Source organism: Sandarakinorhabdus sp. DWP1-3-1 (genome assembly GCF_049896705.1).
Classification (GTDB): domain Bacteria; phylum Pseudomonadota; class Alphaproteobacteria; order Sphingomonadales; family Sphingomonadaceae; genus Sandarakinorhabdus.
In genome coordinates, this window is sequence record NZ_JAFCUV010000003.1 from 640,908 (window position 1) to 698,578 (window position 57,671).

The window sequence follows — 57,671 nt, forward strand, 5'->3', positions numbered from 1 at the left end:
CATAGATCATCGATTCGCGGACGACGCCGGGGGCGACGCTGCCGCCGGCCGGGCCGACGACCGCCAGCAGCCGGCCATCGCCATCGCGGCGGACATCGACGACAGGATGCAGCAGCCGGTCGATCTCAAGCCCCGCGGCGGTGATCGCCGCCGAGGTCGAATCGACGAGAAAGGGCCGGTCGTCGCCGATGATGGCGAGCGCCATGCGCCGACGGCCTGGCGTCGCGCCGTCGCTGTCGGCGGGTTCGAGATGGACGATGGCACGATCGGGGGTGCGGACCGCCGCCGCCGCCGACAGGAAGCGCACGATCGCCGCCCGGCCGGCCGCATCGAGATTTTCGAGCTCGCCCGGCAGCGCGCGATCGAACAGCGCCGCCGCCAGCGCCGCCTCCACCGCGTCCGACGCCGCCGTCTTCACGGGTGCGTCATGGGCCGCACGGGCACCCTTGGCTGCATTCGACACTCTGAAACTCCGCTTGCCGGTGGCGGCGCGCTTATGCGTCCGGGGCAGGGCGAAGGGCAAGTTCACCGGCGCGTCAACCGGCGGTATTGCGAGAAAACGGGTCGATCCGCGCCGATTTCGCGGGCCTTTCGGCCAATATGAGGCCGATTTCATGCCGCAGCCGCGCCGTTGCCGCCCGTCCGAGGATTTCGCGCCAGTTCATCACCACCTGCACGGCATCGCCGCCAGCCGGCGGCCGCGCACCATCGACCAGCGGCAACATCACGCCGCGCACCAGGATCGTCGATCCGGCCAGCCCCGGCAGCCGCGCCTCGATCGGCACCGGTTGCCGGTCACCCCCGCCGGCAGCATCGCACAGCGCCGCCGCCAGCCCGGGACGCCCGGCCAGCGCCATGCCGGGCTCGAGCCCGAAGGCTTCGGCGACAGCGGCCCCACACTGCGTCACCACCGGCCCCGCCGGCTCGCCCGCCAGCACCAGGCTGTTCGCCTCGAAACCCGCGATCGCCGCACCGCCCGCCGCCCGCCACGCCGCCACGGCCTGCCCCGCCAGCCGCCGCTCCGCCACGCCAAAGCGGGGCGGCAGGTCGAACCCGCAATCCGCCATGTCCTGCCCCCAGGCGATGCGCATGCCGCCGCTTCCCTTGCCGAATTGCCCGATCCGGATAACGGCCGCGCCGGCAGGCCGTTGAATCCTGCACCACCACGCTTGCCCCCGGCGGCACCGCCTGTTAAGGCCCCCAACCGTTGCCGCTTTAGCTCAGCCGGTAGAGCACATCATTCGTAATGATGGGGTCAGGTGTTCGAGTCACCTAAGCGGCACCATTTCTCCTCTGTCAGCCAAGGCCCATGATGCGCAGCAGCGCGGGGATGCGTTCGCGGAAGGGGAAAAAGCCCTTGGTCGCGTGCGGCCAGAATTGGGTGTCCCAGCTGCGGCGGACCTGCGCCAGCGTCACGCCTTCGCGGGCGAGCGCCGGGGCCAGTTGCGCCAGGGCATCGGCGACGGGGCCGACCGGCGCATGGGGCGTCACCACCTGCGTTGCACCAGAGGCCCGCGCCGCGGCGAGCAGCGCCGGAGCGTCGAGCGTGGCCACCACATCGACCGGGCAGCCGAACTGCGCCCGCACGCGCGTCGCGGTCTCGACTGCCGCCGCGCCGGCAAAGCCCCGCGCCTTGTCGCCCCATATCCAGTCGTCGCCCGTCACCACGACCGCGCCGGCGATGGCGTTGCCGCCGCCAATCACCGCTTCGGGTTGCAGGTCTTCCGGTGTCACCAGCAGCAGCGCAGCCCGCCGCGGATCGGGCGCCACCGGCACCGGCAGCACCCCTGCGGCCGCGACCGGCGCCTCGGTCAGCGCCACCGCCTCGCGCGCCAGGCCCTGCGGCGCGTATCGCCCATCGGTGAACCGCGCGATATTGTCGGCGGTCGCCAGATAGGTCTTGCCCGGCGTCTGCAGGCCGGCGACCCAGCGCCACGACAGGGTATTGCTGGCGGCATCGGCATCAATGAGGTGGCGCAGGAAGAAGTCCGCCCCCAGCGCCCAGGGCAGCCGCAGCGTGAAGATCCAGATCGACGCGAACCACATGCGCGCATGGTTGTGGAGATACCCCGTCGCGACCAGTTCCCGCGCCCAGTCGTCGAAGCCGTCGATGCCGGTCGCCCCGGCCTCCGCCGCCGCCAGCGCGCGAGCGGCGGGAAAGCCGTCGCGCTGCCGGTCGCGCTCGTCGAGGAACCGCCTCCAGACGCCGGGCCGCAGCTCCAGCCAGCCCTTCCAATAGGTCCGCCACAGCACCTCCTGCAGGAATTTTTCCGCTGCGGCATAGCTGTGTTCGGCGAGCACCGCGGCGACGACCTCCTGCTCGGCGACCAGCCGGTAACGGACATAGGGCGACAGCCGCGACACGGCGCCGGGCGCATCGGGCCCCGGATCGCTGTTGCGGCCGACGGCATAGGGGTGCCCGGCGCGCGGCACGAAATCGGCCAGGCGATCGAGGCCGGCAGCGCGGCCGGGCGGAAACAGGGTGGTCAACCGCCCCGCCTAGCGCATCGCCCGCAACGAACCAGCCGCCATATGCGCGCAGGTCAGCGCGCCGGGGTGTGGACCGCCGTCAGCCCGAGTTGCCAGCGGTTCTGGAAGCCCTTCAGTTCGCCCTTGGCATCGGGGTCGAGCCAGGCCGCCTTGGCCGCCTCGCGCTTCAGCACCAGGTCGCAGAAGGCGGTGATCTGGCGATAGATGATCGCGTCGGCCATGTCCTTGCGCCACACCGGTTCGTCGATGGCATCGCGCAGCCGGCCGGTATCGGGGGCCGACGCCGGCGGCGGGTTGCCGCCGAGATTGTGGCGGGCATCGGCAAAGACCAGCAGATGCCGATCGCTGGCGGTCGCCTGGTCGTGCAGCCAGCGGATGCCTTCGGCGCCGGCGACGTCGTCCTTGTCGCCCATGATCCACAGGCTGGGCACGGTGATCGAGCCCAGCGCCGCCGGCGTGAAGGCGCGGACCTGCGGCTGGCCGCCCCAGGGCGCGATCAGCACCAGGCCGCGGACGCCGGGTGCCGGCTTCGCCCCCTCCAGCACCGGTGTCATCGCGCCGGGCGGCAGCTGCGCCATCAGCGGCGCTTTCGCATCATGCCCCGCCCCGCCGGTGGCGAGCGCGCCATAGCCGCCCATCGAATAGCCGATGACGGCGATGTTGCCGGCGTCGATGCGCGGCGCCAGCGGGTCCTTGCCGCGGGCCATCTCGCCGAGGAAGGCGATGGCAGCGCGCTGGTCCTGGCTGCGGCGGATGTACGCCGTGGCGAACACCATCAAGCGCTTGGCCGGGTCCATCGCGCCCGTGTCGTCATGATCGATGCTGGCGACGACATAGCCCTTCGACGCCAGATTTTCCGCCATCCCCGACATCGCCGTCGACCAGCGGCCAAGGCCATGGCTGAGCAGGATCAGCGGCAGCTTGCCGCCTGGCGCCGGCGCCGCGTCACGACTGGCGATGCCTTCGAAGACGAGCGTTGCGGGGATGCCCTCGGGCGGGTTGGCGATGCTATGCGGATAGGTCGTCGGCGGGCCGGCGGCCGCGGCCGGGTAGAACAGCGTGAGGCCCAGCGTGCGCCCCGGGCCGGCGGGAAAGGTCAGTTCCCGCGTGCCGACCGGCAGCGCGCCGGGGGCGGCGAGTTCGGGGGCATCACCGGGGACAAGGCTGGGCGGGCGGGCAAGGGCCGGCGCGGCGGCGAGTGCGAGGATGAGCAGCAGGTGGCGCATGGATGGGCGGGCCTTTATTTGCGGCTTGGGGTTCGATCGAGCCGCACCCTAGGGGTGAAGCCGCAACGATTGAACCCCACCCGTCATGCTGGCGAACGCCAGCATGACGACCCGACTTTGCCTACCTCACCCGCCGTACAAGTGCGGCGGCACCCCGATGACCCCACCCGGATCGAGCTCGAACAACGCCCCGGCATAGTGATCATCCGGCCGGCCATCGCCCGCCGACGTCGCGAACATCATGTCGAGCCTGGCGCCGGCAAAGCCGACATTGGTGATCTGCGGCGTCGGCAGCGCGATCGCCCGGTCGCTGGCGCCATCGGGGAAGAACCGCTCCACCCGCGAGCCACCGTAAAAGGCGATCCACAGCCCGCCCTCGGCATCGCAGGTCATGCCGTCGGGCGCGCCGCTGCTGCCGTCGAATTTCAAATGCTGCTGGCGCGGCCCCAGGCTGCCGTCGTCGTTAACCGCAAAGCGATACACCACCCGCCGCGCCGAATCGGTATGGTACAGCGTGCCGCCATCGGGGCTGAGCGCCGGGCCGTTGGCGATGACGATGCCGGTGTCGTGCCGGCTGATCGCGCCGTCGGGATCGAGCCGGTACAGGCTGCCGGTCGCCGGCCAGCTCTGCGCCGGGCCATCATGCACCGGCATCGTGCCCGCCCAGATCGCGCCGCGGGCATCGGCCTTGGCATCGTTCAGGCGGTTGTGCGGCAGATGCGGCTCCGGATCGGCGATCGGCACCAGCCCGAACGGATCGAGCGTCAGCCGGTGAAAGCCGGTCTGCAACCCGGCGACCAGCCCGCCATCGGCGGTTTCGATCACCCAGCCGATCATCGCCGGCATGTCCCAATGGCGCACCTCGCCGGTGGCGAACGCCAGCCGCCACAGCTTTCGCCCGATGATATCGGTCCAGAACAGCGCATCCTGGCGCGCCGACCAGAACAGCCCCTCGCCCAAGATGTCGCGCTCGGGCCGGGGGACAACGTGCCAGCTCAATGCCCGCTCCTCAATGCGAATCCCTCGGCAACCCGCGGGTCTGCGCGATGCGCTGGTACGGCACCGCCGCCTCGATGACCGCGCCGCCCGGATATTGGCCGGTGATCTGGCGGCTGAGTTCCTGCCACGGCGTCTGCGGCGGCGGGATCTCGTAGCCGCCGGCCGCCGCCAGCGCCGCGCGCCGCTGCTCAATTTCGTCCGGCGCCACCAGCACGTCGGCGGTGCGGGTGTTGAGGTCGATGCGCACCCGGTCGCCGGTCTGCAGCAGCGCCAGGTTACCGCCGGCCGCCGCCTCCGGCGAGGCATTTAGGATCGACGGCGACCCCGATGTCCCCGATTGGCGGCCATCGCCCAGGCACGGCAGCGCATCGACGCCGGCGCGGATCAGCGCCGCCGGCGCCCGCATGTTGACGACCTCCGCCCCGCCCGGATAGCCGATCGGCCCGACGCCGCGGATGACGAGGATGCAGTCGGCATCGATGCCCAGCGACGGGTCGTCGATGCGGTGATGGTAATCCTCCGGCCCATCGAAGACGATCGCCCGCGCCTCGAACGCCTCGGGGTCGTCGGGATTGGACAGGTAGCGTTTCCGGAAATCGTCCGAAATGACGCTGGTCTTCATCACCGCCACGTCGAACAGATTGCCGCGCAGCACGGTCAGCCCGGCGTGCGGCAGGATCGGATCGACAAGCGGCCGGATGACGCGATCGTCGGCGATCACCTTGTCCTGGTTGTTCTCGGCCAGCGTGCGGCCGTTCGCCGTCAGCACGCTGCCGTCGAGCAGGCCGCCACGCAGCAGTTCGCCGATCACCGCCGGTACGCCGCCGGCATGGTAGTAATCCTCGCCCAGATATTCCCCCGCCGGCTGCAGGTTGACGAGCAGCGGCACGTCGGCACCATGCTCCTGCCAGTCATCGAGGGTGAGCTCGACCCCCATGTGGCGGGCGATGGCGTTGAGATGGATGGGCGCATTGGTCGACCCGCCGATGGCGCTGTTGACGCGGATGGCGTTGAGGAAGGCCGCCCGGGTCATGATGTCCGACGGCTTGCGGTCCGCCGCCACCATCTCGACGATGGCGAGGCCCGTCTCATAGGCCGATTGCGCCCGGTCGCGGTACGGCGCCGGGATGGCGGCATTGCCGGTCAGCGACATGCCGAGCGCCTCCGTCAGCGAATTCATCGTCGTCGCGGTGCCCATTGTATTGCACCAGCCGGTCGACGGCGCCGACGACGCGATCAGCTCGATGAAGCCGCGATAATCGATCTCGCCGGCGGCCAGCATCTTCCTTGCCTGCCAGATGATCGTGCCCGATCCGGTGCGCTGCCCCTTGTGCCAGCCGTTGAGCATCGGGCCGACCGACAGCGCCAGCGCCGGGATGTTGACCGTCGCCGCCGCCATCAGGCACGCCGGCGTCGTCTTGTCGCAACCGATGGTGAGGACGACGCCATCGATGAAATAGCCGTGCAGCACCTCGACCAGCGACAGGTACGACAGGTTGCGATCGAGCGCCGCCGTCGGCCGCTTGCCGGTTTCCTGGATCGGGTGAATCGGAAATTCGATCGGGATGCCGCCGGCGTCGCGAATGCCGTCGCGGACGCGTTCCGCCAGCACCAGATGGTGGCGGTTGCAAGGCGCCAGGTCGCTGCCGGTCTGGGCGATGCCGATGATCGGGCGGTCGGACTGCAACTCCGCCACCGACAGTCCGAAATTCAGATAGCGTTCGAGGTACAGCGCGGTCATGTCCGGATTGTCCGGATTGTCGAACCAGGCGCGGGAACGCAGGCGGGGGCGGATTGATTTCTCGGTCATGCGGGGTGACGATGGACCATCGGGGGGCGGCTCCGCAACCATAAGAGGCAACAGCTTAACGCATGACGACCGACCGCCGCGCCCCCGTTCATCCCGCCCCCATCCGTCTCGCCCTCATCGGCATCGGCAAGATCGCGCGCGACCAGCATCTGCCGGCGATCGCCGCCGATCCGGCCTACACCCTCGCCGCCGCGGTCAGCCGCAACGCGCACGTCGATGGCGTGCCGAATTTCCACGATATCGAGGCGCTGATCGCCAGCGGCCTCGCCATCGACGCGGTGTCGATCGCCACCCCGCCGCTCGGCCGCCATGTCATCGCGGCGGCGGCCCTGGCCCAGGGCTGGCACGTCATGCTCGAAAAACCGCCGGGCGCGACGCTGGGAGAGGTGCGCGCGCTGGCGCCGGGCGACCGGACGCTGTTCACCAGCTGGCACAGCCGCCACGCCGCCGGAGTCGCCGTGGCGCGCGCCTGGCTTGCCGACCGCCGCATCGCCCGGGCCCGCATCGACTGGCGGGAGGATATCCGCCACTGGCACCCGGGGCAGGACTGGATCCTCGCCCCCGGCGGGCTCGGCGTCTTCGATCCCGGCATCAACGCCCTGTCGATCGCCACCGCCATCCTGCCCGGCCGGCTGCACGTCGAACAGGCGCGACTCGATTTCCCCGCCAACCGCGGCGCGCCGATTGCGGCGTCGCTCACGCTGAAACACGGCGAAACCCCCGTCGCCGCCAAGCTCGATTTCCTCCAGGCCGGCCCGCAAAGCTGGGACATCATGGTCGAAACCGATGGCGGCACCCTCACCCTCCACGACGGCGGCGCCCGGCTCGACATCGATGGCGCCGCGCAAGCGCTCCCCGACGGCGGCGAATATCCCGGCCTCTACCGGCAGTTCGCCGAGCTCATCGCGTCAGGCCGCAGCGACGTGGACCTCACGCCATTGGAACTCGTCGCCGACGCCTTCCTGATCGGCGAACACCACAAGGTTGCGGCGTTCGACTGGTAGGCTTCCCGCCCCTAGCACCAGACGGCCAGGTCCCGCGCCCCAACCGTCCGCCCGCCCAGCACGAACACCGCGCCATCGGGGGCCGGCGCCAGCACCGGTTCGTCGCCATAGTTGATCGCAAAGGTCAGGTCGCCGCGCCGCCGCAGCCGCAGGCCGCCCGTCACCGGCGTCACCGTCATCCCCGCCTCCGCACACAGGTCGGTCAGCAGCGCCGCCAGGAACGCATCGTCGGTCAGCGTCGCCAGATAATGCACCCGGCCGTTGCGCACCATCGCCGGGGTGCCGTCCTCGTATGTCGCCAGCACCGTGCAGTCGCCGGCGTCGATGCTCTCCCGCCAGGCACGGCTTTCGAACGCATCGCAATCGCGCCGGATCTCTCCCGGGCAATCGGCGCGCAGCGTTTCCACCGCCAGCACCCGCATCGGCAGCAGCGCGCGCAGCGGCCCCGGCGCCAACCCTTCCGGAATGGTCACGTCGCGTGTCTTTGCCCCCGATCGCGGCCCGATGAGCACCAGCGCCGGCGTATCGCGCAGCCGCGCCACCACATCGGGGCCCGGCATCGCCAGCGCCGGCGCCAGCACCAGCGCATAGCCTGCCAGGTCGGCGCCGGCCGCGACGAAATCCACGTCCAGCCCCAGCCCCCGCACCGCGCCGTACCATTGCGCGACGACGCCATTATAGTCGTAGCCGGCGCCCTGCCGCTCGATATCCGACAGCCATTGCGATTCGATGTCGACGATCATCGCCACCGGCGCCCGGCCCGGCTCGGCCAAATCCTGCCCAGCCTGCTCCAGCGCCGCCAGTTCGCCGGCCAGCTGGGCAATCTCCGGCCAAGCCTCGGCCTCCGACGAATCGGGACGCAGCAGCCCGGCGTGCATCTGTTCCTGGGCAAAGGGCACCTGCCGCCAGCGAAAATAGCTGACGACGGCAGCACCATGGGCAAACGCCTCCCAGCTCCACAGCCGCACCATGCCCGGCGCCGGCCGCGGGTTGTGCCGCGCCCAGTTCACCGGCCCCGGTTGCTGCTCCATCACCCAGAACGGCCGCCCGGTCAGCCCGCGGGTCTGGTCGAACAACAGGCCCTGCATGTCGGGATGGCCGGTCCGCATCCATGGCCGGAAATCGTCCGCCGGCGCCCCAGCCAGCGCCAGGTCGGCGCGGCCCAGCGGATAATTGTCGTACGACGCGAAATCGAGCGGCGCCGCCAGCGCATGATTGTCGACGCCGGTTTCAGGCATCGGGATGAAGTTGTGCGTTACCCAGCGCCCCGGTGAATGCGCCCGGATGATCGCCACCATCTCGGCATGGAACCGCACCACCGCGTCAGACGCATAGCGCCGCCACGCCATGCGGTGCGCCGGGCTGGTCTCGGTCACCGCGCCCACCGGCAACTCGATGGCGTCGAAGTCGCGATACTCCATCGACCAGAAGACATTGCCCCAGGCGGCATTCAGCGCGCCGATGTCGGCATATTGCCCGCGCAGCCAGGCGCGAAAGCCGTCCCGGGCCGCCGGCGAGGCGCTGAGCGCGGTGTCATGACAGCAGAGTTCGTTGTCGGTCTGCCAGCCGACGACATGGGCGTTGTCGCCATAGCGCGCCGCCACCGCTGTGCTGATCCGCATCGCCGCCTCGAACCAGGCGGGGCTGGAAAAATCGGTGTGCCGCCGCGAACCGAAACCGCGCGTGCGGCCGGTCGCCGGGTCCACCGGCAAGATCTCCGGATGCGCGTCGACCAGCCATTTCGGCGGCGTCGCCGTCGGCGTGCACATGACGACTTTCAGACCTGCCGCGCCCAAGGTCGCGACGGCGCGGTCGAGCCAGCCCCAGTCGAACACGTCCGGCTCGGGCTCGATGCGGCTCCAGGCGAACTCGGCGATGCGGACATATGCCAGCCCCAGCGCGCGCATCCGCCGGGCATCCTCTGCCCACCAGCTTTCGGGCCAATGTTCCGGATAATAGCAGACGCCGAGCATCGAAGGAGCCTTGTTCAGGAGTTGCGGCACGGTCTTGTGCCCGATGACGCCCGCCCCTGCCAATGCGCCGCTATGCCTGCGGCTGGATGGCGACACCGTTACGCGGCTGGTTGGATCGGGTTCCCGGCGAGCTTAAGGGGGCTTTTTGCTTGAACGAACGATCAAGAGATTTGGCGTCGAAATCGTGCCGGATGCGGCGGTCGATGCCCTGCAGGTCGGGCCTCACGCTAACGGACCGATGGTAAAAATCGCTGCAGAGCGACACCAGAAACGGTCTTCAAGCCGCGGAATTGTCTCGATATTGTTCCATCGCAAGCCCGCGCTTTGCACTGTCACCCCGGCGTAGGCCGGGGCCCATGGCCCACCGCCCGTCGGCACGCGGGCGCGAAATCAGCCAAGCGCGTGATTCATGGGCCCCGGCCTACGCCGGGGTGACAGGTACGGCGACCCCGACAATCTCCCGCAGCGCCGCCAGCAGCCCATCGACCTCCGCCGCGCTATTATAATGCGACAGCCCGATCCGCACCGCCCCCGGCCCCTCGCGCAGACCCAGCACCGTCGCCGGCTCCCAGGCGTAGAAGTAGCCCGCCCAGCAGAAGATGTTGCGGTCCGCCAGTGCCTGCGCCACCGCCGGCGCATCATGCCCGGCGATGCTGAAGGTAAAGGTCGGCACCCGCGACGCCAGCCGGTTGGCATTTCCGATGCCGTGCAGCGTCACCCCTGGCAGCGTCGCGAGGCCGCCCAGGAACTGCCGCATCAGGTCCGTCTCATACGCCACCACCGCGTCGAACCCCGCCAGCAGCCGCGTCCGCAGCGGCGCATCCGCCACGGCGCCGCCCGATTCGCTGCCGATCCAGGCGAAATGCTCGATCGCCGCCAGCGTGCCGGCCTGCGCCTCGAAGCTCGGCGTGCCCGGCGCAAAGCGTGTCGGCATGGATTCCACCGACGGCCGCACCTTCCACGGCCGCAGCTTCGCCTGCAGATCGCGCGCCAGGAACAAGGTCGCGGCATGCGGCCCGAAATATTTATACGCCGAGGCGCACAATATATCGCAGCCGATCGCCCGCACATCGATGGGAATATGCGGCGCCGACTGCACCGCATCGACCACCGACACCGCGCCGACCGCCCGCGCCGCGGCGCAGACCCGCGCGACATCGTTGATGGTGCCGAGGAAATTGCTCGCCTGGCCCACCGCCACCAGCCGCGTCCGCGCGCCGATCAGCGTGTCGAGCATGTCATAGCGGAACTCGAAGGTCTCCGGGTCCCATTCCAGCCAGCGCACGCTGACGCCGCGATCCGCCGCCGCCTGCAGCCAGGGCGACACATTGGCGTCGTGATCCATACGGGTCAGCACGATCTCGTCACCGGCCTGCCAGTCGCGCGACAACAGCGCGGCAAACTGGTAGAACAGGGACGTGGTGTTCAGCCCGAAAACGATCTCGTCGGGGTCGCAATTGAACAGCGCCGCGGCTCCCCGGTGCGCCGCCACCACGATGGCGCTCGCCGCCTGCGAGGTGCGGAACGCCCCGCCGTCGTTGGCGCAGACCTCCACCATCGCCCGCCCCATCGCGTCGACCACCCGCCCGGCCACCTGGGTGCCCGCCGGCGCATCGAAATAGCCGCGCGCTACCCCGCCATCGGTCAGGGCAAGCGCCGGAAACGCCGCGCGGACGGCATCGATGGGAAAACTATTATGCATGCGCCGACGTTAGCCGCGCGCCGGCGCCTGTAGCAACTGGCTCGCAACGCCCACCGCAACGATTGTCGCAGCCGGGCATTTCGGCATCGCAACGGGGGATTTTCCGCCTCGCATGCGTTATCCGACCGCACAACACCGCAGATTTACCCAAAGGAATGGCGTGACCACAGGCCCTGCCCGTCTTGCCTCGGCTTCGATTCTCGCCGCGCTGACCCTCGCCACCCCGCTGCGCGCCCAGGCGACGGCCCCGGTTCCGGTCCCCGCCGAGCAGCCGGAGAACGCCGCCCCCAGCGGCGGCGATGGCGACGCCGTCGAGGAAGAGGTCATCGTCGTCAACGGCGCCCGCGAACGCGGCGCCGTGCTCGGCGATATTCCCCCCGAAGTGACGTTCCGCGCCGCCGATATCCGCGCCATCGGCGCCGGCAGCATCGCCGACCTGCTCAACGAACTCGCCCCCCAGGTGCGCAGCGGCCGCGGTCGCGGCGGCGAACAGCCCGTCGTGCTGCTCAACGGCCGCCGCATCGCCGGCTTTGCCGAGATCCGCAACCTGCCCCCCGAGGCCCTGCTGCGCGTCGACATCCTGCCCGAGGAAGTCGCGCTGAAATACGGTTATGCCGCCGACCAGCGGGTGGTGAACTTCGTGCTGCGCGAGCGTTTTGGCGCGGTGACGGGTGAAATCGACGTCGGCGGGCCCACCGGCGGCGACCGCCAGAACTATGAAATCGAGGCCAACTGGCTCCGCATCCGCGACGGCAAACGGCTGAGCATCGAGGCCGAGATCGTCCGCGACACCGCCTTGTTCGAAAGCGACCGCGATATCCGCAGCGGAAGCCCGCGCCGCCCCTTCGACCTCGCCGGAAACATCGCCGCTTTGGTGCCTGGTGGGGAGATCGACCCGGCGCTGAGCGCTCTCGCCGGCGCCCCGGTCACCGTTGCCGGGGTGCCCGCCGGTGCCGCCACCGCCGCGCCGACGCTGTCCGGCTTCGCCGCCGGCGCCAACGCCGCCAATGTCACCGATGTCACGCCCTATCGCACGCTGCTGCCCGACAACCGCGCCCTGTCGCTGGCCGGCAGCTACGCCACCAGCGTCTTCGGCGATATCGCGGCGACGTTCAGTGGCGGCCTGACCGCGACGCGCACCGAAAGCCGCGTCGGCCTGCCCGGTGTCACCCTCACCCTGCCCGCCGGCAGCCCGTTTTCACCCTTCGCCGGCAATGTCGGCCTGTTCCGCTATGGCCCCGACGCGCTGGTGCAGGCCAACGACAGCTGGACCGGCCGCGCCGGGCTGGCGCTCAACGGCAGCGTCGCCCGCTGGCAATGGACGCTGACCGGCAACTACAACCATGCCGAATCGGACACGCTGACCGACCGCGGCATCGACGTGACCGGCGCCCAGGCCCGGATTCTCGCCGGCGACCCGACGCTGAACCCCTATGGCCCGACCGCGCTCGACGGCGGGCTTCTGCGCGATCGCGCCCGCACCAACACCGACAACGGCGATCTGCAGGTGGTTGCCAGCGGCACCGTGCTGGCGGTTCCCGCCGGATCGCTGTCCGCCAGCATCAAGGCCGGCGCCCAGTCGCTGGCGCTGCGCAGCGATTCGACCCGCGCCGGCATCGACCGGATCACCGACCTGTCCCGCACCCAGGGCAATTTCCAGGGCAGTTTCGACCTGCCGCTGACCAGCCGGCGCAACGATGTGCTGGCGGCGATCGGCGACCTTTCGGTCAACTTCAACATCGCCGTCGACCGCCTGTCCGACTTCGGTACGCTGACGACGACCGGCTATGGCTTCAACTGGAAGCCGTCAGCGACGCTGTCCCTGATCGCATCGGTCACCAACCAGCAGGGCGCACCGACGATCCAGCAGCTCGGCAACCCGCAATTGCTCACCCCCAACGTCCGGGTGTTCGATTTCCGCACCGGCACCACCGCCGACATCAGCCGGATCGACGGCGGCAACCCCAATCTGGTCGCCGACAGCCGCCGCGTCTTCAAGCTGGGGGCGACCTTCAAGCCCTTCGACACCCGCGACGTGACGCTGACCGCCAACTACAACAAGAGCCGGATCGACAACCCGATCGCCGGTTTCCCCACCGCCACCGCCGAGCTGGAGGCAGCCTTTCCCGAACGCTTCACTCGCGATGCCGCCGGCACATTGCTGTCGATCGACAATCGGCCGGTCAATTTCGCCCGTTCCGACCGCGAGGAACTGCGCTGGGGCCTGACTTTTTCGCAGCCGCTGAAGGCCAGCGCCGCCGAACTCGCAGCCGCCGCCGCCCGCCGTGCCGCCTTCGAGGCGCGCCGCAACGCCGCCGGCGGGGCGCCGGGCGGGCCCGCTGCGGCAGGGGGCGACCGCCCGCCCGGTGGCCGCCCCGGCGGCGGCCGCGGTTTCGGTGGCGGGGGCGGCGGCCGCGGCGGCCTCGACGGCCGTTTCCAGCTGTCGCTGTTCCACACCTGGCACCTGACCGAGCGCATCCTGATCCGCGACGGCGGCCCGGTTCTCGACCTTCTGAACGGTTCGGCGACCGGTAGCGGCGGCGGCCAGCCCCGCCACGAGATCGAATTGCGCGCCGGCGTCGGCAAAAGCGGCCTTGGCGCCCGCCTGGGGCTCAACTGGCAGAGCGGTACCCAGGTCCTCGCCGACCCCAGCGGCGCCACCGTGGCCCCCGGTGACCTGCGCTTTTCGGGCCTGACGACGCTCAACCTGCGCCTGTTCGCCGATTTGGGCCAGCGCCCCGACCTGGTCAGGCGTGCCCCCTGGCTGCGCGGCAGCCGCATCAGCCTCGCCATCAACAACCTCAGCGACGCCCGGCTGAACGTCCGCGACCGCAGCGGCACCGTGCCGATCAACTATCAACGCGACCTTGTCGACGCGACCGGTCGAACCGTGACGCTGTCTTTGCGTAAACTATTCTTCTGACGGGTCGCGTGATAGCGCGGCGACCGTCCGCGATATCACCGCCCTGATGGAGTAAACCATGCCCGAGACCGTGACGCTGCTGCCGCAGGTCGACGAATCCGCCCTGCCGCCCGTCCTGATCACCGGCGGCGCCGGCTATATCGGCAGCCATGCGGCACTGGCGCTGCTCGACCGCGGCCACAAGGTCGTCATTCTCGACGACCTGACCACAGGTTCGACGCTGCTGGTCCCCCCCGCCGCGGTGTTCGTGCAGGGCCGCGCCGGCGACGAAAGCCTCGTCGCCGACGTCATCGCGCGGGAAGATATCGGTGCGATCATGCACTTCGCCGCCAGCATCAGCGTCGGCGATTCCGTCAGCCAGCCGGCCGATTACTACCAGAACAACGTCGTGGAGACGCTGGCGCTGGGCCGTACCGCCGCCCGCAGCGGTGTCGGCGCGCTGGTGTTCAGCTCCACCGCCGCCGTCTACGGCGAACCCGAAGGCGACGCCCTGTCGGAAACCGCGCCGATCGCGCCGATCAACCCCTATGGCTGGTCGAAGGCCATGGCCGAACAGATGCTCCGCGACATCGTCGCCGCCGATGGCAGGATGTCGGTGGGCATCCTGCGCTACTTCAACGTCTCCGGCGCCGACCCCCAGGGCCGATCGGGCCAGAACAGCCACCATCCCCATCACCTGATCGAGATCGCCAGCCATGTCGCCACCGGCTTGCGCGACAGCTTCACCATCTTCGGCGACGATTACCCGACCCCCGACGGCACCGGCATCCGCGATTATGTCCATGTCAGCGACGTTGCCGAGGCGCATGTGCTCATGCTGCGCACCTGTCTCGCGACCCCCGGCGCCACCCATGTCTTCAACCTGGGCTATGGCGAGGGCCGCAGCGTGATCGAGGTTCTCGACGCGCTGGGCCGCGTCGCCGGGACGCCGCTGCCCCATGTCGTGGGCCCGCGCCGCGCCGGCGATCCGGCCCGGCTGGTTGCCGACGCCAGCGCCGCCACGGCGCTCGGCTGGATGCCTCGATTTAACGATATCGAAGCTATCGTCGGCCACGCGCTCGGCTGGGAACGGGCCAGGCAGGCGCAGGCCGGGAGCGGGCCGAACCGTTAACCGTCGCGCCCTGCGGGCAAACGATTCGGCCCGATTCGCGGGTCGGATTGCAAACTCGACGGCCCGCCCCGCGTCTTAACGATCGTCGTTCGGGAGCAGGCATTCGGTCATGGATTATGAAGCCATATCAAAAGCCTGCATGCCATCCCATAGAGTTAATGTGAGGTCGTCGCAGACACTATCATGTAACGTCGAATGTGAACTGTCGGGCTCAAGCTCCTTTTAATGTTGTGTCTTTTTATCCGGTTTGTTATTGAGCCTTAAGGGTTGTCGCTCGGGGGGGCGCGAGCTGTTCATTCAATCCTCCCTAAATATCGGCGGTCCTTGTCTCGTTATCCGGAGTCGTCCGGGCAACAAGGCATCATCCGGCATCACGCCGACAACAGAGGGAACAGGGCTATGATCAAGAATCTCCGCAATCTGAAGAAGGACAACTCGGGCGCTTCGGCCGCTGAATATGCGCTGATCATCGCGCTCGTCGGCGTGGCCATCATCGCCGGCGCCAGCCGTCTCGGCACGCAGATCAACAACCGTCTGTCGGCCACCGCCACGACGATCTCGAACGCTTCGTAATGATGCGCGGGGCCCGCGGCTGGTAACAGCGGCGGGCCTCGACCATTGCGGCGTTGTTCGCCGCCGGTGAGCCCGAGAACGTTCGAAACCAGCACGTTGACGCATGGCCACGCGATAGCCGCATTGGCCTGCCGCCAGGATCGTGAAGGCTGAGACATCGTTCGACGGCGGCCATGCGCGGCACGCGGGGGCATCAGACAATGACATTCTTCCATGGTTTTTGGAATGAACGCCGGGGGGCGAGTTCGTCCGAATATGCGCTCCTCCTGGCCCTGATCTGCATAGCGATCATTGCCGGAGGCCAGCGCCTCGGGACGACGGTGAACGACCGGCTGAGTGCAGCCGGCACTCGCATTTCGAACGCAAGCTGATCGACGCTGTCGATGATGCCAGCGACAGACGCCGGCACGTATCGACATCCGGTAATCCGTCGCGTCGCTTGACATCACACGGATATTGAAGAATGTCCGATAGGTTAATAGATTATTAAGACTTTCTCGGAGGGGCGTGCAGGATGTGCGCTGGATCAGAAACGATCCCGCCAGCAACTGCTACGGAGTGAAGATCATTATTGAACCGCAACCACGTCGTCCGGTGGGACCAGCGCGCTACGACGCCGCTCGCCCGGTCGGGCCAGGTCGCAGCAGCCGCTGCACGATCGCGCAAGCTTCGGCGGGCCGGGTCGTTGTGAGTTCCGATGCGTCTGCTCCTGCCCGATCCGCTATCATGGGAACGTACGATGCGTAGATCATCGATCATGATGCTCGTCGCCGCCGTCGTGCTCGGCATGCTTGCGGTTTTCCTGGCGCGGATGTTCCTGCTGCCGGACCCCAACAAGCAACCTGCCGGCAGTGTCGCGGTCCAGACCGTATCCGCCGTCGTTGCCTCGGCGCCCTTCGCCTTCGGTGAAAAGATCACCGCCGAAAAGCTCAAGGTGGTGGAATTTCCGGCCGCGGCCCTGCCGCCCGGCACCTTCCAGCGCATCGTGGAGGCCGTCGGCGACAACGACAAGGTCGCCCTGCGCGCCATCGACACCAACGAACTGGTCACGGTCAGCGCGCTGTCCGGCAAGGTCAGCCGGCTCAGCGCTTCGAGCATGCTCGGCCCGACGATGCGGGCCGCTTCGGTCCCGATCTCCGAATCGTCGGCGGCCGGCGGCTTCGTGGCGCCGGGCGATCGGGTCGACGTCTTTCTGACCCGTCCGGCCGACGGTGACAGCCTGCCCTACACCGACGTGCTTATGCAGAATGTGCGCGTCCTCGCCGTCGGCCAGGACAGCAATGTCGGCAAGGACAAGCCCGAGATCACGCGCACCGCGACCATCGAGGTGACGCCGCTGCAGGCCCAGAAGCTGGCGCTGGCGCAAAGCGTCGGCAGCCTGTCGCTCACGCTCCGCAACATCGGTGACGAAAGCCGGCTGCGGCTCGAGACCGCGCAGATCTTCGACCTCAACGACGGCACCGTGACACGCGTGCTGAAGCGCCAGGCTGCTGCGGCACCGGCTGCCGCGCCGGCCGGTCCGGTTGCCGGTCCGGCGGCCGCGCCGCGCCCGTCGGGCCCGTCGATGGAAGTCTTCCGCGGCGCCGCATCCACCCGCTATTCCGTGCCTTCGGGGTCATGATCGACATGAGCAACTTGACCGTGCAGTCGAATTCTCCCCAGGTCGCCCGCCTCGCCGTCGCGATGGCACTGACGCAGCGCTGGGGCCTGCTGGGCGCCGCCGCCGTGATCCTGTTGCTGGGCGGCGCACCTGCCGAAGCCAAGCCGGCGCGCGGCCGGCCGGCACCGCGGCCGCTACCGGCCGAAGCAGCGATCAACTATGGCAACACGATCGATGCCCGCACCGGCGCCGTGATGTCGGTGCCGATCAACAAGTCGCAGACCCTGCGCGTCGACCGCGCGCTGGCCAAGGCGGTGGTCGGGAATGCCGACATCGCCGACATCGTGCCGGTCTCGCAAAACTCGGTCTACATTCTCGGCAAGTCCATCGGCTCGACCAACGTCACGCTGATCGACCGACGCGGCAGCATCCTGGCCGTCATCGACGTCGTCGTCGGCCCCGATGCCCAGGGCCTGAAGCGCAAGCTTGCCGAACTGCTGCCGACCGAATCGATCGGCGTGGTAACGTCGAACGACAACCTCGTCCTCGAAGGCAAGGTGAGCAGCGCGGCTGCCGCCGATCGCGCCATGACGATCGCTGAAACCTATGCGCCGAAAAAGACGGTCAACATGCTGTCGGTCGGTTCGCCCCAGCAGGTCCTGCTGGAAGTCCGCTTTGCCGAGATGTCGCGATCGACGGTCAAGCAACTCGGCATCAACAACGTGTCGTTCGTCAACGGCACCGGCGCCGGCCAGATCTTTGCGCCCGGCAGCGGCACCGGCAACTTCACCGCGGGCTTCTCGTTCCCGGGCGGTATTTCCTTCCAGATCGACGCGCTCGAGCAGAAGGGCCTCGTCCGCACCCTCGCGCAGCCCAATCTGATGGCGCTGTCGGGCGAAACGTCGAGCTTCCTTGCCGGCGGTGAATTTCCGGTGCCGTCGCAACTGTCCCAGGCCGGCCAAGTCACCTATGAATTCAAGCAGTTCGGCGTCAGCTTGGCCTTTACGCCGACTGTGCTCGAAGACGGGCTGATCAACCTAATCGTGGCCCCGGAAGTGAGCGAGCTCGATCGCGCCGCCGGCATAACCGTCGGCGCGCTGACGGTGCCTGGCCTGCGCACCCGGCGTGCACGCACCACGCTCGAGCTGCGGGACGGCGAGTCACTGGCGATCGCCGGGCTGATCCAGTCCAATTTCTCCGATACCATCAACGCGGTCCCGCTGCTCGGCAAGATTCCGATTCTCGGGCTGCTGTTCCGGTCGACCCAGTTCCGCAAGAACGAAACCGAACTGGTGATCATCGTCACCCCGCGCATCGTGCGCCCGGTTGCACCGGGTGCGCTGGCGTCGCCGATCGATCGCGTCCTCGAACCGAGCGATGTCGACCTTTTCATCAACGGCAAGAGCGAGGTCGGCGTACCGCAACGCACCATCGGGCCGGTGACAGGCGGCCCCCGGCCCGGCGGTGTTGCCGGTGACTTCGGCCATATCGTGAGGTAAGCATGCGTACGAAGAACATCCTTGCGCTGCTGCCATTGCTGACGGTCGGCGCGTGCGCCCAAACCATGGATTTGGGCAATGCTGTCGACCACAATGTCGCCGTGCAAACGGTCGACATGACACCGAAGTACGCCGGCGTGCCCATCGAAGGCGGCAACGGTCATAGAAGTGCGGAAGCCTACAAGCGCTATCTGGCCGGCACGGTGAAAAAACCGGATTCGACCGGCAGCAGGAACACAATGGGTGGTGGTTCGCCGCAATGACATTTGGTCAGCAACCGTTACAAGTCGGGTGAGATTTATCGGAGAGCTATCGTGTTAGGTCGGACCACGACGCCTGCTACTGACAAGGTGCTGGAGCCTGCAAGCCCGGCCCTGCGAGTCACGATCGTGCTCGATCCGGAAACCGCCGCCCTGCTCGACGAATCCCGACTCGCGTTGCCCGACACATCGGTCAGGATCTTTGCCGGCACACTGGCCGGCTTTGCCAGCAACGGGCCGATGTTGCGGGCAACGGATGTGCTGATTGCCCAGTTCGACGCCGAAAATCCCCGCGAGTTCGAGGAATTCGAACGGTTCGTCCAGGCGCATCGCAACCACCTGCCCGTCATCGCCGCGGTGAGCGGGCTCACCGTCGCGCTGACCCGCAAGATCCTGCGCTCCGACGCGGTCGATGTCCTGCCGGTGCCGTTCACGCCCGACGAGCTGCACCAGGCGATCGAGACGGGTCGCCACCAGATGCTCCAGGTCCAGCCGCAGGCGCGCATGCGCGGCGGTCGCATCCTGACGTTCGTCGGCGCGCTCGGCGGGGTCGGCACCACCGCCGTTGCCAGCCAGGCCGCCCTGATCTGGGCCGAAAAACAGAGCGTCTGCCTCATCGATCTCGACCTGCAGTTCGGCAATGCCGCGCTCTATCTCAACCTCAAGCCGCAGCTGACACTGGCCGACCTGCTCGACGCCGGCGACCGTCTCGATGCCGAATTCCTGCGCTCGGTGGCCGACCGGCATGTGTCGGGTCTCAGCGTCATCGCCAGCCCTCGCGACATGATGCCGCTCGATGCGCTGACGCCGGAGTTCGTCGAACGCCTGCTCGATCTCGCCGCACAATCCTATGACGTCGTCCTCGTCGACTTGCCCGGCGCCTGGATCAGCTGGTCGCTGAGCGCGCTGCAAAAATCCGACGCCATCTGCCTCATCGCCGGGCTGACCGTGCCGGGCGTGCACCAGGCGCGACGCCAGATCGAGGTGCTCGAGGCCAACGACCTCGGCGATCGGGTGCGGCTGGTGCTCAACCGCATCGTGACCCCGATGTTCGGCAAGGCCGACCTGTCGCAGGCCGAAACGGTTCTGCGCCGCAAGGTCAATTTTCCGGTCGCCAACGATTACCCGACGATCAGCACCGCGATCGATGAAGGCAAGGCCATAGGGTCCATCAAGGTGCGATCGCGCATCGAAAAGGACATGCGGGCAATGGTCGCCGATCTCAGCGCGATGATCGGCGCCGAACAGGCGGCGCCGCGATGATCTGGCCGACCAAGCGAGGCACGCCGGCGGCCGCAGGCGTCAGCGACACGACAACCACGGCAGCGCCGCCGCCCAAGCCGGCTGCGGCTCCGGAGCCGACGCCGGTTGCCAAGGCACCGCCGCCCAAGCCGGCGGCGATCGATGCCCAACGGCTTGACCGCTATACCGAGCTGAAGGTGACGCTGCACCAAAAGCTGATCGAGCGCATCAACCTCGCCGCGCTCGAAACGATGAGCCGAGAGCAGGTCGGCCGCGATATCGGCGATATCGTCACCGACATGCTGAAGGAGATCAATCACGCGCTCAACATGACCGAGCGCCGCCAGCTTGTGGAAGATATCCTCGACGAACTGCTCGGCCTGGGGCCGCTCGAGCCGCTGCTCAAGGACCCGACGATTTCCGACATCATGGTCAATTCGGCGACGATGGTGTTCATCGAACGTCGCGGCAAGATCGAGGAAGTCGGCACCCGCTTCGCCAACGATGCGCACCTGCTGCGCATCATCGGCAAGATGGTCAGCCGCGTCGGCCGCCGCGTCGATGAATCCTCGCCGATGGTCGACGCCCGACTTGCCGATGGCAGCCGCATCAATGCGATCATTCCGCCACTGGCGCTCGACGGCCCGGTGCTGTCGATCCGCAAGTTTTCGAAGACGCCGATCGACATGGACAAGCTTGTCGGACTCGGCTCGATGCCGGCCGAATGCGCCGAGGTGCTGCGCGGCGTCGTTGCCAGCCGGCGCAACGTGCTGATCGCCGGCGGTACCGGGTCGGGCAAGACGACGATGCTGAATGCCATGTCGGCATCGATCGAAGAGCACGAGCGTGTCGTGACCATCGAGGATTCGGCCGAACTGCAACTGCAGCAGCGCCACGTCGTCCGCCTGGAAACACGCCCGGCCAATATCGAGGGCCGCGGCGAGGTCAACCAGCGTGACCTTGTCAAGAACGCGCTGCGCATGCGCCCCGATCGCGTCATCCTGGGCGAGATCCGTTCCGGCGAGGCGTTCGACATGCTGCAGGCGATGAACACGGGCCATGACGGCTCGATGACGACGGTCCACGCCAACACGCCGCGCGACGCCTTGAGCCGCGTCGAACAGATGATCGGCATGAGCGGCATCGATATCTCACCGAAATCGGCGCGCGCCCAGATCGCATCGGCCATCCATGTCGTGCTGCAGCTGGAACGCCTGAGCGACGGGCGCCGCAAGCTGACGTCGATCGCGGAAGTGACCGGCATGGAAGGCGAGATCATCCTGATGCAGGAAATCTTCAAGTTCGTTCGCGAAGGCCTCGGCCCCAATGGCGAAGTGCTCGGCGAGATGCGCGCCATGGGCATCCGGCCCAAGTTCATGGAAGTGCTGAATGCCCGCGGCATCCACCTGCCGTCGAGCCTTTTCGACCCCTATCGCGCGAAGACGCCACCGGCATGAGCAGCTATTTCGATCCCACCCTGATCTTCTATGCTGTCGTCTTTCTGGCGGTGGTGCTGCTGACCGAGGGCATCTTCATCTATTGGCGCGACGTGAAGGGGCCGCAGTCCCGCGTCAGCAAGCGCATGCAGCTGCTCGCCGCCGGCGCGACCAACTCCGAAATCCTGGCGTCGCTGCGCCGCGACACCTCCAATGCCTCGGCATCGCTGTTGCCGGGGCTGTTCCGCTATTTCGAGAACCGCCTCAGCCAGGCCGGGATGAAGACCAGCGTGCCGCGGCTGTTGACCATCATGGGGTCGACGACGGTCACGGTCGGCGTGCTTTTCCCGATCCTGGGCGGCATCTCGGGGCAGATCCAGTCCTTTGCCGCCTATCTGTTGATCGTCATCTTCGCAGTCGCCATCGGCGTCGTGCTGCCGATCATGTACATCAACGTGCGCGCCACCAAGCGCATCAAGCTGTTCGAGGCGCAGTTCCCGACCGCGCTCGACATTTTCGTCCGCGGCCTGCGCGCCGGCTATCCGGTCACCAGCGCGCTCGAGCTGCTGGTGACCGAGGTTCCCGATCCGATCTCGTCGGAATTCGGGCTGGTCGTCGCCGAAATGAACTATGGCTACAACCTGCGTGACGCACTCGCCAACCTGGCACACCGTGTGCAGACCCAGGACATCCAGATGTTCGTCGTGTCGGTCGCGATCCAGTCCGAAACCGGCGGCAGCCTTGCCGACATCCTCCAGGGTCTGTCGCAGGTCATCCGCGACCGGGCGTCGATGGTGCTGAAGGTCCGCGCGCTGGCCAGCGAAGGCAAGATGACCGGGATGATGCTGAGCGGCCTGCCGATCTTTGCCTTCATCATGACCTTTGCCGGCACGCCGTCCTTCTATCTCGACGTCGTCGACGACCCCTGGTTCCTGCCGGCGGTGATCGGCGTCCTGACAATGTACACTTGCGGCATCCTGCTGATGCGCAAGATCGTGGCAATCAAGGTTTGATGCGATGACCGGCGATCCGATGACCCTGGTTATCATGGCAATGATCTTCGTGGCCGTGGTGCTGGTCGTGATGGCCGCGGGCAGCATGGTCGGGCGCCGCGTCGATATTGCCGAACGCCTGTCGACCGCAGCGCCGACGTCCAACAACAGCAGCAGCAGCGGCAGCCTGCGGACCGACCAGACCCAGTCGGTCTGGGCCAAGATGGTCCAGGAGGTCGAACGCCGCGGCCTGTCGTTGACCGATACCAACGGCGATGCCCTGGCCGAACGGCTGATGCTGGCCGGATTCGACCAGATCTGGGCGGCACGCGCCTTTGTGCTGTTGCGCACCGTACTGACCCTGATCTTGCCGCTGCTGGCACTGGGTGTCATCGCGCTGCTGAACGACTGGCCGTCGCCGCAGAACCTTTACATGATCCTCGGCGGCTCCGCGGTCGTCGGGCTGTACCTGCCGAACTACATCGTCAATGGCCGCGCATCACGCCGCCGTGATGAAATTCTCAACGGCTTTCCCGACACGCTCGACCTGATGCTGGTTTGCGTCGAAGCCGGGCTCGGGATCGATGCGGCCTTCAGCCGGGTGGGAACCGAAATCGTCGGCTCCCATCCGCTGCTGGCCGGCCTGTTCGCCAATGTCTCGCTGGAACTGCGCGCTGGACGCACCAGGGAAGTGGCGCTGCGCACACTTGCCCGCCGTACCGCCATCCCGGAGATCGGCGCCTTCGTCACCCTGGTCGTCCAGTCCGACCGGCTGGGCGCCAGCATCGGCCAGGCGCTGAAGGTCTATGCCGCCGAAATGCGCGAGGCGCGCCGCATGCGCGCCGAGGAAAAGGCGCATCGCATCCCGGTGCTGCTGTCGATACCGCTCGTGGTGTTCCTGCTGCCGACCATGCTGGCGGTGCTGTTGATCCCGCCGATCATCAACATGAAAAATGCGCTTGCGGCCGACAGCGGCCAGACCAGCGTTTCCGTGCCGGGGCAGAAATAGCATGGGCCGCAGCGAAACGATATTCACCGGCGCTGCCATCGGCATGGCCTTGCTTGAGGCCACTGCCGCCCAGGCCCGGCCGATTGTATCCGAAGGGCTGCGCATCAACGCCCGCAACACGCCGGCCCCGAGCGGCGACATGTACCAGACCGGACGTGGTTTGCTCGCCGCGGGCGACGTGACCGGTGCGATGGCAGCATTCCGCCAGGCGCTGCTCGAGGCGCCGCAGTCGGTCGATGCGCTCAACGGCCTCGGCGTCTGCTATGATCGGCTCGGTCGCTTCGACATCAGCCGCGGTTATTATGATTCGGCGCTGGCCATCGATCCCGATTCGCCATTGGTGCTCAACAACCTTGGCTATTCTCTCTATCTGCAGGGCCAGTTTGCCGCCGCCATACCGATGCTGCAAAGGGCCGGCGGGGCGGATGACCCGGCGGTGAGTGCCGCCAGCCAGCGCGTGCTGGCGCTGGTGGCGGTGCAGATGCGCGACGCGGCCACACGCGCCAGTGCGCGGTCGACCAGGGCGTCACAGGCCAGCGCCGAGGCGACAAGCCCCGGCGCCCGTATCGAGGTGCTGGCGAGCGGCGAGCAGCGCCTGGTCTTCGGGTCTGCCGCGCCCGACAGCGCACTGGTCGCAGCGTTGGGCGACGCCGCGGCGCTGGTCACCATCACCCGCCGGGATGCCCCGCAGGTGAGCCAGGCCGACGACATGGTTCGGATCAGCGGCGGCGACGTGGTAGGCAACGCATCGGGCGACCTGCCTGCCGTCGTCTATCTTTCCACCAGCGCGCCGGCGACGTCGCGGACCATGACCCTGTCGATGCCGGGAGTGCTTGCGCTTGACGAGCCCGCCCACTCGCACGTCGCCGCCAACCCAGTCGTCGACGTTCCCGATTCCGGACGCACGACGCCGGTGAATGTGCGGACGGTGGCCGCTGCCGAACCCCAGCGTCGTCGCAGCCGCAGCGTCCCGGTCGCGCCGACACCTGGCGGCCGCGGCGATGACGCGCCGCTGCTGGTGCCGCGGACGGGTGCCACCGACAGCCGCGGTCGCGAAGGGGCGCCGGCCTGGTTGCTGTCCTCTCGACGCAACGACCGACCGACTGCAGGTCCGCCCCGGGCCGGCGCGATGCCGGCGGCGTCGACCGCCGTTGCGGCCTTTGACAGCGATGTCGTCGAGCTCAACCGTTTTGCAGCACGAATGCGCGGCGACGTTGCCGTCCTCGTGGCCGATCCGGATGCCGATCGCCAGGCTGCGATCGCACGACTGGAAGCGTTGATTGCGCGGATCCGCGCCAAATGATCGAACGGCCCGCGCATCCGCGGCGGTATCGCCGGGTTGTCGCCCTGATCCTCACCATCACCGCACTCAACCCCGCGACGGCAAGCGCGAGAACGGCGCCGGTCGCGCCGCCGGCGCCCGTCACAACGCCAGCGACGCCGGAGCAGCGGGCCGCGATGCTCGCTGCAATCGACGCCGCCATCGCCGGGGGCAGGCTGGCGGCCGCGCGCACGATGATCGGCCGTGCGCTACCGACCGACCCCTCGCCCGAACTTCAGCTACGACTCGCGGAGTTCGCCCTGGCAAGCGGCGATATCGCCGGTGCCGTCGCTCAGTTCACCGAGCTCGTTGCCGAACCGACAATGGCGGCCCGTACCCAGCAGGGACTGGGGCTGGCACGGCTTCGCCAGGGGAACCTGCCGGCGGCGACAGCGGCGATCGAGGCCGCGCTTGCCGCCGATGCCGGGCAGTTGCGTGCGTGGAATGCGCGCGGCGTCATCGCCGATCGCCAGCGGGACTGGACAACGGCGGAAAAGGCATATGGTGCAGCGCTGGCCATCGACCCGCGATCGGTCACGGCGCTGACCAATCGCGGCTATTCGCGCAGCCTGCGCGCGCTTTATGCCCAGGCAGAGGTGGATCTGGCAGCCGCCGCGGCGATCGATCCCGCGTCGACCACCACCCAGACCGACCTGCGCTTCGTTCGTGCGATGCAGGGACGCTACCGTGATGCCTTTTCCGGCTCGACGAAGGAAACGCTTGCCAACGACCTCAACACGGTTGGCTTTGCCGCGATGGCCCGCGGCGACACCGAAGCGGCGGAGACTTATTTCAACCGGGCGATGTCGCTCGGTACCCGGTTCGATCGCGTCGCCTGGGCCAACATCGAGTATCTCCAAAGCCATCGCCAAACGCAGCTCGATCCGGATCTGGTGCTGGGCGACAACCGTACGCCCGGCCCGACCCCACGCCGCTGATGCTGTCGCTGCCCGTCCTCCTGGCGATGGCGGCGCTCGGCTGTGTCGTCGCCGCGATGCTGTTCGACCTCGCGACGTTCGAAATTCCCGACGCGCTGTCGATTGCGCTGGTCGGATTGGCGATTGCCTATGGCCTGGCGACCCCCGGTTTCGACTGGCTTTCGCATCTAGGCGCCGTTCTACTGGTGTTCGGGGTCGGACTGTTCGTCTTCAGCCGCGGCTGGATGGGCGGCGGCGACATCAAGTTGTTGACCGGGGTGGCAGCCTGGACAGCGCTCGACGGTCTCGCGCTGCAGCTGACAGCCACCGCGCTGGCGGGCGGCTTGTTGGCGCTCGTGCTGCTTGCAACGCGCTTGGCCGTCCGGCGCATGCTCGCCGAACCTGAACGGCTACCGCGCCTTTTCCACAGCGATGCACCCTTGCCCTACGCGGTCGCGATCGCGGCAGGCACGATCTGGTGGGCAGTGCCGGCGTGGCCAATAGGTTAAAACCTTGTTCGCGATGCCCGCTGATTCGGGCTTTTTGACTGTAAATTTCGCAAGATTCTCGCATGATTTGGTACCGTTATGGTACTAAAGACGGGGATTGGCAGCGTAACGATTGACTCAGCTTTGCGAATTCGTTAGCGAAATACATCGTTTGTTTACCTTTGCGGCTTGCGAGTCGCGGGGGTTTGATCGGGTGGTCTGCAAGTGCGTTCGCAACGTAAGATGGAAGCCAGACCAAGCCGCCTGTCGACCGACAGGCGCGGTTCCGTCGCTGTCGAGTTCGCGCTGCTTTTTACCCTGATGTTGACGATGCTGTTCGGAGCGACGCAGTTCGGCATCGCCTTCTACCATAAGGAAGTGTTGAGCACGGCGACGAAGAGCGCGGCGCGCCTGATCGGTGTCGGCCGTACCAATGCGACGATCTGGGCCGATGCACGCGCCGCATTTTTCGAGGCGGCGCCCAGTCTGAAGCCGGCCCAGACCACCGTCACCATCGTCATCAACGGCACGACCTGCGGCAGCAACGCTGCTTGCGCGACCGCCATGGCGACGGCCTCCGGCCAGCCGGCGACCGTGCGTGCGACCTATCCCTGCAATCTGAAGGTCATCACGGATTTTTATCCCGGCTGCCTGCTGAAATCGTCGACGACGCAGAAGGTCGAATGATCGCGCGCCACCTTGCTGCCGCGCGATTGCGCCGGCCCATGCTCGGCCGGGCCGGCAGCGTTGCCGTGGAATTCGCGTTCCTCGTGCCGATGTTCACCTTCGTCCTGTTCGCCATCATCGAATTCGGTTTCGTCTTCGTCGCCTATGGCTCGATGCATTTCGCCGCGGCAAACACCGCCCGACAAGTCGGCGTCAACTCGCTGAACGCGGCGGGGGCGGAAGTTGCCGTAAAAAGCAAATTGCCGGCTTGGGTCGCCAATGCAGCGACGGTGACGACGACTCCGATCGTCAACGCGAACCCGCTCAAGAGCAGCCTGCGGATTACTGTTTCCGCGCCCGTGCGCACCGCGACTCCGCTGCCCTATTTCACACTGGCACCATCCTGGATTCTATCCACTTCCGTAATCGTACGGCAGGAACTTCCCTATGACGGCTGACACGACCCCCGCCATCGCTGCAACGCCATCCGCGTTGGCACGCTTGTTGCGCTCTCGCCGGGGCGCCACCGGCGTGGTCTTCATGATCCTGACACCGGTCCTCATCGGTGCAATCGGCTTTGGCTTTGACATGAGCCGCTATGCATTGGCGCGAAACGAACTGCAGACCGCGGCCGATGCCGCCGCGCTGGCGGCGGCACAGGATGTCACCAGCAGTCCTGCGAACGTCGCCGTAACCTATGGCCGGCTCAATCTGCCGACGGCCCTTTCCGGCGCCATCACGACAAGCGATGTCACTGTCGGCAAGTATCAGAATGTCGGCGGCTTCACGCCGTTGGTCGCTCCGGATTCGAACGCGGTAAAGGTCGTGATGGTGCGTTCGCCAGGGCGCGGCAACAAGTTCACGTCGACGTTCGGGACATATTTCTTCAACACGGTCACGGTCACCGCCATCGCGGTGAAGCCCGAATCGAGCAATTACGAGCCGCCGCAGTCGACAAATCTCGATAACGAGGCTGGCGATTACAATGAGATTTACGCCTATTGCTATAATTATGCCGGCACCGGAGCGCCCGAAACGCGCCGGTCGCAGATGACGCTGATCTCCAACAACATGGATAATGTTGTCGCCGTTACCGGCGGCGTGATCTCGACGCCACCGCCGGTGACGGCAGTGTGGCCCGATTGCCGCGCCGCGGGGCTGAGCATCAGTTTCCGGTTGCGCAACATCCGGCACGCCAAGAGCATGACAAACCTTTGGGCAAACCCGGCCACAGCGCCCGGGCGTCCGGAGTTCAATTACTACACCGACACTCGGATCGAGGGCGCCAGAGAGCATTTTGACGGGCTGACCCTCGCCAGCCTGGAAACCGTCCTGTGCGACACTGCCAACCAGTGCGACAGCCGCCTGCCCGCCTTCATCGGGCGCAAGGGTCGCGACCGTACGCCGGATATCGCGACTGGCGCCTGCGCCCCGGGCAAGTTCATGTATTTCGGCTGGGAGGATCGCCCCCCCGGGCAGGTCGGCGCCAATGGCAGCTGGACCGATCCGGCCTGGACCGATCGGGACTATGACGATATTCGCCTGCTGATGAAGTGCCCCAAGGGCGGGCAGCTCGGGGATGCGTTCGTCCGCCTCGTCAAATAATCATGTCGCAACGGGAAGCAGTCGCCAATAGCAGGCCACGCCCTCAGCGACTGGGAGGCAGGCGCTCGGCAGCCTCGGCGATGGCGACATAGATTTTGCCCATGTCGGACGATAGCAGCGTCGCTGCCAGCGCCTCCCCGTCGCGATCCCCGAGCAGCCCGCTGATCATGCTCTCAAAGGCCTGGATATAGGTGGCAGCGCTGGTCTTGAACGCCTCATCATGCGTCTGCAGCCGCGCCAGCCGGCGAGACATGTCGCGATCGAGCAAAGGGACCACGGCTCGCGCAAAGGCGCCACGATCGCCGCGCAAGTAACGCGCCCATTCGTCCTCGCCGACCGGCAATGCCAGCAGGCGCGCGACATCGATCAAGGCGGTATCGAGCTGGCCCATCAACCGCATCGATTGCGCGGCCAGCGAGCTGCGCTCGCGCAGCGCGAACCGCGTTTCGACGTCGTCGATCCGGGCTTCGGCGGCAGCCACCGCCTCGACCATCTTGACCATCTGCGCTGCCAGGCGGCGCGACAATTCCTGCCCGGTTTCGGCCGCGCGTGTCGTTGCCGCCTGGATTTCGACAAGTTGCGCACGCACCGGATCACCGAAGGCGGCGTCGCTGCCGCCGCTTGCGGCCAACTGCAACGCCGACATCGCATCATCGATCACGGTCGCGAGACTGCCGCGCATGGCCTCTGCCGTGCTCGACGCGACCTCCCTGATACGCGCCAGCTCCGCAGCGAAACCGGCCGCCGTTTCCAACGTTGCGGCCGCACCGGCTTCGTGAATATCGGCGAGGGTCGAGCGTGCTGCATCGAAGTGCGAGCCGAGCGCGCCGGCGAGATCGACGATGGCATTACGTTCGGCCGTCACGGCCGCCGCCGCAATGGCGACGCCGGCGGCGCCGGCCTGCGCCGCGCTATCGAGCAGGGCGACCGCATCAAGCATCTGCCGCGTCTCGCCATCGAGCCCGGCGATCGACTGCCGCGTCTCGTCGAGCCGTTCGCCAAGAATGGCATGAACTTCCGCGACCGTACCGCCCAGCTTGCCGGACTGGACATCGAGACCTGCCAGCGTCGCCTGCGATGCGTCGAGCAGCCCCTGCAGCGTCGCCGCGCGGTCCTGGAAACCAGCAAGGCGCGTGTTGATGTCGTCGAGCGTGCTCGTGCCGGCGTGATCCAGCGCGGTCAGGCGGTCCTTCAGATCGACAAACCGTTCCGTTGCGGCGCCATGAAGCGTCGCCACCCCGACATCGTGCGCGGCAAACTCGGCGGTCAGCTGGCCGGAGGTCTTCAGCAGCGCCTCGAGCCGCTGGTTGAACAGGCGCGCGCCGTCGTCGCCGAAAATCTGCAGTTGCCGCGCCGTCTCCTCGATGCCGGCGGCAAAGCTGCGCATCTGTCTGTCGACCTGCTCGTTGATCTGGCCGACGGCGTTGGCCGACCGTTCGAGTACGCCATCGACGGCCGCATCGAGCGCAAAGGCGCGCTTTGAAAGCGCCGTTGTGTTGCGCGTCGATGCCTCGTCGATGCGCGCCAGCAGCGCCGCCATGTTGGCGATGGCGGCGTCGGCCTGTCGTGCAGCCTCTTGATTGCGCGCCTGGACAGCAGCCAGCATCGTTTCAACCGCGCGCAGTTGCGTCGCGCTTTCGCCGCCGACATCGCGCAACGTGTCGCCGACGTTGCTCACCGTGCGCGCCATGTCGGGCAGTGCGGCCCGCAACGCAGCGGTGGCGCGGTCCGCAGCCTCTCCGCAATTGGCAATGCGTTCGGCCGCGGCCTGCACCGCTTCGGCATCGGCGGCCATTGCCGGCAATGCGGCCGCACCGACGGCAGCGAGGTCCCGCAACTGCCCGGCGGTATCGCGGACGCCGGAATCGACCCGCCCGAGCGCCAATTCGAGCCCCGACACCTGATCGCGGGCATCGGCGAGCCGCGTTTCGACCTCTGACAGCGCCAATGTCCGGCTGCCGGGGCCGAGCAGGCCATAGATCACGAGGCCGAGCGCGATGGGCGGGACGATCGCGGCCGCCATGTCCGGCAATGGCGCCGCTTGACGGGCCACACCCAGGACAGCGGCGACCAACCAGAGGCCGGCAAGCGCCAACGCCGCCTGCAACGGCCAGCGTCGCTCGACCCGGATCGATACAAGCAATTCTTCCAACGCGTTGCCCCTCCGGCCGAAAAGCCCCGACCGTCTATTGTGCCGCCTGTTTAAGGCGCGTCGCCGGACAAGTCATAGGTTTTCGTGCTCATCCGGTCGCGAGTCGCGATGCCATGAAGGCCCACAGCCGGCGACGAACGCCATCGGCAAGCGCCGCCGATGCCAGCAGCGCCGCCAACCCGGCTGCCATGCAGAAGCCCAGCCAGCCCAGTCGCCCGGTTGTCATCGCCGGCTGCACGGCCCAGGCTACGGTCATGACCAGCCCTGCGCCGAACAGCGGGCGCAGGACATCGAAAAGATACCAGCGTGCCGCCTCGCCGCGCAGCAGGCGGCGATGCTGCAGCGGGACACCGACCACAACGAACAGCACGTTGACCGACGCCCAGATTCCCGCTGCCGCGATGGCGCCGTGCTGCGGCACCAGCCATAACAGGGCCGGGATCATGATCGCCACCGCCGCCAGCATCAGCCGCAGCGTCAAGCCGGTCCAGCCCGAAGCCATCTGCAGGTAATGCGGCACCTGGTATAGCGCGTTCATCAGGGTGCCGATCGCCAGCAGCCCCAGGATCGGTGCTGCCCGCGCCGCCAGCCCGGCATCACCCGACCAGGCGAACAAAAGCCCGTATGGAAACATCGCCATCAACATGGCGGCCGGGCCGGCAACCACGGCGACCAGCTGCGATGCCTGGTGATAAGCGGCGCTGAGTCCGGCCATATCACCGGCCTCGAAGCGCCGGACCAGTGCCGGGGATACGGCCAGCACGACAGGCCCCCCCACAAGCCACAGGCCGCCGCTGATCGTGGAGGCCAGCATATAGGTGCCGAATCCCGGCAGGCTGAGCAGTCGCGACAGCAGGATCTTGTCGCCCTGCGCCATCAGCAATGCCAGCAGGGCGGTGCCGAAGACGCCGCCGGCAAAGCGATGGACGGTAACCAGCGCTGCTCGCGAGAAGCGCGGCGCCCGCGGCGGCTGCGGCAACAGCGTGCGCAGCTTTGTGCCGAGCACGATCAGCGACAGCAGTGACACCAACCCCTGCCATACGAAAAATGCCTGCACAGTCGGCGCCACGAGGACGATGACCGCCAGCGCGCCGAGGCTGCGCAACAGGTTGAGCACGATCGCGGCGGCATTCAACCAGACCTGTTGCTGCAAGCCCATGATGCCGCTGCGGTACAATCCTTCGCAAAAGCGCATGGCGACGACGATGCCTAGCATCGATAGGGCCCCGGAAACAGTTTCGACCGGCAGCTCCTCGGCGTTGAGCCAGTGGCGGGCGATACCGCCGGCAAAGAGCGTCAGCACCACGGCAACCGTACCGGCAATGCCGAAATACAGCAGTTCGAGACTGCGAAGCAGGTCGCGGATGGCCTGGATGGGCATGGATCCGGCGGTAAATCGCGCCATTTCGCGCCCGAGCGATGGCGCCATGCCGAGATCGAGCAGGCCCATCCAGGCCTGGATCACCGCGAACAACGCGACGAGGGCATAGGCTTCGAGACTGAGATACCGAATGTAGATCGGCACCAGCAGCAACGACAACAGGTTCGCAACGACGCTCCCGATATAGTTCGCTGCAATATTCCGTTTAACAGACATTTTAGCCGGCTTGCGTCAGAGCGTCAGACGGAAACGGGTGCCGCCACCGTCGACAGGTTCGCACACCAGGGCGCCGTCATGAGCCAGGGCAATCTGCCGCGCGAGGCTGAGGCCCACGCCGGTGCCGTCCGCCTTGGTTGAAAAGAACGGAAGGAAGATATCCTGGCGCAGTTCGGCGGCGATCCCCGGTCCGTTATCGACGATGTCGATGGCGACACGCCCGCCCTTCAGCAGCGTCGCGGCCATGCTGAGCTGCGGGTCGGGCCTGCCGGCCACCGCCTCCGCCGCGTTGCGCAGCAGGTTGATCAGCAACTGCGCCAGCAGGTCGGGATCGGCGTCGATCGACAGCGCTGCCGGTTCGACCGTCACTGCCAGCGGCAATGCCGGCCAGTCGCTTTCAAACAGCCTCGCGAGTTCGGCGAACAATATGGTGACGTCGACGTGGCCGCGTCGCAGCTCGGGTGGCCGCGTCAACTGACGGTAGGTGCGAACGAAATGCATGATGCCTTCGGCGCGCCGCGCCACGGTCTCGATGGCGGCGCGGGCATCGCTGATGGCCGGGTCGTCACCCCTGTCGGCCGCCGCGATCAACCCCGCTGCGGTCGCCGACAACGACGTCACCGGCGTCATTGAATTCATGATTTCATGGGTGAGCACCCGCACGAGATCGGTCTGCGCCGCCAGCTCGGCGCGGTCGAGTTCCTGCTGGATGGGCTGGACCGCCACGATGCGGGTGACATCCTGGCCCTGATGGACCTCTGCCATCGACAGCAGCGCCGCAGTGGGGACGCCGGTCAGCAGCATCCGCGTCTGGCGCCGCTCGCCGGGCTTCAGGCCGGCAACATCCGCCGCAAATGTCGCGCCATAGCTCGCCAGATCGCCTAGGCGTACCACACCTGATCCTGGAAACAGCCGCCGCGCCGCCTTGTTGACCAGCGCCAAGCGGCCGTCGGCGGCGACGCTGATCAACGGGCTCGGTACATCCTCGACAAGCGCCGCCAGATAGCGGCTGTCATCCTGCGCGATGCTCCGTTCGCGGCGCATGCGCGCAATCGCGCCATCCATGCTGGCGCCGAGTGCATCGAAGCCGGCGCCCGTCTGCAGCGTGCCGAACCCCTGCGCCAGGTCGCCATGCTCCAGCGCCTCGACAAAGCGCGCCACGGCGAGGTTGGTGCGACGCAGGAACAACCACAGCTCCGCCATGGCGGCGCCGGTCAGCAGCCCGGCGAGCAGGCTGGTGGCATGGAGGCCGGGCCGCGTCACTGCCCAGGCCAGCGCGGCACCCGCCATCAGCAGCACGCCGATGCGCAGCGCCAACCCGACCTCGAACCGGCGGCCGAGGCTGGCAAGGCGGCCGCGCTCACTCACAAGCCGTGCTTTTCCATACGGCGGTAGAGCGACCCGCGAGTGAGGCCCAACTCGGCCGCCGCTGTGGAGATGTTGTAGGCGTGCTTTTGCAACACGCGTTCGATGATGCGCCTTTCGCTGCGTTCGAGATTCATGTCGCTGTCGGCCTCCGCAGGCACCACCGCCGGCGCGACGGTCGGCGCAACGCGGGGCAGCGGAAAATCGTCCGCGCTGAAGCTGTCGCCGGTGGCGAGGATGATCGCCCGTTCGGCGGCGTGTCGGAGCGCCCGGACATTGCCCGGCCAGCCATAGCTCGCCAGCTGCCCGGCCAGGCTCGCCGGCAGGGTCGGCAACGGCTTGCCGTATTTCCGGGCATAGAGCGCCAGATAATGGTTGAGCAGCAGCGGCACATCCTCCCGCCGTTCGCGAAGCGGTGGCAGCAGGATCTCGACCGTGTTCAATCGGAACAGCAGGTCGGGCCGAAACCGGCGTTCATCGGCAAGCATCGCTGGCGACAGGTTGGTGGCGGCAATCACCCGCACGTCGAACGGTACGCTGCGATTGCTGCCAACCGGCGTGACCTGTCGCTGCTCGAGCGCGGTCAGCAGCTTAGGCTGCAAGTGCAGCGGCAGATTGCCGATCTCGTCGAGGAACAGCGTACCGCCATCGGCCGCCTGAAACCGTCCGATGCGATCGGCGCGGGCGTCGGTAAAGGCGCCCTTCTTGTGGCCGAACAGTTCTGAATCGAACAGTGTTTCGGCCACGGCGCCGAGGTCGACCGACAGGAACGGCCCGCCGGCGCGGCGCGAGCGGGCGTGGAGCTCACGCGCAATCAGCTCCTTTCCGGTGCCGTTCTCCCCCAGCACCAGCACATTGGCGTCGGTCGGCGCGACACGATCGACCAGCGCATGGACGGCACACATCGCCGGCGAGGCGCCGAGCAGCGGGCTGTCGGGCCTGGCAACACCGGCAATCTCGGCGACCTGCTGGCGTGCATGGGTTGCCTCGCGGCGACTGCCCCGCAGCGCCGCTGCGGTCTTCACCGTTGCCACCAGCCGTTCATTGTCCCAGGGCTTGGTGACGAAGTCGGTGGCGCCGCGCTTCATCGCCTCGACGGCGATGTTGACCCCGCCATAGGCGGTGATGACGACAACCACGCTGTTCGGATCGATGGTCCGGATGGCCTCCAGCGCGCGAAAACCTTCGGCACCGCTGCTTTGGCCACGCGCGAAGTTCATGTCGAGCAGGACAACGTCGGGATCATGCGCCGCCAGCAGCGCCGGGATGGCCGCCGGGTCATGCGCCACGACGACCTCAGCAAAAAACGGGCGCAGCAACAAGCGTGCCGACAGCGCGACATCGGCATCATCATCAACGATCAGGGCAGTGCCGGTCGCAGCCATCGGTCTCCAATACTGTCCATAATTGTACAGCGACTGTCCGGAAATGAACAGCGCGCCGCTGGGCTTTTCCACCTGCGCGGCGCCTTCGCGCTAGATTACAGTTACTTACCGACTTGGCACGATCCCTGCAAAGCCTGTGGTGTGGTTCACCCCGGCCACACGAGACCAAAGGACCCCCGCCATGACGACCATCCTCCGCACCGCACTTACCCTGGTCCTGGCCGCTTCGGCCACGATCGCCACCGTCGGCATCGCGACGCCGGTGCTCGCAACCGATGCGCCGACGACGACGATCAGCGTCCCGTTGCACAACCTGGGCAACCCTGCCGTCCGCGCCAGGCTCGACGCCGCGGTCCGCCGCGCCGCCAAGCGGATCTGCACCAGCAACGGGCACCGGCCGACTGCCACCATGATGGCCGAGCGCGCCTGTGTCGACACCGCAATCGCCAACGCCCTGCCCCAGGTCGAGATGCTCGCCGCGTGCAGTGCCGGCGGCATGGTTGCAGCCGCCACCGTCCCGACGAAAACCGTCAGCCAGTGACGCCTGCCGCCGGCGGGCGCGCCGCCCCTCGCGCGCCCGCCGGCCCCATTCTTCGATGGAGCCGCAATGAGCGTCATCAGCCTGAAAACTACCGACGCCAAGCCCAGTGGCGCCGCCATGGATCGGCAGGTCGAGACCCGGCGGATGCCGCTGTCGCGCCGCCTCCTGATCGGCGCGACGTTGCTGGTGTTTGCCGGCGCTGCTGCAACCTGGTTGGTCACCGGCAGTCTGGAATCGCAGACGATCGCCACGCGCAATCTGACCATCGCCACGGTCAAGTCCGGCACTTTCGACGATTTCGTGCCGCTGCGGGCGCGCGTTACGCCGCTTGTCACCGTCTACCTCGATGCCGTCGAAGGCGGCCGGATCGATCGCGTACTTGTCGAGGACGGGGCCACTGTGACAGGAGGACAACCATTGGCTAATCTGTCCAACGCGACGCTCCAGCTTGATGTGATTGCGCGTGAGGCCGACGTCAGCCAGCAGCTTAACAACTTGCGCTCGCAGGAACTCGAGCTCCAGCGCAGCCGGCTGGAAAACCGGCGCAACCTCGCCGAGATCGAATGGCAGGTCCAGCGGACCAATCGCCAGCTCGATCGCGATACGCGCCTTGCCGCCGGCGGCTGGGTGTCTGGCAAGGCCCTCAAGGATTCGCAGGACGAAGCGCTGTACCTCGGCCGCCGTCGCGCCATAACAACCGAGACCATGGCGACCGAGGAGCGCCTGCAGAGCAGCCAGCTCGCCCAGTTGCGGAGCGCCGCCAGCCAGCTGTCCGCCAACCTGCGGCTCGCCCGCGCCAGCCTTGAAGCGCTGGTCATCCGGGCGCCCGTGTCGGGGCAATTGTCGGGCTTCAACCCGCAGGTCGGCCAGAGCCTCACGCGCGGCGAACGGCTCGGCCAGGTCGACAGCGCCGGCCGCAACAAGCTGGTGGCGGCGATCGATGAATTCTATCTCGGACGGGTCAGGCCCGGCCAGCGCGCCAGCGTCGAATGGAACGGTCGGACCTGGGCATTGACCGTGGCCAAAATCTATCCGCAGGTGACGGGTGGTACCTTTACCGCCGACCTGACCTTTGACAGTGGCGAGCCGCCGGCACTGCAGCGCGGCCAGACCCTGCAGCCGAAACTGACCCTCGGCGATCCGGCGCCGGCGGTGCTGGTGTCAAACGGCGCCTTTTACCAGGACAGTTTCGACAAGGCGTCGGGCGGCGCCACCGCCTTTGTTGTCGCCCCTGACGGCCGCAGCGCCGAAAAGCGTCCGGTCCGCCTTGGTCGCCGCAATCCCGACAATATCGAAGTCATCGGCGGGCTCGTACCCGGCGACCGCGTCATCACCTCGGCCTACACCGGCTTTGCCGACAAGCAACGCCTCAAGCTTTCAGGAGAATAGCCCATGCTTACCTTGTCGGCCCTCAAGAAGGCCTATCGCACCGAAACGGTCGAGACGACGGCGCTCGATAATATCGACCTCCAGATCGACGCCGGCGAGTTCGTCGCCATCATGGGCCCGTCGGGCTGCGGCAAGTCGACGTTGCTCAACATCATCGGCCTGCTCGACCGGCCGAGTGCCGGCTCCTATCGGCTCGAAGACCGTGAAGTGGCAAGGCTGGGCGAAAGCGAGCTGACCGACATCCGCAAGCGCCGGATCGGGTTCATCTTCCAGAACTTCAACCTCATTGACGAGCTGACGGTGCGCGAGAATGTTGAACTGGCCCTGCTCTATCATGGCATCAGCGCCGCCGAGCGCCGTACCCGCGTCGACAAGGTGCTCGACAAGGTCGGCATTGCCCACCGCGCCGGCCACCGGCCAAGCCAGTTGTCGGGCGGTCAACAACAGCGGGTCGCCGTCGCCCGCGCCGTTGTCGCCGAACCGCCGCTGATCCTCGCCGACGAACCGACCGGCAACCTCGACACCGTGCACGGTGAGGAGGTGATGCGCATGCTGCGCAGCCTCAACGAGGACGGCGCCACCATCATCATGGTCACCCACAGCCCGGCGCACGCCGATTATGCCGGCCGCGTCGTCAACATGCTCGACGGCCGCGTGCTGCTCGAAACCCGCCGCGCTGCCTGAAGGATCGGACCATGCTCCAGAATTACCTGATGACCGGCCTGCGCTCGCTGTCGCGGAACCGCGCCTTTGCCGCGATCAACATCCTCGGCCTCGCCATCGGCATGGCGGCGTGCATCATGCTGCTGCTCTTCGTCCGCTATGAAACCAGCTACGACGACTGGCTGCCGGGACACGAGCGCGTCTACCAGGTCCAGACCTTCTACGATGACCCGGACAACAATCGCGAGCACGGGTCGCAGATGTCGGCCTATGCCGTGGGGCGCACGCTGGCCAAGGATTTTCCCGAGATCGAGGCCGTCGCCTATGTCGCCCGCGGTTCGCCCGTCATCCTGCAGGATGGCGTCGCCTCGACCTCCGAAGTGCTGATGGCCGACCCGAGCTTTCTCGATATCGTCGCGCTGCCGACGGTGCGCGGCGATGGCCGCACGGCCTTGAGAGACATAAATGGCCTGGTGCTCACCGAAAGCGAGGCCGCCCGGCGATTCCCCGGCGTCGATCCGATCGGCAAGACGCTGTCGATGGTCCGCAACGGCAAGGTCATCGACTATCACGTCACCGCGGTGATGCGCGACCTGCCCAAAAACTCCCATGTCGCGATGACGATGGTGGTGCCCTACAACACCGCCGTCATCGGCCAGCCGCCTGAATTCTACACCCGCTTCGGCTGGAATGCCGGGTATAACTATGTCCGGCTGCGGCCCGGCGTGACCCCCGCCGACATCGGCCCGCGCCTGGCGGCCTGGGAAAAGCGCAACATCGCCCCCTATGATGTCGGCGGCGTGATGGTCAGCGAAGGCGACACCACCGACTGGAAGCTGGTCCCGGTCACCGACGTCCATCTCGGCGAGGCCAGCGACGGCGGGCTGACCCCCGGCAACGATCCGCGCACCATAGCGACCTTTGCACTGGTTGCCGTGCTGATTCTGGCGATGGCATGCATAAACTTTACCAATCTTTCGACAGCACGGGCCGGGCAGCGCGCCCGAGAAGTGGCGCTGCGCAAGGTCATGGGTGCCAGTCGTGGCCAGTTGGTCACGCAGTTCCTGGGTGAATCGCTCGTCGTCGCGGCGCTGGCGATGATCGTCGCGCTGGCCATCGTCGAGCTGACGCTGCCGGCGCTGTCGGCCTTTCTCGACGCCGATCTGCGGCTTCACTATCTCGGCGCCGGCGGCATACTGGCGCCGATCATCGCGCTCGTCATCGTCGTCGGCATCGCCGCCGGCCTGTATCCGGCCTTTGTGCTGTCGCGCTTCGATCCGGCGCCGGTGCTGAAGTCAAATCGCAGCGGCACCGACACGCAAGGTTCAGGCCGGCTGCGCAGCATCCTTGTCGTCGGCCAGTTCGCGGTATCGATCGCGCTGGTCATCTGCACCGCCGTCGTCGCCGCGCAGACCGCCTATGTCCGCTCCGCCGACGGCGGCTATGACCGCACCGGGCTGCTTCAGGTCACCGGCATCGGCCGGCGGCAGATCGAGCCCGTCGCCGACAATCTGGTCGATGCCGTCGCGCGGGTGCCGGGGGTGGAAGGCGTCGGCCGCACCACCATCGGCGTCAATACGCAAAGCAGGATCAACACCTCGGTTCGCATCGACGGCAACCCGCGCCCGTTCGAGGTCGGCAACTACAATGTCGATACCGGCTTTTTTGGTGCCATGGGGCTGAAGCCGATCGCCGGCCGCCTGTTCGACCGCGCCAACCCCGGCGACGACGGCCGCGCCGGCAGCGGCACCGAGGCGACCGATGACGAGCAACGCGCGCTGGTCGCCCGCGGCATCAACATCGTCCTCAATCGCGAGGCCGTCAGGAAGCTGGGGCTCGGAACCCCGCAACAGGCGGTCGGCAAGACCATTCGCGTCGCCGCGGTGGCGGAAAAGTTCGGCCTGGTGCCGGCGACCGTCATCGGCGTGGTGGCCGACCTGCGGCTGCGCTCGTTCCGGGACCCCTATGAACCGATCATGTTCATCTATGATCGCAGCTATCTTTCGGAAATGGTGGTGCGGGTGAAGGCAAATGAAGCCGGCGCGGTGCGTGACCGTGTCGAGGCGGTGTGGAAACGCTATGCCCCGCTGGTGCCCTTCCAAGCCGAATTCGCCGACGATATCGTGCGCCAGCAATATGATGCCGACGAAGCACGGGCAACGACATTTGCGGCCTTTGCCGGCCTCGCCATCATCGTCGCCTGCCTCGGGCTTTATGGCCTTGCCGCCTTCACCGCCGAGCGCCGGACGCGGGAAATCGGCATCCGCAAGGTGCTCGGCGCCCGCACCCGCGACATCGTGCGCCTGCTGGTCTGGCAGTTCTCCAAGCCGGTGCTCATCGCCAACATCATCGCCTGGCCGGTCGCCTGGTGGCTGATGCGCGATTGGCTCAACGGCTTTTCGGACCGGATCAACCTCGGCCCGCAATGGTTCATTGGTGCCGGCGCCGCCGCTGCATTGATCGCCGCGACGACGATCATCGGCCACGCCCTGAAGGTCGCCCGCAGCAGTCCGGCGCTGGCGTTGCGCTATGAATGAAACGTGACAGCGGCGTGCACCGGGGCGGCGTTCGCCAATTGTTAAGTCCCGCAAATGAAATGCTGATCTTTCATGGCGTTCCACGAAATACTTGACGGCGCGCTGCAGCTCGACTTTATATTGGGTCGGGGGCGTTTCTTATGCAGCATGCAGCGTTGGTTGCCGACGATCGGTCGCGCCAGGACACACATGTGCCTGACATCGACGTGTCGATCGTCATGCCGTGCCTGAACGAGTTTGGCTGTCTTGCGCATTGTATCGCCAATGCGCACGCGGCGCTCGACCGGCTGGCGGCCGAACTCGGGCTTTCCGGCGAAATCGTCGTCGCCGATAACGGTTCGACGGATGGCAGCCAGGCGCTGGCCCGGCAGCTCGGCGCGCGGGTCGTCGATGTCCCGGTCCGCGGCTATGGCGCGGCCTTGCTGGGCGGCGGCCGCGCGGCGCGAGGCCGTTTCGTACTGATGGGCGACGCCGACGGCAGCTATGACTTCACCGAGGGCGTGGCGATGATCGCCAGCCTGCAGGGCGGTGCCGACCTCTGCATGGGATCCCGCTTCCAGGGCGGCATCGCCCCGGGCGCCATGCCGTGGAAGAACCGGTACATCGGCAATCCGGTGCTGACCGGCCTGCTCAACCTGATGTTCCGGTCAGGCATCGGCGATGCGCATTGCGGGTTGCGGGCAATTCGCAAGGATGCGCTGGTTTCGCTCCGACTCGCCGGCACCGGCATGGAATTCGCCAGCGAGATGGTCATCAAGGCCGCGTTGCGCCGCCTGGTCATCGAGGAACGGCCGGCGACACTGTCACCCGACCTGCGCGGCGGCGCCCCGCACCTGCGGCCCTGGCGGGACGGGTGGCGGCATCTGCGCTACCTGTTCATGCTCAGCCCCACCGGGTTGTTCGCTGTACCCGCGCTGCTTGCCATGGCGAGCGCCGTGCTCATCCTGATCGCGTCCTGGCTCGGCACACGCGGCATCATCGCGCCCACTTTCGGCACGACATGGACTGTCTTTGCCGGCGCCCTTCTCGGCCTCGGCCACCTTGCGCTGGTCATGGCGGTGGCCACGCATCTCTACGGCGTGAAGGCCGGCTATCGAACGCCGCACACGCTGATGATCCGCCTGCGCGACATTCTCACGCTGGAAACCATGCTCATCACCGGCGGCGCGTCGATCCTCGGCGGCGCGTTCGGCCTGTTGCTGGTCGCGGCGGGTTGGTCCGATGCCGGCTATGTCGCGCTCGCCTCGGTGCTCCCCGTCGTGCTCGCCATCGCTGCCGTCGTCCTCGGCGCCCAGACCGTGTTCGGGGGTTTCCTGCTCGCAGTTATCGGCGGCAACGAAGCAGCGTTCCTCGCCCATGGCGGTCATACCGCCGACGTGATCGAGTTTCAGCCGTGATCGTCGATCCCGGGCCAGATGCACCTTGGCTGACGGTCATCGTGCCGACACACAAGGGCGACCAGTGGCTCGCCGAGACGCTGGAATCCGTGGCTGGCCAGGCCGTTGCCGGCATCGAGGTGCTCGTCATCGACAGCAGTCCGACAACGGCGACCGTCGACATCGCCCGCAGCTTCGCCGGCCGCATCGATGTGCAGGTCCACGAGCGACCCGATCTTCTGATGTGGCATGCCAAGACCAACTTCGGGGTGACCATCGCCCGCGCCGCGCATGCCTGTTGGTTGCATCAGGACGATCTGTGGCTTCCCGGCCGCGCCGACGCGGCCCGGCGCTGGATCGATGACGACCCGGCAGCGGCGCTGCTCCTCGCCCCGTCCGCGATCGTCGACAACAGCGGGCGAACGCTCGGCGTCTGGGGCTGCCCGTTGCCGACGGACGGCGTCGCACCGGCCGAACTCGTACTGGAACGGCTGCTTGTCCAGAATTTCGTTTCAGCGCCGGCGCCGGTGTTTCGAACCGACGCCTGGCGAGACAGCGGCGGCCTCGACGAGGAACTCTGGTACACGGCCGACTGGGATATCTGGCTGAAGATGGCGGCAATCGGCCACGTTCGCTATCGGGAGCAGGTCACCACGGCGTTCCGTATCCACGGCGGGTCCCTGACGATGACAGGCAGTCGCGACATCAAGGATTTCACCAACCAGATGCAGGTCGTCCTCGATCGCCACCTGCCACGGGTAAAGGCTTCATCACAGCGTGTCAGGCGCGCCGCTGCGACGTCGATCGCCGTGAACACCGCACTGGCGTCGGCGGCGACCGGCAACTTCGGCAAGCTGCCGCGTGCCCTGTTGGACCTGCTCGGGCTGGGGCCAGCCGGCCTGCATCGCTATTTTCGGGACTCCCGCATTGTCGAGCGCGTCCTGCCGAGGTTGCGCGCCAATCTGCAGGGCAGCTTCTGACCATGGCTGTCGGAGCGATGATCAGGCGCGCGTTCGGTCCGTTCGAACATCAGGTAAGCGACGCCTATCGCGCCATTTTCATCGATATCGGCGCATTGGCCGACCGCACGCACCAGTGGGTTCCGAACGCGCGCCGCATTCTCGAGGTCGGCTGTGGCGAGGGTGCGGTCACCGAGCGCCTGCGGGCCTTGTATCCGGACGCGGAGATCACCGCCATCGACGTCGCCCCCAACCTGGGGCGGCTGTATCGCGGCCCGCGCCATCGCCTGCGCTTCATTCACTGCCCGGTCGAGGATATTGCCGCCAGTGAACCGGCATCATTCGACCTGATCATATTGAGCGACGTGCTTCATCATGTCCCCGATGCCTTGCGACGGCCGCTGCTGGCGTCGATCCGGACCGCATTGGCTCCTGACGGCAGCTTTCTGTTCAAGGACTGGGAACGGACCTTCACGCCGATCCACTGGATGTCATATCTTTCCGATCGATGGCTGACCGGCGACCGGATCGGCTACCTCGGCCTTGCAGAGCTGAGGACCATCCTGGCGGACAGCTTTGGCAGGTCCGCCGTCGTTGCGGAGGCCCGGATCGGCCCGTGGCGCAACAATTTTGCAGCGCTGGTCCGGCCGTGACGCGCCGGTCCCATATCGGCCGGACCGCCTGTTACACGGTGATCGGCGCCGCGTGCGCGATCATGCAGAACGTGGTGATGATCGCCGGCGCGGCGCTGGGCGCCCATTACATGCCGCTGGCGGTGCTGGCGTTCGCCATCGTCACGCCGCTGGGCTACCTGCTGCATGCGCGCTACACTTTCGTCGCACCGCTGTCCTGGCGCGACTTCATGCGGTTTGCATCGGGCATCGCGGCCGGATTTCCGCTGTATTTCATCGTCATGGCGACACTCTGCTCGGGCGTCGGCCTGCCGGTCGTCGTTGCGGCCCCGGTCGCTACTATCGTGCTGTACGTCTGGAACTACCTTTCCGCGCATTGGGCCATCTACCGATGACTTTCGAGCATGCGGGTATAGTGAGGATCGTGTCTTGACCGGCCAGGAAATCGCCGAGCGGATCGAAACTCCGGAGCCGGCCGCCCTGGTGCCGACCGGCAGGTCGAATGGACCCCGCGCGGCGCGCATCGCTGCGATCCTGCGCTGCCCGCAATGCCGCGGCGTATTGACGATGTCCGATGCCGACGTCGGCTGCGCGCCATGCCAGGCCTCCTACCGACATCACGGCGATTGTTTCGATTTCGCCGCAGCGGCGCTGCCCGATACCGAAGATGCCTCGTTCCAGCAGGAACGCATGCACCACCGCAGCCTGCGCGGACGCCTCTACGACCTCGGTCAGCGGGTCATCACCAGCGAGTATGCGCCGTTCGACCACCGCGCGGCCTTTCTCGCACAGATCGAACCCGGCGCGACCGTCGTGGAACTGGGCTCGGGCAACCGCCGCCTGAACGACGGGATCATCAACATCGATCTGTTTCCGTTTCCCAACGTCGATATCGCCGCGGATATCGAGAAATCCCCGATTGCGAGCAATTCCGTCGATTACGTGATCCTCGACAGCGTGATCGAGCATGTCCCGAACCCGCAGGCCGTCATCGACGAGGTGCTGCGTATCCTGAAGCCACGGGGCAAGTTGTTCTGCATAAACCCGTTCCTGTTTCCCTATCACGGCTATCCGGCGCATTACTGCAACTTCACCCGGGATGGCATGCAGCAACTGCTGCGCAACTTTTCCTCGGCGGTTGTCGAACCGCACTATGGTCCAACGAGCGCCGTCATCAACATCCTAAGCGAATATGTCGCCGTCAGCATCGCGGGCCAGCGCCGCACGCCGTATCTGGTGATCCGGGCCTCCATGCTGCTCGTCATCGGCTGGCTGCGCTTCATCGATCGCTGGCTGATCCGCTCTCCTCAATCCTATCGACTGGCAGGGATGATCTGTTCGGTGGCGGTGAAATAGGGACGGCCACGCACCGGCTATCTTGCACCGATCAGGCAATCCGCGGTCAGGCCCGGCACCATCTTCTGGCCGCCGGCTTCATCGGGGTTGCGCCGAACAAACCCCGTCGCCGCAAACGCATCGCGGCCCACCAGGCTCACAGCGCCGCGTCGGCAAAGTTCGGCAATCTGCGCGATCGACAGATGCCGGCTGGAAAACACCAGCGGCCGGTTGGCCAGGGTTGCGGCGTTGCGCACTTGGTCGATGGCCGTCGATGGCGGGCTGGTATCGACAATCACGAAGTCCGATGGCTGACGGCTGATCAGCGCGGTCAGCCGGACATAAGGCTCGACAAACCGGTGCGTCGACCAGAGCAGGAACGGGATCAGCAACACCGCGGTCGCGCCGCCGAGCGTCGCGACCAGCCTGTCTGCCGACGCGCGGTGCGCGATCGCCGCCTGGCGATAGCCATAGCCCGCAAGCAGCAGCAGGTTGCCCATAACCGGATGCAGGTAGCGATAGCCCCAACCATGGCCCTGGCTGGGCAGCAGGATCACCATCGCCACCAAGGTCATCGCGACGCCGCTCGCCAGCGGCGCCGCGATGCCCTGACGATTGCGGATGCTGGGCAGCGCCAGCACCAGCAGCGGCCCCAGGAACAGAGGCGCCCAGGTCAGGGTTCGCAGCAGATTGAACAGCGTCTTTTGCAGCGTGAACGGGTCGCGCTGCAGCAGCAGCGGAATAACTCGATCTTGAAGAAAGCCGCCTGCACCTGCGACACTGCCGTTCGCGGCCGTAATCCCGCTAAGGCTGGTCACAAACTGCGGATAACTGATCCAGAACAGGCCGGCCGCAGCATAGGCGGCGACATAGGCCAGGAATGCCCGCCAGCGACGATCGAGCGCCAGGCCGAGAATGAAGGGCGCCGCGAACAGTGGGTGAAAGATGACCTGGTGATAGCCGACCGCAACGAGGCCCACCACCATTGCACCGGCATGAGCGGCGCGGCGGCCATCGAGAAACAGCGACAGCCAGAGCAGGTTGAGAAACAGGTGGCCGGCCATCGCATAGCTGGTCATCGCGTTGACGAGGATCTGCGTCGACAGGATATAGCCTAGGAGGACGGTCCAGACCGCACCCGCCGAGTCCGGGAACAACCGCCGCGCCAGGTGATAGATGAGCAGCAAGCCCAGCGCGGTCAGCACTGGGTTCAACAGCGCCGGATCGGCAACCAGGCTGAACAGCGCCCGCGCCGCGGCGTTCATCGGCAGATAGGCGGACACCAGCAGCCGGTTGTCGGGAACGTCGAGCAGGAACGTCGGCACCAGGGCCTTGAAATAGCCCGCCCAGGCGGCATCCATGGGCTGGGCCAGTCGTCCTGCCCGGTAGATGGCCATGTCGAACACGACCATGTGCTCGTCCCGGGTCAGGGGATAATTCAGCATGACGACATAGGTGCCGAGCCACAGCAGCCCGGCGAGCACGATGGCAGCACCGGCGATCTGCGGCGACGTCGGCAGCCTGTCCGGCAGCCGCAGCGCCGGCCGCCATACAATCGCGAGCAGCAGCAGCGCCATCATCGCGCAGGCGACGAAATAATCCTGGATGTAGAAGAAGAGCGCCGAAATCGAAGTGACCTGCTGCTGGGCAAGGATCACCGTCAGCAGCAACACGAGGAACGACGTCGATCCGACCGCCACCGGGACGCTCGATAGTCGCAGATCCTTCACAGATGCCCCCGCCGATCCCAGCCGCCCCTGCCGCCGGCCGTAAACCGCGTTGGTCGCGGATTGCGCAGCGGATGGCAAGATGTCGCCGCCGCTCCGGCTGGTTTGACCGCGCTTTGCCATTCCGTCACGGTGTCCCCCGGGGAGATTGCACGATGGCGCTCGACGGCTACAGCCGCTTCACGTTTCAGCGCGAGGGCCGCGTGCTGACCGCGACGATCACCGGCGCCAACCCTGTCAACGGCGTCGACGGCCTCATGCACGACGAACTGGCGCGGGTGTTCACCGACCTTCAGCACGACACCGACAGCGACATCATCGTGCTGACCGGTGCCGGTCGCGCCTTTTGCGCCGGCGGCGATTTCGCCTGGTTTGCCGAACAGATCGCCGACCCCAGGAAGTTTCGCGATATCGGCTGGGATGCCAAGCGCATCGTCACTTCGCTGCTCGACCTCGAAAAGCCGATCATCTGCCGGATGAACGGCGCTGCTGCCGGGCTGGGCGCCACCATCGCCCTCCTTTGCGACATCATCATCGCCGACGAGCGCGCCGTCATCGGTGACCCGCATGTGAAGGTCGGGCTGGTGGCCGGCGACGGCGGTGCGGTCATCTGGCCGCAGCTTATCGGCTATGCCCGCGCCAAGGAATATCTGCTCACCGGCGACATGCTGACGGCCACCAAGGCCGCCGAGATCGGCCTCATCAACCACGCCGTCCCCACCGACCAGCTCGACGCCAAGGTCGCCGAGCTGGCCGCCAAGCTGATGGCGTCCCCCCGCTGGGCGGTGCGCTGGACCAAGACGGTGACAAACACGCCGCTGAAGGCGCTCGTCGCCCAGATGATGGACACCTCCATCGCCTATGAGATGATGTCGAACATGGCCGCCGACCGCGCCGAGGCGGTCGCCGCCGTCCGTGAGCGCCGCGCACCGACGTTAACCGGGGAGTGACCTTGCAGAGCTTCGTCGACGAACCGGCGCATATCGGCCAGCTGCGAGACACTGTCGCGCGGTTCGTCGCGCAGCACGCGCCGCGGGAAGCGCGCATCGCCTGGGATCGCGCCCATGCCTGGCCGCGCGACGTCTATGCCGAGCTCAACAGGCTGGGCCTGACCGCGCTGACCGTGCCGACCAAATATGGCGGCGCCGGCCAGGATATCGTCGCCGCCATCGCTGTCATCGAGGAGCTCGCCCAGGTTGGGCCGTGCCTGGCGGGGCCGTTCATCCACACGGCCTTTTATGGCGGCATGAACCTGTCCGAGAACGGCTCGGCCGAACAAAAGGCCGAATATCTGCCGCGCCTCGCCCGGGGCGAGCTGTTCTTCGCCTATGGCCTGAGCGAGCCCGATGTCGGTGGCGACCTCGCCAGTGTCTCCACCCGCGCCGAAATGGACGGCGACAGCGTCGTGATCAACGGCGCCAAGCGCTGGTGCTCGGGCGCCGACTGGGCGCATGTCATTTATGCGCTGGTCCGCTCCGGGCCGGCGGAAGACCGCTATCGCAACCTGTCGTTCGTGCTGATCCCGACCGATACGCCTGGCGTCACCATGCAGGACATTCATCATGGCAACCTGCGCTACACCGCAAGCCAGGACGTCTATCTCGACAATGTCCGCATTCCAGCCGCCAATATCGTTGGCGGGCCGGCGATGTGGAACAAAGGTTGGAAGCTGCTCGCCGGCCGTGCGCTCGACGTCGAAAAGCTGGAGATCACTGCCGTCGCCTTCGGCATAGCCCGGGCCGCGCTCGACGAAGCCTGGGCCTATGCCCAGCAGCGCGTGCAATTCGGCAAGCCGATCGCCCAGCACCAGAGCGTCCGGCACAAGCTGGTAACCGCCCGGACAAAGCTGCAGGCGGCCCGCCACATGCTCTACCACGCCGCCTGGCTCGCCAACGAAGGCAGGGCATGCTCGGTCGAAACCAGCATGGCCAAGCTGTTCGTTGCCGACACCGGCGTCGAAATCGCGCTGATCTGCCAGCAGGTGATGGGCGCCTATGCCCTGACTGACGCTTTTGACATGGAACGTCATGTTCGTGATCTGCTCGGCATGCCGATCGTCGGCGGATCGAGCGACATGCAGAAGAACAACCTCGCGTCGCTGTTGAAGCTGTGAGCCTGCTCGACGCCGCCCGCGATCTCGCACCGACCATCGCCGCCCGCGCCGCCGACACGGAAGATGGGCGCCGCCTGCCCGCCGACCTTGCCGCCGATATGGCCGCCGCCGGCCTGTTTCGCATGGCGGTACCGAAGCGGCTGGGGGGCGCCGAAGCCACTCCGGCCGAGATAATCGCCACGCTGGAGATCCTCGGCGCCGCCGATGCCGCGACCGGCTGGTGCGCGATGATCGCCGGGACGACGGCGTTGAGCGCCGCCTGGCTGCCAGACCCCTGGTCGGTCGAGGTGTTCGGCGATGCCGCCACGATCAGCGGCGGTGTTTTCGCACCGATGGGCAAGGCGATCGTCGAGGGCGACGATTTTATCGTCTCGGGCCGCTGGTCGTGGGCGTCCGGTTCGGCCAATTGCGACTGGCTGGTCGGCGGTGCGCTGATCTTCGACGGCGGCACCATGCGCATGCTCGCGAGCGGTGCCCCCGATCACCGCATGATGATCTTCCGCCGCAGCGAGGTCGAACTGATCGACACCTGGCACGCGAGCGGCATGCGCGGCACCGGATCGGGCGACATGGCCGTGGCGAATGTCCGTGTGCCGCGGTCGCGCAGCGTCTCGTTCATAACCGACACACCGCGCGACGAGGGGCCGCTCTACGCCTTTCCTCCTTTCGGGCTGCTGGCGCTCGGCATCGCTGCGGTCGCGGGCGGCAATGCGCGCGCCGCGCTCGACGACCTGAAGGCGCTGGCGACGACCAAGAAGGGCGCCGGGTCGTCACGCGTTCTCGCCGACCGTAGCGTTGTCCAGGCCGATTTCGCCCGCGCCGAGGCCGATCTTGCCGCCGCCCGCGCGCTTGTCACCCTCACCGTCGCCGAAGCCTGGGCGCTCGCCACCACCGGCTCGACTCTGGACGCGGATATCCGTGCGCGGCTGCGGCTGTCGGCGACCCACCTCACCCGCACCGCCGCCGATGTCGTGCGGACCGCCTATGACCATGCCGGCGGCAGCGCGGTGTACAGCAGTCACCCGCTGCAGCGCCGGTTCCGCGATGCCCATGTCGCGACCCAGCACATGATGGTGGCGCCGCCGACCTATGAGCTGGCGGGTCGCGTCCTGCTCGGCCGCGAAGTCGATATCGCCACCCTATAGTCCTTTACTATTATCGGCTTGTCGCCGTTGTTGAACACAACAGTTCAGGGTTTCCAACGGGGCGGAAATGTGATTGAAGCATCCATGACAGGGGTGCGATGGGGGCAATGCCTCCCTGTAGCGGGGGCGTGATGAGTTCGGACCAGACGGTGATATGTATCGGCGCGGGCCCGGCGGGCCTGACCGCCGGCTATCTGCTCGGCAAGGCCGGCGTCGCCGTGACCGTGCTCGAGGCCGATCCCGTCTATGTCGGCGGCATCTCGCGTACCGCCACCTGGAAGGGCTTTTCCTTCGACATCGGTGGCCACCGGTTCTTTTCGAAATCGCAGGAAGTCGAGGCGCTGTGGGACGAGCTGCTGCCGCACGATTTCCTGGAGCGGCCGCGCAAATCGCGTATATTTTATAGCGGCAAGCTGTTCGATTACCCGCTGCGGGCCTTTGATGCGCTGTCGAAGCTCGGCATCGTCGAGGCGGCACGCTGCGTTCTTTCCTACGCCCGCGTGCGGCTCAATCCCGGCCCGGCGCCGGCAAATTTCGAGGAGTGGGTGACGCAGCGCTTCGGCACTCGGCTGTTCCAGATCTTCTTCCGCACCTACACCGAAAAGGTCTGGGGCATGAAGTGTACGGAGATTTCGGCCGACTGGGCGGCGCAGCGCATCAAAGGACTGTCGCTGACCACCGCCATCTGGCACGCATTGCTGCCGCAGAAGTCCGACGTGCCGCGCGACCAGATGGTCAAGACGCTCATCGACAGCTTCCGCTATCCGCGCAAGGGGCCCGGAATGCTGTGGGATGCCGCCGCGGCCCGCATCCGCGACCAGGGCGGCAAGGTGCTGATGGGCCAGCATGTCAGCAGTGTGGAGCGGCTTGCCGACGGCCGCTGGCAGGTGACATCGACCACCGCCGACGGCAGCGAACTTGTCCGCAACGCCGATCATGTCATTTCGACGATGCCAATGCGCGAGCTGGCGCGGGCGCTGCAGCCGCCGGTACCGTCGGCCGTGGCCCGGGCAGCCGAAGCGTTGCGCTATCGCGATTTCCTCGTCGTCGCGCTGATCATCAAGGATCGCGACCTGTTCGACGACAACTGGATCTACATCCATGATCCCGATGTGAAGGTCGGCCGCATCCAGAACTTCAAGTCCTGGTCGCCCGAAATGGTCCCGGACGCTGCGCTGAACTGCTACGGCATGGAGTATTTTTGTTTCGAAGGCGATGGCGTCTGGGCCGCCGACGATGCCGAACTCGTGACGATGGCCAGCGCCGAGTTGGTCAAGCTCGGCCTTGCCGACGCCGCCGACATCGTCGAAGGCACGGTCGTGCGCCAGCCCAAGGCCTATCCCGTGTACGACGCCGACTATCAGGACCATGTCGACGTCATGCGCAGCGGTCTCGACGCGCAATATCCGGGGCTGCACCTGATCGGCCGCAACGGAATGCACAAGTACAACAACCAGGACCATGCGATGATGACGGCGATGCTGACCGTCCGCAACATCCTGGCCGGCGAGCAGCTTTACGACGTCTGGCAGGTCAACCAGGACGCCGAATATCATGAAGACGGCGCAGCCGGGACGCAGCAGGCGATCGATCCGTCGAAGCGGCCGGCACTGACCGGCGGCGAGCTTGCCGCCCTGGCCAGCGAGCGCCGCGTCCCGGTGTCACCAGCCATCGCCGTACCGGGCGAATAGCCGTCGCGCCGGCGGCGATCAGATGAACGGCCGACAATCTCTGCGAGATGGCAAGACCGGCGACACGGCAATCGGATCCGTCCCGATGCTTGCCGCCTTGCTGGGCATCGCCGCGCTGTGGCTGACAACGCATTCTTACCAGGGCATTTTCCACGATTCGCGGCTTTACACGCTGCAGGCGCTGTCGCGCTGGTATCCCGGGCGCTACAGCGAGGACCTGTTCCTGGCTTATGGCTCGCAGGATCAGTTTTCCGTGTTTGCCAGCCTGTATGCGCCCGCGCTGGCATTGCTCGGCAACGCTGGTGGCAACATCGCCATGCTGGCACTTTGCGCCGTCGGCTGGGTTGCGGCCGCCCTGTTGCTGGCGCGCGGCTGTTTCGGTGGCTGGCCTGTCGCGCTGGCGGCGGCTGCGACCGCGATTGCGCTGCCGGGCGGGATCGCGTTTCGCTATGCCGAGCCCTATCTGACACCACGATTGCTGGCCGAGGCGCTGACCTTGGCCGGACTTGGCCTCATGATGCGCAGGCAGCTGCTGCCGTCCGTCCTCGCGCTGATCACGGCCATGGCGATTCACCCGCTGATGACGATCCCGGGTTGCGCGGTGCTGCTGGTCATGCAGGCCCGGCAGCACCGCTGGCTTTGGGCGCTGGCCGCGATCGGCATTGCCGCGATCCTGGCGCTGGCCGGGGTCGGCATCGAGCCCTTCTCACGACTGACCGAGCGTTTCGATCCGACGTGGTTGGCAATCGTCGCCAGCCGCAATCCTCATTGCCTCGTTTCGGAATGGGGCGACCTGGAGTGGAGTGCCGCGGCAAACATCTTTGCAGCCGTGGCGGTCGCCTGGTCGCTGGGAAGGCGACAGGCGCGGCCATTGCTGCTGGCGGCAGCAGGGGTCGGTGCAGCGGGAATGCTGATTGCCTGGGTCGGCGGCGATATGATGCGCAACGTGCTGATCACGGATATCCAGGCCTGGCGCTGGACCTGGCTTACCGCCGCGGTAGCGCATCTGTACCTCGGCGCGTTGCTGTTCGACGTGCTGCGCGGCGATGCGCGGCTGTCGCGCCTCGAATTGTTCCTGTTGGCTGTCAGCGTCGTGATGCTCGCGGCATCGCGATTTTTCTATCAGGCCGGTGCGCTGCTGGCGCCGATCATGCTGGTGCTGGCCACGGTCGGGACCTGGCGGCAGCTGTCCGGACGAACCCCGCCGCGATGGATCGCGATTATCGTGATCTATGCCGTCGTTCAGTTGCTCGTGTTCGCCACGGGCGTGTCGTCGGGGGTCGCGGGCATCGACCCCAACGTGATGGCGATCGCGCGCGCCGCAAGTGCTGTGGCGCTGCTGGGTGGCATCCTTGCCCTCGCCGCTGGTCGTGTGACCGCGCCGCCCGCCGTCGTGCTGGTCATATCCGGGCTCGCAGTGTCGGCTGCCGGCATCGCCTGGGACCAGCGGACACTTTGGCGACGATATGTCGATAATGTCCACGAGGCGCCGACCGAGCTTGTCGCCATGCTGCCGAAGACAGGCGGGCTTTATTGGGAGGGTGACATGACGGCTCTCTGGCTGATGCTGCAGCAGCCGAGCTATTTCTCGTGCGACCAAGGCGCCGGCGTATTGTTCTCACGGGGCACGGCGATCTCCTACGCCGCTCGTGCCAGCAGCTTTGGTCGACTGGGCGGGCTCGATTTTCGCCAGTTCGACTTCTGCCCGCTGCCCGGAAAAGCGCCGAGTCCGCCCCGCCGGATCGCCGACCTGGTCGCCGTCTGTCGCCAGGAACCCCGGCTCGGCGCCCTGATCCTGGCCACGCCTGTCGTGGCAGCTCCTGGGCAGACCTGGACGCCGCCGGTGCCATTCGAATTGCCGCTAGGCGATGGCGGCCGCTTCCGTAGCGGCCGATTTCACATCTATGTGTGCGGCGATTATCGCTAGACCCGGACGACGCGCCGGCCGAAACTCGCGCCGGTGAACAATCCGCAAAATGCTTGCGGAAGACTGGCGAGCCCTTCGAAAACCTCTTCCCGGTACTGGACAGCGCCCGACGCGATCAGCGCTGCCAGTTCGGCCTGGGCGGCGGCGAAGCCAGGAAGGTCGTCGAAAACCACCAACCCTTCCATTCGCAGCCGGCGCGTAATGAACTCGCGGGTGTTCTTCAGCCCCGGCACCCGATCGAGCGGCGTATTATAGTCGGCGACCTGTCCCGAAACCACGATCCGGCCGCGCATCTTCATATGCGGCAGCGCCCGGTCGATCATCGCATTGCCGACATTGTCGAACATGACGTCGAAGCCGTCGGCCGCCGCGGCGGTGAACTGCGCTTCGAAATCCGCGGCCTTGTAGTCGATGGCGATGTCGAAGCCGACATCGCGCAGCCACTGGCATTTCTCCGGCCCGCCGGCGATGCCGATAACCGCGGATGCGCCCCACAGCTTGGCGAGCTGCCCGGCGGTGGCGCCGACCGGCCCGGCGGCGGAGGTGACAAGCACCCGCTCGCCGGCCTGCAGCCGCGCCACCCGCCTCAGTCCGAACCAGGCCGTCATGCCGGGGACGCCAAGCAAGCCGATCCAAAGCGATTCCGGCACGCCGAGATCGGGCAGCTTCACTGCATAGCCGCGACCGTTCGACACGACATGCGTCGCCCAGCCGGTCAGCGCGACATGATCGCCGACAGCAAAGCGATCGTTGCGGCTCGCGATGACCTCGCCGACCGAGAAGCCGTCGACCGGTGCCCCGGGCTGCAACGGCGGCGCATAGGATGCGCCTGGCGACAATCGTGAGCGGGTGCCGGGATCGCACGACACGAAATGATTCCTGGCGAGGAACTGGCCCTCGGCAAGCTCGGGGATCGGCAGCCGCTCGACACGGAAATCCTCCGGGCTCGGCGCGCCGTCGATGTGCCGGACAAGCACGATGCGTTCCATTTCGCCTGCCGACATGCCATTCGTCTCCCCAAAGGAGTTCACCATGGACCAACGCATCAGCATCGTCACGCTGGGAACCGACGACCTGCCCCGTGCCGTCGCGTTCTGGGAGGCGATGGGATGGCCGCGCAAGCAGCGCAAGTTCGACGCCATCGCGCTGTTCCAGGCAGGCGGCATCGCCTTTGCGATCTATCCGTTCGACAAGCTGGCCGAAGATTGCGGCATGAGCGACCGGGGCCCGGGCTTCGGCGGCTTCACCATTGCCCATAATGTCGGCAGCAAGGCCGAGGTCGACGCGCTGCTGGCCAGGGCCGTCGCCAATGGCGGGTCGCTGCAAAAGCCGGCGCATGATGCGTTCTGGGGCGGTTATTCGGGTTATTTCTGCGATCCCGACGGCCATCCCTGGGAGGTCGCGTACAACCCGTACATGCCGCTCAACGCCGATGGCAGCGTGACTCTGGCGGATTAGCCGGCCTCGATCTGCTCCTGGAGCAGCGTTAGCGCGGCGGCGGCAAAGGTCAGCATGTTGCGACTGCGGTCGCTGCGCCCGGTTTCGAGGGTGCAGACGCGTGCCGCCGGGCCGGCAACGGCCAGGCAACTATGCCCGGCGGCATCGCCATAGGGATTGCCGGTGGGGCCGGACGCGCCGGTTTCGGCGATTCCCCAGGTCGCGCTGAAGCGATGGCGAACGGTTTCGGCAAGCAGCGCCGCATAGGGCTCGCTGGCCGACTTGAGGCCGCGGACGTGCTCGCGTTTGAGATCGAGCAGGCGATGCCGGGCCCGCGCCGTATAGACGACGGCGCCGCCGAGATAATAGGCCGAGGCGCCGGGCACGGAAAGCAGTGCCGCGGAGATCAGCCCGCCGGTCGAGGATTCGGCGACCGCGACGGTCTGGCAGCGGGCAACGAGCAGCGCGGCAAGGGCCTGCGCCTGGGCAAAAAGTGGTTCCATGCGGCGACTATTGCCGGATGCGGGCGTGCTCGACACCTAGTGAAAGTCACGCGATCGGGGCAGGATGCGCACGTCGCGGGGATGGCGGGCACGGTCGGCGGCGGCGCCCGGATAAGCGCTCGGCTGGTCGGGATGGATGAATTCGTCGGATCGCAGAGGCGCCGGCCGGCTGTCATGGGTTTCAGACAACAGGTCGAGCACGACACTGCGATCGATGATCCGCGTGGCCATCAAGTGAATGACGCCTTCGGGGCTGCGCTGCACCTCGCCTTCAACGACCATCAGGCGCGACGCCATGATCGGCCGCCGGAAAATCTCGAAAAGCCGGGCCCAGATGACGACATTGGTGACGCCGGTTTCATCCTCCAGCGTGACGAAGATGGCATTGCCGTTGCCCGGCCGCTGGCGGACGAGCACCACGCCGCCGGTGCGCACCCGGCGGCCGTTGCGCGAGGCGGACGTCTCGGCGCAGGTCAGCACTCCGGGCAGGTGCGGCCGCAGCAAGGCCATCGGATGCGCCTTAAGCGACAGGCGGGTCATCTGGTAATCGGCGGCGACCTCCTCACCCCGGGTGAGCAGCGGCAGGTCGGCATCGGGCTCCTCGCCCAGCTCGCGGGCGGCAGCAGCGGCGAACAGCGGCAGTTCGCCCGACGGCGTGCGCAGCGCCTCCCAGGCGGCGCTGCGGCGATCGAGGCCCAACGAGCCACAGGCATCGGCGTCGGCCAGGAGCCGGAGTGCGCGATCGGGCAGGCCTGCGCGGCGGGCCAGTGCCTCGATGCTGTCGAATGGCCGGGCGGAGACAATGGCCTCCGCCCAGGCTTTACGAAAGCCGGTGATCTGGCGGAAACCAAGGCGAAGTGCGCCCGATTCGAGGCTGTTGTCCCAACTGCTGGCATTCACATCGATCGGCCGCACCTCGACACCATGTTCACGAGCGTCGCGGACGATCTGCGCCGGGGCGTAGAAACCCATTGGCTGGGAATTGAGCAAGGCCGTGGCGAACACCGCCGGATAACGGCATTTGATGTAGGACGAGACCCAGACCAGCCGGGCAAAGGCCAGCGCATGGCTTTCGGGAAAGCCATAGCTGCCGAAACCTTCGATCTGTTTGTAGCAGCGCTCGGCAAAGTCGCGATCATAGCCGCGCGCAACCATGCCGCCGACCATCTTGGCTTCAAAATTGTGCATGGTCCCGACATTGCGGAACGTCGCCATGGCCCGGCGCAACTGATTGGCTTCGGACGGTGTGAAGGCGGCGGCGGTGATCGCCAGCTTCATTGCCTGTTCCTGAAACAGCGGCACGCCTAGCGTCTTGCCGAGCACTTCTCGCAGCTCGTTCGGATCATAATCCGGGCCCGGCGAAGGATACTCGACAAGTTCGCGCTTTTGCCGGCGGCGCAAATAGGGATGCACCATGTTGCCTTGGATCGGCCCTGGCCGGACGATCGCGACTTGGATGGCGAGATCGTAGAACTCACGAGGCCGCAGTCGAGGCAGCATATTCATCTGCGCTCGGCTTTCGACCTGGAAAACCCCGATGCTGTCACCTAGACACAGCATGTCGTAAACGTCAGGAGCGTTGCTCGGAACCGTCTGCAGGTCATAATGCCGGCCATGATGTTCCGCGATCAGGCGAAAGGCCTTTTCGATACAGGTCAACATGCCGAGCGCCAGCACATCGACTTTCATCAGGCCGAGCGCGTCGATATCGTCCTTGTCCCATTCGATGAAGGTGCGTTCGTCCATCGCCGCATTGTGGATCGGTACCGTTTCGTCGAGCCGATCGTTGGTCAGCACAAAGCCACCGACATGCTGTGACAGGTGCCGCGGAAATTGTAGGATCTGATTGACCAGGTCGGCAAGCCTGGCGATTTCAGGACTGGCCGGATCGAAGCCACTTTCGACAAAGCGCTGCTGCTCCATCTGGCTGGCAAAGCTGCCCCAGACCGTCCCGGTCAGCCGTGTCGTCACATCCTCGGACAGCCCAAGCACCTTGCCGACCTCGCGCACGGCACTTCGCGGCCGATAATGAATGACGGTGGCGGCGATGCCCGCACGGTCGCGGCCATAGCGGCGATAGACATATTGCATCACCTCCTCTCGCCGCTCGTGCTCGAAATCGACATCGATATCCGGCGGCTCCTTGCGCTCCTCTGAAATGAAGCGTGAAAACAGCAGGTTCTGTTCGACCGGATCGACAGCGGTGATGCCCAGGATGTAGCAGACCGCCGAATTGGCGGCCGAACCCCGGCCCTGGCACAGAATGCCCTTGTCCTGGGCGAAAGCGACAATGTCGTGGACGGTCAGAAAATAGGCGGCATATTCGGCCTTGGCGATAACGGCGAACTCTT

Annotated in this window: 49 protein-coding genes and 1 tRNA gene (2 of these 50 cut by a window edge); 34 read left to right on the forward strand and 16 right to left on the reverse strand. The window is 66.8% G+C overall.

Annotated features, from left to right (window positions below):
• Together ACP7AI_RS16620 and ACP7AI_RS16625 are read right to left on the reverse strand one after the other, a co-directional pair.
• A protein-coding gene (locus ACP7AI_RS16620) for an NAD-glutamate dehydrogenase (RefSeq protein ID WP_426169766.1) crosses the window boundary here: on the reverse strand, nt 1-463 show its 5' portion. It extends 4,331 nt beyond the left edge of the window; 463 of the gene's 4,794 nt are visible here — the first part of the coding sequence; its start codon is at nt 461-463; the stop codon falls past the left edge of the window.
• 73 nt (nt 464-536) lie between these two features.
• Entirely contained in the window at nt 537-1,091 is a 555-nt protein-coding gene (locus ACP7AI_RS16625; RefSeq protein ID WP_426169769.1) for a hypothetical protein, read from the reverse strand.
• Between the two features lie 118 nt (nt 1,092-1,209).
• On the opposite strand from ACP7AI_RS16625, the gene ACP7AI_RS16630 reads away from it, so the two are divergent.
• Nucleotides 1,210-1,285, forward strand: a tRNA-Thr gene (locus tag ACP7AI_RS16630).
• Between the two features lie 11 nt (nt 1,286-1,296).
• On the opposite strand, the gene ACP7AI_RS16635 is transcribed toward ACP7AI_RS16630, so the two are convergent.
• The 4 genes from ACP7AI_RS16635 to ACP7AI_RS16650 form a co-directional block, all read right to left on the reverse strand.
• The gene (locus ACP7AI_RS16635; protein WP_426169771.1) at nt 1,297-2,490 is read right to left on the reverse strand and encodes an FAD-binding domain-containing protein; all 1,194 of its coding nucleotides are present in this window, start codon (nt 2,488-2,490) and stop codon (nt 1,297-1,299) included.
• A gap of 53 nt (nt 2,491-2,543) precedes the next feature.
• Nucleotides 2,544-3,716 (reverse strand): alpha/beta hydrolase family protein, encoded by a 1,173-nt coding sequence (locus tag ACP7AI_RS16640; RefSeq protein ID WP_426169773.1) that lies wholly within the window; start codon nt 3,714-3,716, stop codon nt 2,544-2,546.
• A gap of 126 nt (nt 3,717-3,842) precedes the next feature.
• Nucleotides 3,843-4,715: an SMP-30/gluconolactonase/LRE family protein gene (locus ACP7AI_RS16645; RefSeq protein ID WP_426169776.1), complete on the reverse strand. Its 873-nt coding sequence runs from the start codon at nt 4,713-4,715 to the stop codon at nt 3,843-3,845.
• A 10-nt stretch (nt 4,716-4,725) separates the two neighbouring features.
• A complete protein-coding gene (locus ACP7AI_RS16650; RefSeq protein ID WP_426169778.1) occupies nt 4,726-6,525 on the reverse strand; it encodes an IlvD/Edd family dehydratase in 1,800 nt (599 codons plus the stop codon).
• 62 nt (nt 6,526-6,587) lie between these two features.
• On the opposite strand from ACP7AI_RS16650, the gene ACP7AI_RS16655 reads away from it, so the two are divergent.
• Nucleotides 6,588-7,529, forward strand: coding sequence for a Gfo/Idh/MocA family protein (locus ACP7AI_RS16655; RefSeq protein WP_426169780.1), 942 nt, complete (start codon nt 6,588-6,590; stop codon nt 7,527-7,529).
• An 11-nt stretch (nt 7,530-7,540) separates the two neighbouring features.
• Here ACP7AI_RS16655 and ACP7AI_RS16660 read toward each other — a convergent pair whose 3' ends face one another.
• Nucleotides 7,541-9,532, reverse strand: a complete 1,992-nt coding sequence (locus ACP7AI_RS16660) for a beta-galactosidase (RefSeq protein WP_426169783.1) — start codon at nt 9,530-9,532, stop codon at nt 7,541-7,543.
• Nucleotides 9,533-9,923: 391 nt separating this feature from the next.
• On the reverse strand, nt 9,924-11,204 hold the full coding sequence (locus ACP7AI_RS16665) for a cysteine desulfurase-like protein (protein ID WP_426169785.1): 1,281 nt from the start codon (nt 11,202-11,204) through the stop codon (nt 9,924-9,926).
• A 160-nt stretch (nt 11,205-11,364) separates the two neighbouring features.
• Here ACP7AI_RS16665 and ACP7AI_RS16670 point away from each other — a divergent pair, with 160 nt between their 5' ends.
• The 17 genes from ACP7AI_RS16670 to ACP7AI_RS16750 all read left to right on the forward strand — a co-directional run bounded on the left by ACP7AI_RS16670 (nt 11,365) and on the right by ACP7AI_RS16750 (nt 28,846).
• Nucleotides 11,365-14,127: a TonB-dependent receptor gene (locus tag ACP7AI_RS16670; protein ID WP_426169788.1), complete on the forward strand. Its 2,763-nt coding sequence runs from the start codon at nt 11,365-11,367 to the stop codon at nt 14,125-14,127.
• A 58-nt stretch (nt 14,128-14,185) separates the two neighbouring features.
• Nucleotides 14,186-15,238: a UDP-glucose 4-epimerase GalE gene (galE, locus tag ACP7AI_RS16675; protein WP_426169790.1), complete on the forward strand. Its 1,053-nt coding sequence runs from the start codon at nt 14,186-14,188 to the stop codon at nt 15,236-15,238.
• Between the two features lie 399 nt (nt 15,239-15,637).
• A complete protein-coding gene (locus tag ACP7AI_RS16680) occupies nt 15,638-15,811 on the forward strand; it encodes a Flp family type IVb pilin (RefSeq protein WP_426169793.1) in 174 nt (57 codons plus the stop codon).
• A 200-nt stretch (nt 15,812-16,011) separates the two neighbouring features.
• Nucleotides 16,012-16,182 (forward strand): Flp family type IVb pilin, encoded by a 171-nt coding sequence (locus ACP7AI_RS16685; protein WP_426169795.1) that lies wholly within the window; start codon nt 16,012-16,014, stop codon nt 16,180-16,182.
• 368 nt (nt 16,183-16,550) lie between these two features.
• The gene (gene cpaB, locus ACP7AI_RS16690; RefSeq protein WP_426169798.1) at nt 16,551-17,432 is read left to right on the forward strand and encodes a Flp pilus assembly protein CpaB; all 882 of its coding nucleotides are present in this window, start codon (nt 16,551-16,553) and stop codon (nt 17,430-17,432) included.
• A gap of 5 nt (nt 17,433-17,437) precedes the next feature.
• On the forward strand, nt 17,438-18,910 hold the full coding sequence (locus tag ACP7AI_RS16695) for a type II and III secretion system protein family protein (protein WP_426169800.1): 1,473 nt from the start codon (nt 17,438-17,440) through the stop codon (nt 18,908-18,910).
• 2 nt (nt 18,911-18,912) lie between these two features.
• Nucleotides 18,913-19,173: a hypothetical protein gene (locus tag ACP7AI_RS16700; RefSeq protein ID WP_426169803.1), complete on the forward strand. Its 261-nt coding sequence runs from the start codon at nt 18,913-18,915 to the stop codon at nt 19,171-19,173.
• 87 nt (nt 19,174-19,260) lie between these two features.
• Nucleotides 19,261-20,433 (forward strand): AAA family ATPase, encoded by a 1,173-nt coding sequence (locus ACP7AI_RS16705; RefSeq protein WP_426169806.1) that lies wholly within the window; start codon nt 19,261-19,263, stop codon nt 20,431-20,433.
• Nucleotides 20,430-21,869 (forward strand): CpaF family protein, encoded by a 1,440-nt coding sequence (locus tag ACP7AI_RS16710; protein ID WP_426169808.1) that lies wholly within the window; start codon nt 20,430-20,432, stop codon nt 21,867-21,869. Before ACP7AI_RS16705 ends, ACP7AI_RS16710 begins: the two co-directional genes overlap by 4 nt.
• Nucleotides 21,866-22,861 (forward strand): type II secretion system F family protein, encoded by a 996-nt coding sequence (locus ACP7AI_RS16715; protein ID WP_426169810.1) that lies wholly within the window; start codon nt 21,866-21,868, stop codon nt 22,859-22,861. Before ACP7AI_RS16710 ends, ACP7AI_RS16715 begins: the two co-directional genes overlap by 4 nt.
• Nucleotides 22,862-22,865: 4 nt before the next feature.
• On the forward strand, nt 22,866-23,849 hold the full coding sequence (locus tag ACP7AI_RS16720) for a type II secretion system F family protein (protein WP_426169813.1): 984 nt from the start codon (nt 22,866-22,868) through the stop codon (nt 23,847-23,849).
• Between the two features lies 1 nt (nt 23,850).
• On the forward strand, nt 23,851-25,152 hold the full coding sequence (locus ACP7AI_RS16725; protein WP_426169816.1) for a tetratricopeptide repeat protein: 1,302 nt from the start codon (nt 23,851-23,853) through the stop codon (nt 25,150-25,152).
• Complete coding sequence (locus tag ACP7AI_RS16730) at nt 25,149-26,108, forward strand: tetratricopeptide repeat protein (protein WP_426169819.1); 960 nt, start codon at nt 25,149-25,151, stop codon at nt 26,106-26,108. The genes ACP7AI_RS16725 and ACP7AI_RS16730 overlap by 4 nt, the downstream gene beginning before the upstream one ends.
• On the forward strand, nt 26,108-26,596 hold the full coding sequence (locus tag ACP7AI_RS16735; protein ID WP_426169821.1) for an A24 family peptidase: 489 nt from the start codon (nt 26,108-26,110) through the stop codon (nt 26,594-26,596). Before ACP7AI_RS16730 ends, ACP7AI_RS16735 begins: the two co-directional genes overlap by 1 nt.
• Nucleotides 26,597-26,818: 222 nt before the next feature.
• On the forward strand, nt 26,819-27,262 hold the full coding sequence (locus tag ACP7AI_RS16740; protein ID WP_426169824.1) for a TadE/TadG family type IV pilus assembly protein: 444 nt from the start codon (nt 26,819-26,821) through the stop codon (nt 27,260-27,262).
• Nucleotides 27,259-27,699, forward strand: coding sequence for a TadE/TadG family type IV pilus assembly protein (locus ACP7AI_RS16745; protein ID WP_426169825.1), 441 nt, complete (start codon nt 27,259-27,261; stop codon nt 27,697-27,699). Before ACP7AI_RS16740 ends, ACP7AI_RS16745 begins: the two co-directional genes overlap by 4 nt.
• A complete protein-coding gene (locus ACP7AI_RS16750) occupies nt 27,689-28,846 on the forward strand; it encodes a pilus assembly protein TadG-related protein (RefSeq protein ID WP_426169827.1) in 1,158 nt (385 codons plus the stop codon). The genes ACP7AI_RS16745 and ACP7AI_RS16750 overlap by 11 nt, the downstream gene beginning before the upstream one ends.
• A 43-nt stretch (nt 28,847-28,889) precedes the next feature.
• Here ACP7AI_RS16750 and ACP7AI_RS16755 read toward each other — a convergent pair whose 3' ends face one another.
• From ACP7AI_RS16755 to ACP7AI_RS16770, 4 genes are all read right to left on the reverse strand, one after another.
• Nucleotides 28,890-30,869: a hypothetical protein gene (locus tag ACP7AI_RS16755; protein ID WP_426169830.1), complete on the reverse strand. Its 1,980-nt coding sequence runs from the start codon at nt 30,867-30,869 to the stop codon at nt 28,890-28,892.
• 217 nt (nt 30,870-31,086) lie between these two features.
• Complete coding sequence (locus ACP7AI_RS16760; protein ID WP_426169833.1) at nt 31,087-32,595, reverse strand: lipopolysaccharide biosynthesis protein; 1,509 nt, start codon at nt 32,593-32,595, stop codon at nt 31,087-31,089.
• 15 nt (nt 32,596-32,610) lie between these two features.
• Nucleotides 32,611-33,963: a sensor histidine kinase gene (locus tag ACP7AI_RS16765; RefSeq protein ID WP_426169835.1), complete on the reverse strand. Its 1,353-nt coding sequence runs from the start codon at nt 33,961-33,963 to the stop codon at nt 32,611-32,613.
• Nucleotides 33,960-35,345: a sigma-54-dependent transcriptional regulator gene (locus ACP7AI_RS16770; RefSeq protein WP_426169838.1), complete on the reverse strand. Its 1,386-nt coding sequence runs from the start codon at nt 35,343-35,345 to the stop codon at nt 33,960-33,962. Before ACP7AI_RS16770 ends, ACP7AI_RS16765 begins: the two co-directional genes overlap by 4 nt.
• 181 nt (nt 35,346-35,526) lie before the next feature.
• Here ACP7AI_RS16770 and ACP7AI_RS16775 point away from each other — a divergent pair, with 181 nt between their 5' ends.
• The 9 genes from ACP7AI_RS16775 to ACP7AI_RS16815 all read left to right on the forward strand — a co-directional run bounded on the left by ACP7AI_RS16775 (nt 35,527) and on the right by ACP7AI_RS16815 (nt 44,798).
• The gene (locus ACP7AI_RS16775; RefSeq protein WP_426169841.1) at nt 35,527-35,886 is read left to right on the forward strand and encodes a UrcA family protein; all 360 of its coding nucleotides are present in this window, start codon (nt 35,527-35,529) and stop codon (nt 35,884-35,886) included.
• 66 nt (nt 35,887-35,952) lie between these two features.
• Nucleotides 35,953-37,275, forward strand: a complete 1,323-nt coding sequence (locus tag ACP7AI_RS16780) for an efflux RND transporter periplasmic adaptor subunit (protein WP_426169843.1) — start codon at nt 35,953-35,955, stop codon at nt 37,273-37,275.
• Between the two features lie 3 nt (nt 37,276-37,278).
• Entirely contained in the window at nt 37,279-37,959 is a 681-nt protein-coding gene (locus tag ACP7AI_RS16785) for an ABC transporter ATP-binding protein (RefSeq protein WP_426169846.1), read from the forward strand.
• An 11-nt stretch (nt 37,960-37,970) separates the two neighbouring features.
• Nucleotides 37,971-40,475 (forward strand): ABC transporter permease, encoded by a 2,505-nt coding sequence (locus ACP7AI_RS16790; protein ID WP_426169848.1) that lies wholly within the window; start codon nt 37,971-37,973, stop codon nt 40,473-40,475.
• A 191-nt stretch (nt 40,476-40,666) separates the two neighbouring features.
• On the forward strand, nt 40,667-41,872 hold the full coding sequence (locus ACP7AI_RS16795; RefSeq protein WP_426169850.1) for a glycosyltransferase family 2 protein: 1,206 nt from the start codon (nt 40,667-40,669) through the stop codon (nt 41,870-41,872).
• A 41-nt stretch (nt 41,873-41,913) separates the two neighbouring features.
• Nucleotides 41,914-42,831 (forward strand): glycosyltransferase, encoded by a 918-nt coding sequence (locus ACP7AI_RS16800; RefSeq protein ID WP_426169853.1) that lies wholly within the window; start codon nt 41,914-41,916, stop codon nt 42,829-42,831.
• Nucleotides 42,832-42,848: 17 nt separating this feature from the next.
• Complete coding sequence (locus tag ACP7AI_RS16805; RefSeq protein ID WP_426169855.1) at nt 42,849-43,463, forward strand: class I SAM-dependent methyltransferase; 615 nt, start codon at nt 42,849-42,851, stop codon at nt 43,461-43,463.
• A complete protein-coding gene (locus tag ACP7AI_RS16810; RefSeq protein ID WP_426169857.1) occupies nt 43,460-43,837 on the forward strand; it encodes a GtrA family protein in 378 nt (125 codons plus the stop codon). The genes ACP7AI_RS16805 and ACP7AI_RS16810 overlap by 4 nt, the downstream gene beginning before the upstream one ends.
• Nucleotides 43,838-43,871: 34 nt before the next feature.
• On the forward strand, nt 43,872-44,798 hold the full coding sequence (locus ACP7AI_RS16815; RefSeq protein WP_426169860.1) for a class I SAM-dependent methyltransferase: 927 nt from the start codon (nt 43,872-43,874) through the stop codon (nt 44,796-44,798).
• 17 nt (nt 44,799-44,815) lie between these two features.
• Here the strand turns inward: ACP7AI_RS16815 and ACP7AI_RS16820 are convergent, their stop codons facing one another.
• Complete coding sequence (locus ACP7AI_RS16820; RefSeq protein ID WP_426169863.1) at nt 44,816-46,507, reverse strand: hypothetical protein; 1,692 nt, start codon at nt 46,505-46,507, stop codon at nt 44,816-44,818.
• Nucleotides 46,508-46,659: 152 nt separating this feature from the next.
• Between ACP7AI_RS16820 and ACP7AI_RS16825 the strand changes: the two genes are divergently transcribed.
• From ACP7AI_RS16825 to ACP7AI_RS16845, 5 genes are all read left to right on the forward strand, one after another.
• Nucleotides 46,660-47,454 (forward strand): enoyl-CoA hydratase/isomerase family protein, encoded by a 795-nt coding sequence (locus tag ACP7AI_RS16825; RefSeq protein WP_426169865.1) that lies wholly within the window; start codon nt 46,660-46,662, stop codon nt 47,452-47,454.
• The gene (locus ACP7AI_RS16830) at nt 47,451-48,617 is read left to right on the forward strand and encodes an acyl-CoA dehydrogenase family protein (RefSeq protein WP_426169867.1); all 1,167 of its coding nucleotides are present in this window, start codon (nt 47,451-47,453) and stop codon (nt 48,615-48,617) included. Before ACP7AI_RS16825 ends, ACP7AI_RS16830 begins: the two co-directional genes overlap by 4 nt.
• Nucleotides 48,614-49,762, forward strand: coding sequence for an acyl-CoA dehydrogenase family protein (locus ACP7AI_RS16835; protein ID WP_426169869.1), 1,149 nt, complete (start codon nt 48,614-48,616; stop codon nt 49,760-49,762). Before ACP7AI_RS16830 ends, ACP7AI_RS16835 begins: the two co-directional genes overlap by 4 nt.
• A gap of 131 nt (nt 49,763-49,893) precedes the next feature.
• Nucleotides 49,894-51,453 carry an NAD(P)/FAD-dependent oxidoreductase gene (locus tag ACP7AI_RS16840; RefSeq protein WP_426169872.1) on the forward strand — a complete coding sequence of 520 codons (1,560 nt, stop codon included), beginning with the start codon at nt 49,894-49,896 and terminating at the stop codon, nt 51,451-51,453.
• Complete coding sequence (locus tag ACP7AI_RS16845) at nt 51,389-53,380, forward strand: hypothetical protein (RefSeq protein WP_426169875.1); 1,992 nt, start codon at nt 51,389-51,391, stop codon at nt 53,378-53,380. The genes ACP7AI_RS16840 and ACP7AI_RS16845 overlap by 65 nt, the downstream gene beginning before the upstream one ends.
• On the opposite strand, the gene ACP7AI_RS16850 is transcribed toward ACP7AI_RS16845, so the two are convergent.
• Nucleotides 53,377-54,384, reverse strand: a complete 1,008-nt coding sequence (locus ACP7AI_RS16850) for an NADP-dependent oxidoreductase (RefSeq protein ID WP_426169877.1) — start codon at nt 54,382-54,384, stop codon at nt 53,377-53,379. The two genes, ACP7AI_RS16845 and ACP7AI_RS16850, sit on opposite strands and share 4 nt — an antisense overlap.
• Nucleotides 54,385-54,412: 28 nt before the next feature.
• Here ACP7AI_RS16850 and ACP7AI_RS16855 point away from each other — a divergent pair, with 28 nt between their 5' ends.
• Nucleotides 54,413-54,838 (forward strand): VOC family protein, encoded by a 426-nt coding sequence (locus ACP7AI_RS16855; protein WP_426169880.1) that lies wholly within the window; start codon nt 54,413-54,415, stop codon nt 54,836-54,838.
• Here the strand turns inward: ACP7AI_RS16855 and ACP7AI_RS16860 are convergent.
• Nucleotides 54,835-55,320: a CinA family protein gene (locus tag ACP7AI_RS16860; protein ID WP_426169882.1), complete on the reverse strand. Its 486-nt coding sequence runs from the start codon at nt 55,318-55,320 to the stop codon at nt 54,835-54,837. The genes ACP7AI_RS16855 and ACP7AI_RS16860 overlap by 4 nt on opposite strands.
• A 36-nt stretch (nt 55,321-55,356) precedes the next feature.
• Nucleotides 55,357-57,671: the 3' portion of an error-prone DNA polymerase gene (locus ACP7AI_RS16865; protein WP_426169885.1), read on the reverse strand. It continues 916 nt past the right edge of the window; only the last 2,315 of its 3,231 coding nucleotides appear in the window; the start codon falls outside the window, past its right edge — the gene reads right to left on this strand; the stop codon is at nt 55,357-55,359.

Coding starts and splice junctions, on each gene's coding strand:
- ACP7AI_RS16625 (WP_426169769.1), bottom strand. CDS start 1,091: ATGCGCATCGCCTGGGGGCAGGACATGGCGGATTGCGGGTTCGACCTG.
- ACP7AI_RS16640 (WP_426169773.1), bottom strand. CDS start 3,716: ATGCGCCACCTGCTGCTCATCCTCGCACTCGCCGCCGCGCCGGCCCTT.
- ACP7AI_RS16650 (WP_426169778.1), bottom strand. CDS start 6,525: ATGACCGAGAAATCAATCCGCCCCCGCCTGCGTTCCCGCGCCTGGTTC.
- ACP7AI_RS16655 (WP_426169780.1), top strand. CDS start 6,588: ATGACGACCGACCGCCGCGCCCCCGTTCATCCCGCCCCCATCCGTCTC.
- ACP7AI_RS16665 (WP_426169785.1), bottom strand. CDS start 11,204: ATGCATAATAGTTTTCCCATCGATGCCGTCCGCGCGGCGTTTCCGGCG.
- galE (WP_426169790.1), top strand. CDS start 14,186: ATGCCCGAGACCGTGACGCTGCTGCCGCAGGTCGACGAATCCGCCCTG.
- ACP7AI_RS16680 (WP_426169793.1), top strand. CDS start 15,638: ATGATCAAGAATCTCCGCAATCTGAAGAAGGACAACTCGGGCGCTTCG.
- ACP7AI_RS16685 (WP_426169795.1), top strand. CDS start 16,012: ATGACATTCTTCCATGGTTTTTGGAATGAACGCCGGGGGGCGAGTTCG.
- cpaB (WP_426169798.1), top strand. CDS start 16,551: ATGCGTAGATCATCGATCATGATGCTCGTCGCCGCCGTCGTGCTCGGC.
- ACP7AI_RS16695 (WP_426169800.1), top strand. CDS start 17,438: ATGAGCAACTTGACCGTGCAGTCGAATTCTCCCCAGGTCGCCCGCCTC.
- ACP7AI_RS16700 (WP_426169803.1), top strand. CDS start 18,913: ATGCGTACGAAGAACATCCTTGCGCTGCTGCCATTGCTGACGGTCGGC.
- ACP7AI_RS16710 (WP_426169808.1), top strand. CDS start 20,430: ATGATCTGGCCGACCAAGCGAGGCACGCCGGCGGCCGCAGGCGTCAGC.
- ACP7AI_RS16715 (WP_426169810.1), top strand. CDS start 21,866: ATGAGCAGCTATTTCGATCCCACCCTGATCTTCTATGCTGTCGTCTTT.
- ACP7AI_RS16720 (WP_426169813.1), top strand. CDS start 22,866: ATGACCGGCGATCCGATGACCCTGGTTATCATGGCAATGATCTTCGTG.
- ACP7AI_RS16725 (WP_426169816.1), top strand. CDS start 23,851: ATGGGCCGCAGCGAAACGATATTCACCGGCGCTGCCATCGGCATGGCC.
- ACP7AI_RS16730 (WP_426169819.1), top strand. CDS start 25,149: ATGATCGAACGGCCCGCGCATCCGCGGCGGTATCGCCGGGTTGTCGCC.
- ACP7AI_RS16735 (WP_426169821.1), top strand. CDS start 26,108: ATGCTGTCGCTGCCCGTCCTCCTGGCGATGGCGGCGCTCGGCTGTGTC.
- ACP7AI_RS16740 (WP_426169824.1), top strand. CDS start 26,819: ATGGAAGCCAGACCAAGCCGCCTGTCGACCGACAGGCGCGGTTCCGTC.
- ACP7AI_RS16745 (WP_426169825.1), top strand. CDS start 27,259: ATGATCGCGCGCCACCTTGCTGCCGCGCGATTGCGCCGGCCCATGCTC.
- ACP7AI_RS16750 (WP_426169827.1), top strand. CDS start 27,689: ATGACGGCTGACACGACCCCCGCCATCGCTGCAACGCCATCCGCGTTG.
- ACP7AI_RS16755 (WP_426169830.1), bottom strand. CDS start 30,869: ATGGCGGCCGCGATCGTCCCGCCCATCGCGCTCGGCCTCGTGATCTAT.
- ACP7AI_RS16760 (WP_426169833.1), bottom strand. CDS start 32,595: ATGTCTGTTAAACGGAATATTGCAGCGAACTATATCGGGAGCGTCGTT.
- ACP7AI_RS16770 (WP_426169838.1), bottom strand. CDS start 35,345: ATGGCTGCGACCGGCACTGCCCTGATCGTTGATGATGATGCCGATGTC.
- ACP7AI_RS16775 (WP_426169841.1), top strand. CDS start 35,527: ATGACGACCATCCTCCGCACCGCACTTACCCTGGTCCTGGCCGCTTCG.
- ACP7AI_RS16780 (WP_426169843.1), top strand. CDS start 35,953: ATGAGCGTCATCAGCCTGAAAACTACCGACGCCAAGCCCAGTGGCGCC.
- ACP7AI_RS16785 (WP_426169846.1), top strand. CDS start 37,279: ATGCTTACCTTGTCGGCCCTCAAGAAGGCCTATCGCACCGAAACGGTC.
- ACP7AI_RS16790 (WP_426169848.1), top strand. CDS start 37,971: ATGCTCCAGAATTACCTGATGACCGGCCTGCGCTCGCTGTCGCGGAAC.
- ACP7AI_RS16805 (WP_426169855.1), top strand. CDS start 42,849: ATGATCAGGCGCGCGTTCGGTCCGTTCGAACATCAGGTAAGCGACGCC.
- ACP7AI_RS16825 (WP_426169865.1), top strand. CDS start 46,660: ATGGCGCTCGACGGCTACAGCCGCTTCACGTTTCAGCGCGAGGGCCGC.
- ACP7AI_RS16840 (WP_426169872.1), top strand. CDS start 49,894: ATGAGTTCGGACCAGACGGTGATATGTATCGGCGCGGGCCCGGCGGGC.
- ACP7AI_RS16850 (WP_426169877.1), bottom strand. CDS start 54,384: ATGTCGGCAGGCGAAATGGAACGCATCGTGCTTGTCCGGCACATCGAC.
- ACP7AI_RS16855 (WP_426169880.1), top strand. CDS start 54,413: ATGGACCAACGCATCAGCATCGTCACGCTGGGAACCGACGACCTGCCC.
- ACP7AI_RS16860 (WP_426169882.1), bottom strand. CDS start 55,320: ATGGAACCACTTTTTGCCCAGGCGCAGGCCCTTGCCGCGCTGCTCGTT.